Origin of the sequence: Flavobacterium longum (assembly GCF_965137575.1) — a bacterium.
Classification (GTDB): Bacteria; Bacteroidota; Bacteroidia; order Flavobacteriales; family Flavobacteriaceae; genus Flavobacterium; species Flavobacterium longum.
This window is the reverse complement of record NZ_CBCRZJ010000005.1, coordinates 57,672-114,543: the sequence shown is the minus strand read 5'-3', so window position 1 is coordinate 114,543 and position 56,872 is coordinate 57,672. Positions and strand designations below refer to the sequence as shown.

Below are 56,872 nucleotides of genomic sequence, written 5' to 3'. Positions count from 1 at the left end.
TTCCTTGGCGATTTCCGCTTTCATTTCGGCGCGGGCTTTTTCAAGTTCGGCTTTCGCTTTGGCCAATTCTTCCCGGGCTTTTTCCATTTCCTCGCGGGCTTGACGCATTTCTTCATCGCGGCCTTTCTGCATTTGATTGCGCTTGGTGTCCATTTCGGCCAATTTCTTTTCAATCTTGGCGCGCGCTTCGTCCATTTTTGGGCCGGCTTTTTCCATGGCAGCATGTGCTCTTTTCATGGCATCGGCGCTGATTCGTTCCGCATCGATTACTATCGCGCGGTCGTCGTCAGAATAGGAGTACGTGTATGTACCGCCTTTTTTTAATACGTCTTCACCATTGATGATGATCGGTTCCATGCCTGCAATCACTTTTTCGGCGTCGGCACCCGTCATGACTTTACCATCTACGACTACGGTCTTTTTACCATCTTTGTCTCTTATGACGACGCTTTTTCCTCTCGGCATCACGCAAGCGAGGTTCTTACCTGATGGAAAGAACAAACTGTCGGATGGATGCGGCGCTTCCGGCCATTCCGGTACTCCCGGCCATTCCGGTGCTTCCGGCGCTTCCGGGATTTCTATGTCTATATCGTCGTCACCGCCGAACGAGAATACAAAATCATCTCCAGGCCCAGGCGCAAAATGTCTTCCAGCACTTGCAATCCTGATGTTGTTGCCGCGTCCGGTGCCAAAACCCATCGCGCCGTCGTCTTTCTTGTAAAAACGAAAGGGTTGGATCGGTTCGTTGCCGCTGACTTGTGTGGTTCCTTTTTGCCCGTTGGCGTCTTTATACGTGGCCTTGATGCACGTGATTTCACCTTGGCTGTTCCGTTTTACCTTTGAGAATTTCAGGGTGACGCCGTGTTCTTTCTTGATGCGTTCGGCTTGGCGCTTGAGGTCTGCGTCCGAGGAGTTCTTGTCTACGATCAATTGTGTTTCATGCTGGAGCATGCTTTCGGTGACTTCGCGTTCCTGTGCCACGACTTTTACTTGGAAATACAACAGGAAAGCCACCAGCGCCGGAACAATCAGGAAATACTTCCAGGAACTGCTTTTCTTCGATTGATTTTTGTTCAACATAACGATTCGTTTTTTGATTAATGATTGATAAAAATGATTGGTAATGTCCACACAATTTTCGTGTGCGGTAACTTTCAACAGCGTGATTTGATAGGATTTCTTGTCGTTCACAAACCGCACGGCCTCGGCATCGGCAATGAATTCCAAGTTTTGCAACATCGCCTTTTTGTACAGCCACACGAAAGGATTGAACCAAAACACGATGCAGAATGCCCGCGCGAACAATACATCCATCGTATGGTTTTGGCTGCTATGCACTTTTTCGTGCGCAATGATGTTGGCCAGCTCCGTCTCGGTGTACAGTGATGAGTTGTACACGATGTAGTTGAAGTAGGAGAAAGGCGCTACGTTTTCGGACGTGTCCACGAACTTATAATCTTCTTGCCTGAACATTTTTTGCCCTGAAAGCGCGCGTCGCAAGGCGTAGAAATCCAAGGTGAAATTGAGCAGGAACGCCGTCAGCCCGAGTACGTACAACCCGCAGAGAATCAGCGGCCAGTCAATGGCGAGTGTCGTTTCTTCCACTACGGGCATCATCACCAGCGGCCCGCCAGACCAATCCATGTTTTGCGGCAACGGATCAATCCAGATGATTTTCCGAAATGTCACGAGTGGCAACAAAACCGAGGTCACCAAACCCAGCAACAAATACCATCGGTTGCTTTTAAAGAATGTCTCTTTGCGGAGCAGCAAGTGATACGCCGCGAAGAACAATGCCAGCAACGCACTCGATTTCAAGAGGTAAACCGCAAGTGTTTCCATACTATTCCTTTTTTTCGATGAGCGCTAAGATTTCCCGGAGTTCCTCGGCCGTAATCTTTTCTTCCTTGGCGAAGAAAGACACGACATTCTTATACGAACTCCCGAAGAAATTCCCGATAGCCGTATCCATGAACTGTTTGCGGTAATCCTCGATCTTTACAATCGGGAAGTATTGGTGCGTGTTGCCGTAAGCCGTATGCGATACGTAGCCTTTTTCCTCCAGATTGCGGACAATCGTCGAAAGCGTGTTGTAATGTGGCTGGTCCTCGGTAATCTCGGCCAGGATGTCTTTTACGAAAGCCTTTTTCAGCTTCCATAAAATGTGCATGATTTCTTCTTCTTTGTTAGTGAGCTTTTGCATGAGGATCAATTGAAAATTTGTAATAAAACAATGATGACGATATGACCGAACCCGGTGACCGTACAGTCAAAACGTTTGGTTAATTAGTAGTAAGGGTTTGGCTCAGCGTACGTTACCAAACCCATTCAAATCCTAACCTAACTCAGGTCAAACGTACAACTATAAATTTAGTTGACAAACTATAAAATTAGTTATTTAACTAAAATTTAAGTTTTTTTGGGTTCGCGGTGTAAAAAGTTGTAGAGGTAAAGTGCCGCCAATGCTGCAATGATGCCCAAAATACCCATGAAAAGCCAGTTGGCGCGGTAGCCAAATCGGTCAATGATTTCCATCCCGATTTTTGAACTGGTGATGTGCGCCAGGCTGAAACTCATGGTATACAATGCCATATATCGGCCTTCGTGGCCTTTCGGCGCACGCCCAATGGCGAAGGCGTTTGAAAAAGGAAACGCAAACATTTCCCCGACGGTCAATAGTAGCAAGCTAATGATAAGCGACCCAATCCAAAAATCGAGCATGAGCACGAAGAACGCAACCGCCATTAGGATGGATCCGGCCAATATGATCTTTACTTTATGGACGTTCTTGCGTTCAAAAACGCTTACCAGCGGCATTTCCAGAAAGAATATCATTACACCGTTCGTGGTCATGAACAGTCCGGTCTGGAATTCGGTCAGGCCAAACTGATCGTGGTGATACAATGGCAGCGTGGTAAATAGCTGGAAGAAAATCATCGCCGTGGCAAAACACGTAAAGAGAAAAATCCAGAACGGTTTGTCGTGCAATACTGAATGGGTCAGGATTTCGTCCGGATGCTTTTTGTCGATGTAGGGCGATTTGGTTTTTTCCTTGACCATGATCCAGAAAATCACAATCGCTGTGATGCATGTGGCGCCGTCTACCCAGAACAATCCTTTGTAGCCAATGGCCATGATGATCAATCCGCCCACGGCCGGGCCAAGGCCGAAGCCTAGGTTTACCGCCAACCGAATCAAGGTCATGGCGCGCGTCCGGGTTTCAGGTGTTGCATACGCGCCGACGGAAACAAACATTGCGGGGCGGAACATATCGGCCACGGTCATGATGGCGAACATCCCGAAACACAATCCCCAGAACGACGTGATGTATTGCAGGCCGAAGAACATGAGCCCGCTGGTGAACAAACTGAAAATCATGATTTTGTAGAACCCAACTTTATCGGCCAGTTTGCCGCCGAGCCACGAACCCAGCATGGAACCGCAACCGAAGCTTACCATGATCCAGCCCACTTCGCCCAGCGAAAAATGCAGGTCTTCCTTGAGGTATTTTGACAGGAACGGCAAGACCATCGTGCCCGCCCGGTTGATGAGCGTCACGATGGCCAAGATCCAGATTTCGCGGGAAAACCCCTTGAAGTTATTGATGTAACGTTTTGATGCGGTTTTGATCATGGAATTTGGCAGGTGGCCAGCAATTTTGGGCAAAGGTAACAAGTTTAGGGTTGCGGCGTAGACCTCTGAGGTTTTTAAAACCTCAGAGGTCTACCTAAAATATTCCCTAATCTCATTTCCTGCTACATCCGCCAATTTCATTTTCGCTATTTTTGCAAGATGAATCTTCGCAGCATATTCCTTTTCATGATGGGCTTGCCGGCGCTTGCGCAACCGCAATTTGACCGCCTGGCCAGCGAGAATTTCCAGCAACAACTCAACAAGGAATACCAGGATGAAAAAGAAAGCCCGCTCTTACCCGAAGACCGGAAGCAGTTCAAAGGGCATCCCTTTTTTCCGATTGACGCCAAGTATTTCGTCGTCGCCGAATTTGTCCGGACCGAAAATGAAAAGCCATTCGCCATGAAAACCTCCACGGCGCGGCTTCCGATGTATGAGAAATACGGGGAAGTCCATTTCAAGATCGATGGCAAACCGTGTAGGCTCAATGTGTATCGCAGTATGGATTTGAGGAATAAAGAAGGCTATGAAGACTATCTATTTCTACCTTTTTCAGATTTAACAAACGGCGAAGAAACCTACCTCGGCGGCCGTTACATCGACTTGCGCATACCAAAAGAAAACCTCATCGCCATCGATTTCAACCAGGCGTACAATCCCTATTGCGCCTACAACCACAAGTACTCCTGTCCGGCCGTGCCGCAAGACAACGTATTAAGCGTAGCCATCCGCGCCGGCGTAAAGAAATTCCACGACTGATGTATTTCAACCTGCATACACATCGGTTCAGCAATGATCCCGAAGTCCTAGAGTTGGTCAACCAATATCCGGACGAGTTCGACGCGTCGATACCACAGTTTTCCGTAGGCATCCATCCGTGGCGCATCGTGCCGGAACGGCTTGAACAAGACTTTGAAGTCATAGAGGTAAAACTCTCTGATAATAAATGCCTTGCGGTAGGCGAATGTGGATTGGATAAACGTATCGAAACCCCGATGGCAGAGCAGATTCCAGTATTCGAACGACAGCTGCAGTTGGCCGAGAAACACCAAAAACCCGTGGTCATCCACTGTGTCGCCGCTTATCAGGAAACCATTGACATCAAGAAGAAATTGAGTATTTCCGTCCCGATGATCATCCACGGTTTTTCAAAGAACACACAGGTTGCGCAGTCGCTGCTCGACAACGGTTTTTACCTTTCGTTCGGGAAATACTTGCTGCGGAATCCGGAGTTGGAGTCGGTTTTTCAATCGGTCCCGAATGACAAATTTTTCCTGGAAACCGACATGATCGACGAAACCATCCGTGACGTCTACGAAATTGCCGCGAAATACAAAGGGATTTCGTTGGATGCACTGCAGGAAATTACAAGCGAAAATTATAGAACTGTCTTTAAACTGAAATTATCTAGCCACTAGCAACTAATCACTAATAACTGAAAAATGGCTGAATGGACCGAAAGGGCGGAATTGCTCTTTACCACCGAAGGACTCGAAAAACTTAAAAATTCCAACATCCTGGTCGTAGGCATGGGCGGCGTGGGCTCATTCGCTGCCGAATTCATTGCCCGGGCAGGCGTCGGCAAGATGACCATCGTAGATGGCGATGTGGTTGACATTACCAACATCAACCGCCAGTTGCCTGCGCTGCATTCCACGGTAGGCATGTCTAAAGTCGATGTCGTCGGCGACCGTTTGCAGGACATCAACCCGGAGCTGAAACTGACCCGAATCAAGGAATTCCTGTCGCCGGAACGCGCCTACGAATTGGTTACCACAGAATTCGACTATGTCGTGGATTGCATCGACAGCATTACCCCGAAGCTTAACCTGATCAAATCGGCGCGCGACAAGAAAATCAAAGTGGTTTCGTCTATGGGCGCGGGCGGAAAGCTCGATGCGTCCAAAGTAAAAGTTTCCGATATCAGCAAGACCAACAACTGTCACTTGGCCACGGCCGTCCGCAAAAGACTTCGTAAAATGCACGTCCAGAAAGGCGTTAAGGCGGTTTATTCGACCGAAATCCAGAAAGAAGGCAGCCTGCGCATGACCGATGGGCAGAATTTCAAGAAATCGTTTTACGGCACGTGCAGCTATATGCCAGGATTGTTCGGATTGTATTGCGCCGAAACGGTCATCCGGTATTTACTGAAGTCGAATGTCGAAGGTAGAATGTCGAACGATGATTAGCCGTTGCCTTGCACTTTTTTCGGCATTTGATATTTGACAAACCCATGAAAAACACTGTAATTTTTGACATGGACGGTGTCATCGTCGATACCGAACCGGTCCATTACCACGCATACCAACAACACTTCAAGGCGCTCAATATCGTGGTGCCCGATGAGATGTACGCCACTTTTACCGGAAATTCCACCCGCAATGTTTACCAGAAACTGAAAGAGTGGTTTGCCTTGGAGGAAGAAGTTGAAAAGCTCATCGACATCAAGCGCGCCTTGTTCAACGAGGCTTTCGACACCAAAGAAGATTTGTTTTTGCTGGAAGGCGTCGAACCTTTAATCAAAGATCTGCATGCCAACGGGATGCAACTCATTTTGGCGTCGTCGTCGGCCAAAGTCACGATCGACCGTATTTTCAGGAGATTCGGATTGTATCCCTATTTTTCCCACATCGTCAGTGGCGAGGACTTCCCGAAGTCGAAACCCGATCCTGCCATTTTCATCGAGGCCGTAAGGTTGTCTGGCGAATCGGCTGACAGTTGCGTGGTCATCGAAGACTCCACGAACGGCATTAGGGCAGCCAAAGCCGCCGGCATCTATACGATTGGATATGACAGCGTGAATTCAAAACTGCAGGACTATTCGCTGGCCGATAAGGTTGTCAAACACTTCGACGAATTGGATTATTCCATTGTCCATTCGCTTTGGTGATCAGGCCACCGCTTCCTTATACACTTGCAGGCAACGTTCCCGCGCCATTTTATGATCCACCATCGGTTTCGGATAATTTTCCGTACCGAATTCCGGAACCCATTTCTTGATGTATTTCAGTTCCTTGTCGAATTTCTTTTGTTGTTCCTCCGGGTTGAAAATCCTGAAATACGGCGCGGCATCCACACCGCTTCCGGCAGCCCATTGCCAGTTCCCGACGTTGGCCGATTGTTCATAATCGAGTAATTTCTCCGCGAAATAGGCTTCGCCCCGGCGCCAATCAATCAATAGATGTTTACACAGGAAACTCGCCACGATCATGCGTACGCGGTTGTGCATGCGGCCGGTTTGGTTGAGTTGCCGCATGCCCGCATCCACAATTGGGTAACCGGTTTGTCCGGCGCACCATTTCTTGAAATCGGATTCGTCGTAGCGCCATTTGATGTCATCGTACACCGGGCGGAAACTTTTGGTGACGGTATGCGGGAAATGCCACAAAATCTGCATGAAGAATTCCCGCCAGATCAGTTCTTTCAGAAACGTTTTGTTGCTGCTTTTGGCCGCGGCGGCCACAATGTTCCGGATGCTCACCGAACCAAAACGCAAATGCGGGCTCAAGTGCGAAGTCTTGTCGAGCCATGGGAAATTCCGGGTGTTTTCATATTGGTCGATCAAGTCTTTCGCGGTATTGAAAGCCGGGACTTTGACGGCCGATGCGCCGAACCCGATGTCGGCCAGCGTCAAAAAAGGGAAATCATGTCGTGCCACATTTCCGAGTAGCGTTTCAGACGGGTAATGCGCCAACGTCATCTTCCCGAAATGTTCCTGCCAGCGGTTGCTGTAAGGCGTATAAACCACATAGGGTTTGCCGTCGTCCTTGACAATGTCGTCCTTTTCAAAAATCACTTGGTCTTTGCACGTCTTGAATGCCACATTGTTTTCCTTGAGGATTTGGTTGATCGCTTTGTCGCGCTGCCGTGCGTACGGTTCGTAATCGTGATTGGTATAGACGGTTTGGACGTTGTGCGTGGCGGCCAATTTTCGGAATACGGTTTCGGGTTCGTCGAAAAATACCGCCAACGATGAACCGTGGTTTTTCAAGGTTTCGTTGATGCCGGAGAGTAATCCGTAAATGAATGTCACGCGCGCATCGTCTTTGGGCAGTTCAGACAAGATGTTTTTGTCGAAGATGAAGATCGGCAGCACGGGCAATTTGTCATGCAATGCATGGAATAGTGCCGCGTTATCATCCGTCCGCAAATCGCGCCGGAACCAAAAGATGTTAATGGGTTGCGCTTTCATTCGCCGAAGAGTTCAATGAGTTTTTGGCGACGGAACGCAAATATTTTTTCCAGTTTGGGTTTTACCACGATCGGGTGGAGCAGGTTGCCCAAAAAGCCGAACGGCAATTTGTAATGGATGACGTCTTCCATTTCGGTCCCGGCCGCCGTTTCCTTGACGAAGTGTTTGTGGTGCCAGAATGCGTACGGCCCGAAACGCTGCTCGTCCACAAAAAATTCACGTGGCGCGACGTGCGTGATTTCGGTAACCCATTCTATCTTGATGCCCAGCAAAGGCGAGACATGGTAGTGGATGACTTGCCCAGCGAACATTTTCCGGTCATCGCCGGAAAGCGTCTTGAAGCCCATATCGGGCGGCGTGATGACGGCAAGATTTTTTGGATCGGATATAAATTCCCAGACTTTGTCAATCGGCGCTGGAATCGTTTGGACGGCTTTTAAAGTATGCAGGGCCATAATTTTCGTTTCGGTAAAAATACAAAAACGTTTAATGATATTGATTAAAAGTTAAACAAATTTAGGTTTTAATTGCGTTTCCATAACCGATTTTTTAGATGTATTTCGTACATTTGAAGCTTCACTAAACTTATTAATCATGAAGAAAATATGGATTGCTTGTGCTGTCATGGCAGCATTTTCACTCAACGCGCAAGTCAAAACGCCTGCGCCAAGCCCCAAAGCCACAGTAGATCAAGTGGTTGGCCTCACCGATGTTGAGGTCGTGTATTCGCGCCCGAGTGCGAAAGGCCGTACCGTTTTTGGCGATCTCGTCCCGTTCGGGAAAGTATGGCGCGCCGGGGCCAACGCCAACACCACGATTTCATTCTCAGAAGACGTTACCATCGAAGGAAAAACCCTTGCCAAAGGCAAGTACGCCTTGTTCGTCAACCCGAAAGCCGAAAGTTGGGATGTGTATTTCTACAGCAAAACCGACAATTGGGGCACGCCAGAAACCTGGAACGACGCCGATGTCGCGCTCAAGACCAACGCCAAAACCATCATGCTCAACCATCCGGTGGAAACTTTCACCATCGGTATTGGAACGCTGAGCAACGATTCTGGCAGTATCGACATTTCCTGGGAACGCACGATGGTGTCCATCAAATTCGATGTCCCCACTTCGAAAGTGGCTTTGGCATCCATCGAAACTACATTGTCCGGCGGATCGGCTACGGAGCGCGATTATTTTTCTTCGGCGCAATACCTGTATCAATCCAACGGCGACCTGAACAAAGCGCTGACCTATGTCAACAAGGCAGTCGAACTCAACAAAGACAAGGACAAACCATTTTGGTACCTGCGTCAAAAATCCTTGATCCAAGCCAAGTTGGGCGACAAGAAAGGCGCCATCGAAACCGCGAAACTCTCGCTCGCCGGTGCCGAAAAAGCCAACAATGGCGACTATGTCAAGATGAACCGCGACAGCATCGCAGAATGGGGAAAGAAATAACCGACCGAAATGTCGTATTGAAAAAGTAGCCGTGGGTTTTCCTGCGGCTTTTTTATTGGCGCTTCTGGAAAGCGTCGCGTGGCGTGCCATCGTTTACGTAGATGACGCCGCAATACGAAAAACCGTTTTTCACGAGGAAGTTTTGCATCGGCAGGTTGTCGGCGTGCGTATCGACCCGGACGTTTTCCACCAGCGAAAATGCAAAATCGAAGGCGGCCTGCGCGATGCCTTTCGCTTTCCGTCCGGAAGCCAGCCTGTGGATGACGCCATAAGGTTCGTCATTAAGCCATCGGCCTTCAATATGGGTGTAAGTTGGTTCGGGGTGCGCGCCATGACGGAAGAAAAAATAACCGACGATGGCATCGGTAGCACAAATAAAACCACATCCTTGCGCGATGTCATCCTGAATGGTTTCCACCGACGGATAGCCGTTGGCCCATTGGGTCGCGTTTCCGGTTTCGCGCATGATGGTTCGGGCCAGATCAATAACGTCCATGATGTCGGGCAAATCGTCTGTTGTCGCCTTACGGATTTCCATCTGCGTTTTCATTGATGAGCAATCGGTCTTGCCGGAAAATCGTCGCCTGGAAGATCGCAGAAAGCACAATGGCTAGCATCGCCCCGATGAAATTCAACCACAAGTAACCCAGTTTTTCCTCGCCGGTCGGGTAAATGTGGATCGCGAAATAGTAAATCACCAAAACCACGGTCTGGGTGATGAGCGCCGCCCAGAACATCGCCCGCGCCTGGACATATTTCACATAGAATCCGACCAGGAAAATCCCGAGTACGGTACCGTAGAAGATTGACCCGACGATGTTCACGAGTTGGATCAGGTTTTCGAAGAGCGTTCCTACACAGGCGAACAAAATCGCGATGATGCCCCAGACCAACGTAAAGAAACGCGTGGCATTGACGTAGTGTTTTTCGGATTTCTCCACTTTCAGGTTGCGCCGGTAAATGTCTATGGCCGTGGTCGATGCGAGCGCGTTCAGCCCGGAAGCCGAAGAAGACATCGCCGCCGATAAAATCACGGCCAGCAGAAGCCCAATCAAACCTTGCGGCAGATAGTTCAGGATGAAATGGATGAACACGTAATCCTTATCGTTCTTTTCGGCCTTCGCATCCACTTTGCCGATAATGTCGCGCGCCTGTTCCCGCAGGTCTTTTTCCTTGCTCGAAAGCGCCACGAGTTGCCGCCGCAAAATCGGGTTGTCGTAATTCTGGTTCAGGTGGTCGATATAGAGCAGGTTGTATTCTTTTTTCTCTTCCGAAAGCGTGGCCAGTTGCTGTTCAAGCTTTTGGTATTGGGCTTTGTACGCCGACTTTTCCACCAGGATCTTGTTGTTCGGGTTAAAATTCAGCGGTACCGAATTGAATTGGAAGAAAACGAAAACCATCACGCCAATGAGCAGGATGAAGAATTGCATCGGCACTTTCAGGAAGCCGTTCATGATCAAACCCATTTGGCTTTCGCGTATGGATTTCCCCGACAGGTAACGGCCAACCTGGGATTGGTCTGTCCCGAAATAGGCGAGGGCCAAAAAGAAACCGCCAGTGATGCCACTCCAAAACGTATAGCGTTCTTCAGGGTTGAACGAAAAATCGACAATGTCCATTTTGCCGTTCGCGCCCGCAATGTGCATCGCGTTGGAAAACGTCATGTCGTTCGGCAAATAGTGTAAAATCAGGAAGAACGCCACGAACATGCCCGACATGATCACGAACATCTGCTGTTTTTGCGTCACGTTTACGGCTTTCGTTCCACCCGAAAACGTATAGATGATCACCAATATGCCGATGACGACGTTGAGCAGCGTCAGGTTCCAGCCCAGGATGGATGATAAGATGATGGATGGCGCATAAATCGTCAAACCCGTTCCCAGGCCGCGCTGCACGAGAAACAAGATGGCCGCCAGCGAGCGCGTCTTCAAATCAAACCGCTGTTCGAGGTATTCATACGCCGTAAACACTTTGAGCCGGTGGTAAATCGGGATGAATGTCAGGCTGATGATGACCATCGCGATCGGCAACCCGAAATAGAATTGCACGAAGCCCATGCCGTCGTGATACGCTTGGCCCGGCGTAGAAAGGAACGTAATCGCGCTGGCCTGCGTCGCCATGACCGACAACCCCACGACATACCAAGGCGTTTCGTTGTTGCCCAGGATGTAGTCTTCCACGTTCTGGCTGCCGCGTGTTTTCCAGACGCCGTAAATGACAATGGACAATAGTGTTACCGATAAAACAATCCAGTCAATTTGCTGCATCAGGAGAATATTTGCATCAGTAAACAGAAAATCATGATGTAGATGGCATTCATGAGCAACACGAACGTATAGCTCTTTTTCCAATGGGTCACTTTTCGTTGCAGCATAGCATCAGTTTTTGATTGAAATCATATTGGCCATCAGCCGGAATGCGCCGGCAACGCCTTCGGGCAATTCGCGGAAGAAGCTCAAACCGGTGTAAATATAGTGGCCTTTTCCGTATTGGGCCACCAGCAGCGCGCCGTCCTTGGGCTTTTCCCCACGGTCATTGGCCGACAAGATCGCGGTGAACGCCTTGTCCCATTCGTTCGGGTAGTACAAGCCTTGTTCCTGGGTCCAGCCTTTGAAATCCTCAGCGGTAATTTTATTGGGCGTGTTCAAAAGCGCGTGTTGCGGCACCAGGAACCGGACTTCGGCGCTTTCCTCGGTGACGCGGTCGCGCGAAATCTTGAGCGGATAGGGCGCAATGTCCTTGGTCACGAGCGGATCGGTCGTGTTGTATTGCACGATGAGCGTTTTGCCCTGCCGGACGGCGTCCATCAAGACGGGCTGTTTCAGTGCCATTTCATCTACGGTATTGTACGCCCTGATGCCGATTACTATTACGTCGAAAGCCGTCAAATTCTCGGGTGTAATGTCTTTTGGTTTTACAAGTGTCACTTCGTAACCCATCTGTTCGAGGCTTTTATTGACTTGATCGCCGGCGCCCATGATGTAGGCGATTTTTTCATTACCGGTCTTGATGTCGAGTTTCAGGAACCGGGCTTGCGAAGGTTGCAACACCATTTGTTTGGAAATGTGGCCATAGACAATATCAGTCCTTTCCAGATCGTAGCGTTTTCCGTTGACAACGGCTACCGATTTTGCCACGATTTCGTCATTGCTCTTTGGCGCCGACACTTCAAAATACACCATCGCTTCTTCGCCTTTGCGGGCGAGTGAAAACGGGATTTGTGCGGGCGAAACCGTCCAGTCAGCCGGCAACTCCAGCATGGCGTTTCCAGCAACAGCGTCGCGTCCGGCCTTGATGCGCACCGCTACGGTCTTTGTTTTTTTGCGGTTGAACAAGATGACTTTTTCAGCGATCGATGTGGTCACGTCCGGCACGATATCAAACGGTTCATAGACTTCGCCCTTGACTTCGTCGTTGTATTTGTAGACGATGTTGCGCTCGAAATCCAGCGTTGCGCCGTCGATCTCGATGTTGAAGATGACTTTTCCCTGCCGCAGCACGTCCGGTGTCCCGATGTTTTGCTGGTCTGGTACCTGATACATGCCCACGGAACCTTTTTCGGCGAGCCAATACGGTTGCGTGTACGGCGTGTCCTGCGGAATGGTGATTTCCTGTTCGGCCGTGCGCACGACGTTGTTGGCCAGCAGGAACGTATCGGATTGTACGCCGCGCAGCCAGGTTTGCGCCTCCGGGTTTTCGGCGGGCAAAATCGCGAATGACGGCCAAGCCATCTTGATGTTGCTGCGGTTGACGGCTTCCAGTTTGATGTTGATTTTGCTTCCGGGCGTGGCATCCGGGCGTTGCGCGACGGCTTCGAGATACAAACCCGCACAGGACGCAATGATGTTTTTGATTTCCTCAGATTTGATGTTCCGCCAATAATCGTCCTCGAGTTTCCGGATCAATTTGTAGGCTTCCACCAATTTCGGGATGCTGGCCGACGGATTATTGAAATCGTACGTTTTTGCGACCGACAGCAAGATGTCGCCGATTTCCTTGCCGCCCGCAACACGGTTCCAACTGGTGTCGATGCCTTCAAACAAGTTGTTCTTGTCTTTGGCCTGATTGCCTTTGATGAATTCAATGTACTCGGTTTCTTCGCCGCGTGTGCCGGTAGAACCGAATCCTTGCGATTGGTGGCGGCTCCGGCTCAGTGCCGCGATTTCCTGATTGGATTTTCCCAATCCGGCATAGTACGTCCCGATGGACAGTCCGGTCAGGTTTGATTTGTCGGCCTGTTCGAATTTCTCACGACTGCCGTAAAACCACCACGAGGTATTGAAGAAAGCCCGTTTGGGTTGCCAAGTTGAAAAATATTGGAGTTGCTCAGGGTAACTTTTCGCATCTGCGGCTTTGTCGAAGGCTTCCAGGCTGAGCATGGCCGATGCGGTGTGATGCCCGTGCGTCGTGCCTGGCGATCGCGCATCGAACCGGTTGATGATCACGTCCGGCCTGAATTTGCGGATGGCCCAAACCACGTCGGCCAAGACTTTTTCCTTGTCCCAGATTTGCAACGTCTCGTCCGGGTTTTTCGAATAACCGAAGTCATTGGCGCGGGAGAACATTTGCTGGCCGCCGTCTATTTTTCTGGCCTCGATCAATTCCTGCGTACGGATGACGCCCAATTGTTCGCGAAGCTCCGGCCCGATGAGGTTTTGTCCGCCATCGCCACGGGTCAGGGAAAGATAGCCCGTGCGCGCGTGTACGTTGTTGGACAGCCACGAAATGAGTCGTGTGTTTTCGTCGTCAGGATGCGCGGCCACATACAATACCGAACCCAAGAAATTCAGTTTCTGGATTTGGTTGTAGATTTCGGTCGCGTTGGGCTTGGCGGGTTGCTGTGCATTGGCCGTGGCGGCGAGCGTCAAAAAGGCCAGCAGGTAAAAAAAATGAAGCTTTTGCATTTCAGGTTTTTTGCAAGAGCTTCAAATATAGTAATAAGTCGCCGGAGCGAAAGGACTGTAACCCTTTTTTAAGAGATTCCTATTCGTTGGACGAAACCTGCTTGAGTTTCTGGTGGAAATTGTACGGGTACTTTTTCTTGTGGACCTTGATGAATTGCGTCACATCTTCGTCGTCGTAATCCGTGATGAGCACGTTGAATTTGTTGTTGAGCGAATAGCCCATGTAGCCGTTCGGGATTTCCTTGAGGCGTTGCCATTGGTTATCGATCTTGAGGATGTACTCGTTTTTCTGGGCATCGTAATACCCGAAAAGGTTCGGATAATAATAATACCGATAGGAGCAATTGGTCACCGGATCTTTGATCAGGATGGTTTCGCCGTTACCGGTTTGCGGTAGCTGCGCTTTCTGGGCGTAGGTGGTTTGGAGCGTGAGCATCAAGATTCCAATCCAAATGTAGTTCGCTGTTTTCATGTTTCTCGTTTTGGGTTGAACGAATGAACATTTTCGTAAACTATTGATTTGCATCTGTTTGCGTGGATAAAAGTAGGTTTTAATTTTTTACAAAATCGATAAAACGCAAAAAATATCGATAAAAAACGTTAAAATTATTGAATTTGTAAGAAAAAACAGTTTAATATTTGGTTCGGGAGCAAAGTTAACGCGAAAAATATGGTCATAAAAAAAACCATCGATGAAAATGGCTTTTTTCTGTTGAACTACACGAAATGAGTGTTTTTGTCTAGTTGAGTGCGATGTTTTTATCAGCGGCTGGCTTCGGCGGCTGGCGTCTTGAAGTATATTTTTTCGGATACATTTTGCGGTGCTCCTCAATTTTTGAAAAGGGTTCGTCGCCGTCATAATCCGTAATCGCGACGCGGATGCCGTTATACAGCGAATAACCACGGTAGCCAGACGGGATTTCCTTGGCTTTTACGATAGTGCCTTTTTGTTGGTTCGATTCGAAGATGTACAAATTGACCTTGGAGTCATAATAGGCGTCAAGGTTTGGGTAGTAGTAATAACGCGCGCCCATGGCCAGTACAGAGTTGTTGTCTGCGAACTGCGTTTGGATGTCAGTCGTCTCAGAACTCTGGGCCGAAACACCGCCCGCAAGAAGCAAAGTTGCTATTAAAGTGTATAGTGTTTTCATGACAGTGGATTTTAATGCTTTTGATATTCCAAAATTACAGCCGCCGGCAAAGAAACGTCTTACACTTATTGGCGAATCGGTTACATAATTTTTAGCAAATCTGGCTAAATATTGAAGATTAACGTTTGATTGGCTTTTGTTCAAATCATTTGTTGCGGAAAATAAAAAAAGAGGACAAAGCCTCTTCTCATAAAACGGTTGTCGCCATTTGCGGTTACAACAGCAAAATCAGCAACAAGACGATAATGATGATCGCGCCTACGGAAAGGTACACACCATTCTTGGTCGTGGCCAGTTCGGTCTTGATGGCCTTGACTTCTTTGCGAAGCGCTTTGCGCTCCACGCGGGTCATGTTGGACTTGTCCATGCTTTTGATTTCTTCCAGGCGTGCCGTGAGCATTTCGGCGCGGGCGGCCACGGCATCAGTACTGGTCACCGCAGTCATGGCCGGCGGATCTGTTGGGTCGGCGAAAGCCGGTGTTGTCACCGAAGCGAGCGCCAGAAGCAAAAGAAGGAATGACTTTTTCATTTTTCAGGGTTATTGGTTACATACCCTAAAATTGAGAAAACCAATCGCAATCGGCCTTATAGGATTGCCGTTAAAAATTGCAACATTCGCAGATTATTCATAGCCCACGAGCCGTGGCTTGGCCATATCGAAATCGTTCAGCGAAAAATCCTCGGTACTGAAGGCGTTGGTCTTGAACACATCGGTGCCCGACCCAGGAATACTCGGATAGTAGGCCAATGAAATCTGGAATGAGCTAAAAACCAAGTAGTCGTTGGTGATGATGAAACCGCCGCCCACCTGCGAATACGCCTTGCTCGTCCCGAAGCCTTGTCCCGGACCGGCCAAAAATCCAATCGTATAAATCAGGTACGGGTTGAGTCGGAAACCTGCCAGATTCCATGGCGAATAGCCCTGCGTCTGGAAACTCACCACGAATTTCTTCGTCCCGAACTGTTCCACGGGGTTAAATCCGGGAATGCCGTAATTGCCTTGCAGCGTGAGTTGGTCGCCGCGCGAGGGCAGCCTGTTCACGCCATTCGCAACGCGGACTTTCGCAAATTGCCGCAGCCGCCACGTGCCGCATTCGATCAGGTTGGTAAAGTAGCTTGTCTCGAAGGTCAGCGCCGTTTGTTCGGTGTCGCGTAATGAGCGATGGAAAAACGATCCGAGTTCGATATTGGTATTCAAGTAACCCCATTTGAAGTATTTTCCCCAGGCCGCACGCGCGCCGGCATACACGCGGCTACGGTCATTCTTTTCGCGCCAGCCACCCGTAATCCCAAAGACACGGCCAACAGGAACGTCTTCGACGATGCCGTAGTTGAAGATGTATTTGTCTTCCACGAACTGCCGCGAAGCAATTCCGATTTCGGCCAGATACAGCCGCTGGCCGCTGTAAAAATTGATGCTGTCGTACACGGGCGTTGGGCTTTCCAGATAATCGACGTTGAGGTAGCGCAACGCAGAAATCAGGTTGGTCGTCCGGTCGGTTTCGGAATTTCCCCGGAAAATCTGATAGGCATGCCCAGCCCACAAATCGATGGAATTGTATTTGAAGTTCTGGCGCGCATACTGGTTGGCGATGTCGGGCAACGTATCCCATCGGAAGCGTTGGTCTGCGTACGCACCGGCGGCCCATCGTGCGAAAGGCGAGAAGAACGGCCGCTCAATATTGACGCTTTTCGTGTAATTTCCGCGGGTATCGATGTCGTAGGCGAAATCTGTCCTGATGTATGTATTCTTGATGTTCGGAACGATGTATCGCGCGCCGTAAGCGTCTTCGCCGGTGTTGTATCGCTTCTCATAATTCACCGATGCCTGATGGCCCAATCCGATGAAGTTGCGTTCGGTCAGTTCAAAATCGCCATAGGTGCTCGATCCCGAAAACTCAGGGATCAAACTCCAGGAATCGAGTTCGCGGATGTCGATGTCGACAGAATCCGATTTCGGGGAAATCATCACCGGTTTCACCACGACACGCCGTACAAAACGTTGCCGACGGATCAAACGTTCGGACTCGGCCACCAAAAGTGAATCGAGCGGTTGCCCGCGCTTGAGCAAGATCAGGTTTCTGATCGTGAACGCCTTGGATTTGATGTGCACGCTGTTGCCTACTTTAGACAAGTACCGTCTGGGTTTCACGGCCGTGTCTTTCTCGGAATACCCGAACGGATCGAGTGTCGTAATCTTGATGTTTCGGATGATTTTACCTTCAAACTGGCTGTAGTTGATCTTCGCCACTTTGCGTCGCGTGACCTTGGCCGTCTTTTTCTGCTCTTCGATCGGTTCGAAAATCAAGCCGTGAAGCCATTTCGTAAACCCGCGTTTCTGCGAATAATCCTGGATTTTCTTGTACACGCGCGCCGTATCCTTTTGCGTTTTGTTGTCCTGCGCAAAGGCAAGTTGGCAACAGCAAACCAAGAGTAGGGAAAAGGCAATTCGCTTGTACATCAGGAGCAATAGCTATCGAACCCAAAAATAGGGAATTTCATGGCGGTTACGCACGGAAAGCGTAATTCTCCAACTTCAATTGATAGACTTTGGCCTGGCGGCGCTGCAATCTTCGGCGGTGTTTTTCAAGGCTCAAACGCGCCATCAGGTAACTTACCGTAGATTCTGCGCCTTGGTTCAGGTTGACGCTGTGTTCTTCCAAGCCGTCAAAACAGCCGCCCGTACACGGGTTGTAGATGATTTGGCGCAAATGGTTGCTGCCCAAGAACCAATCGAACGCTTTTTCCATCTTCGCACGGTAACCCACATCATTAAATACATTGTAGAAGTGACGCAAGGCAAGTATGGTGTATGCGACATCGATAGGCTGTTCTCCGAAATGATTTTTCTCGCCGCCGCGCACCAGCCAATTCCGGTTTGAAATCACTTTGATTTCGCCGTCGTCAGCGAAAGTTTCCGCCAATAGGAAATCGAAGGTTTTCTTTGCGACCTCGGCATAAGTCTGTTCTTTCGTGTCGAGATAGGCGAGCAGCAACGCTTCCGGAAGCACGCTGTTCGCGTACGTCAGGTAAGGCTCAAACCATTGCCAGTTTGGCGCTGCCTGCGCGATGTACAATTGCGTTAGCCGGTCGGCCAATTTCTGGATTAAGATGCGGACGGCTTTCGAATCGTTGAACTGGTTGTAATGGTACAATCCCTTGATGGCGAAGGCCATGGCGCGCGGTGAATGTATGTTTTCCACGGCCACCATGGCGCGTTGGATCAAATCTTCTGCTTTGAGGCAAATGTCGTCGGGCAAGATGCGGCCCATCGAGATCGCATAACCGAGCGCCCATACTGCGCGGCCATTGGCGTCTTCGAGATTGCAACCCAGATTGTCGTCCGTGAACACTTTTTTGTCGTCCACGTAATTCAGGAAAGTGCCGTCTGGTTGCTGGCAGAATTGGATGAAATCGATGTATGTCCTGATAAGCGGCAAATCTGTCTGCTCGCCGGTCAAATCGTAATGCATGCACAAGGCGATGAGTGCCCGCGCATTGTCGTCCAGCGTGTAGCCGCTTTCCCGGTCGGGCGCGTTGATCTTCGCGAATTGGAATATCCCGAAATGTGTGGTCATTTTTCGAATATGCTCCAAGTTCAACTCCGGAAGTTTGTGCCGCAGGCTGATCCGCTCCGCGAGCCGTTCGAACAACCGGGCGTGCGCCAGGGCAGCGTTTTCCCACGATGTCGGGACGATTTTGTGCATTGCATTGAGCCGTAAGGTGTGGCGCAGTTGCACATCGAACAACAGTTTGTTGACGGCTTCGGCCAATTGCTTCGGGTTTTCGAAATCGACGATCAGGCCCGAGTCGCCACTCAGGAATTCCTTGGCATGCGGAATCGGTGTGGACACGATGGCGCAACCGCAACTCGCGGCATAAGAAAAAGTACCGCTCACCGCTTGGTTCGGGTCTTTGGACGTGAACAGGTAAATATCGGTCAGTTGTAAGTATTCGAGCAATTCTTCCAATGTTACGTATTTGTTGATGAATCGCACATTCTCGCCCAGATTGAGTTCGGCCACTTTGCCTTCCAACATCTTGCGGTAACTTTCGCCGTCGTTCTTGACGATGCCCGGATGCGTTTTCCCGATGATGAGAAACAAAACGTCGGGTTTTGTGCGGACGATTTCAGGTAAGGCTTCCAGTGTGGTCTCGATGGATTTTCCCGGACCGAGCAAGCCAAAGGTGGACAGGACTTTCCGGTTGCCGATGCCGTATTTTTGTTTGAGGCTTTCCTTGTCTGCGTGCGGCACCAAGTGCGTGCCGTGCGGGATGACGGTGATTTTATCGGGAAGTACGCCGTATTCGCTGCGCAGGATTTCGGCCGAACGTTCGGTCATGACAACAATGGCGTCGGTCAAACGGATGATGTCGTGGACGTGTTGCTTGAAGCCCTCGTCGGCGTTGGGCAAAACCGTGTGGAAGACGACGATTTTCTGTTTTTCGATGTCCTGCAGAAATTCCACGAAGCAATCCTTACAGTCTGCATAAAACCCGAATTCGTGTTGCAGTACGACGAGTTCCACTTTGTCGTCCAGGTTGATGATGTTGGACAAAGACTTGAACGCCGTCGGGTATTGCGTGTTTAGGATGTATTTGACTTCCTTGGGGTATTGGTGCTGCTCGTGGTCGTTTTCCAGCGCGCAGATCTTGATTTTGAATGAATCTTCGAACTTGTCGTTGAGCGCGTGCACCAAGTCTTCGGTATACGTCGCGATGCCACATTCCCGCGGCGGGTAAGACGTCACGAAAAGCAACTGCGGCAATTGGCCGTGCGGATTGTTTTTCGGACGGCGGCGCAACACCGGAAAATACGGGTTGCTGAACAGGATTTTTTTGGACTGCGGAGGCGTAACGGTATTTCTCATCGGTTCGTTAGGTTGTTTTATGGTTTTTCAGCAATTCTTCGGTTAATTGAGACAGGCTTACGGAAGCCACGGCAATTTGCTCATCGGCGGCACCGTAATAAATATACAGTTCGTCGCCCCGGATGATGGTTCCGGTAGGGAAACAAACGTTATTCACTTCGCCGCGTTTTTCCCAGTCGAACTCGGGTTCGAAAAGCGGGTAGGGCAGCCGCGCGATTTCGTTGGTTGGGTCGTCGATGTCCAGTAAAGCGGCGCTTGCTACGTAGATAAAGCCTTCAATCGTATCGCGTACAGAATGGTAAATCACGAGCCAGCCTGAGTTTGTCTCGATGGGCGGACAGCCGCCACCGATATAACTAGTTTCGTGCGACGCTGCAGGATCGAGCACGATGTGTTTCTTGAAATCGAGGAAATATCGTTTCCAGAATTCCGGCGTTAAATCGTTCAGGTCGTCCACCATGACCAGTTGGATGCCCGGCCGGATGCGGTGCAGGAACGCCAATTTCCCGTTGATGCGTCGCGGGAAAAAAATCACATTTTTGTCCCAGAGTACGGTGCTGCATTGGTCAAAACGGAAATACTTCAGGTTAATTTTCCCGCTTTGCGTAACCCAGTTCCTGAAATCCTTATAATTCACTTGCGGGACGACAAGGCCGTATTTCCTGAAATGCTTCAGGTCTTCCGACATCGCCACACAGCCCATGGCCTGATAACCGTCGTAGGCCGTATAACTCAGGTAAAACGTACCGTCTATCTTCACGATCCGCGGGTCTTCCACACCTTGACTGTCACTGGCATTGTCTGGGACGAGCACCGGTTGGTCAAACCTTTCAGATACCGTAGTCGGGTCAGACAAACGGCAATAGCCAATAGTGGAATGGTTTCCGCGACGAACCGCCCGGTAAAACATATGGATCACGCCGTCTTCTTCGATGACCGCCGGATTGAGTACGCCTTCGTTTTCAAACGTTCGGTCTGATTTCGAGAGTAATACGCCTAATTTTCTGACGGTTATCATGGGGTTTCGGGCCAATTCCTTTTTCGTAAAATTGACCATTTCCCCCGGCGAAATCCTTATAGAACTTCGGTGAAAGTTTACAACATTCCGCATTAAAAAATCCGGCCAGTTTCCTGAGCCGGGCTTTTTCCGGGTTAGCGTGAGTTACTTTTTCGAGGCTTTCTTGGCGGCTTCTTTCGCTTTCCGCTCGGCTTCTTCGCGTTGTTTCTTTTCGGCTTTCTCCTTTTTCTTGAAATAACCTTTCAGCAAAAAATTGTGTTTGGCCGCTTCCATATTCTCATCCAGCTTTTTTGAACTGGTCTTTAGGTTGGTCATCGTGGCATCGAGGTTTTTCGCGATTTGTTCGTCGTTGATCAGTCTTCCGAGCGTGCCTTGGCCATTGTTGATTTTGTTCATGATTTCAGACAAGTCTTCAGACATGAGGGCGGCGTTTCCGGCCGTGATTTCGAGTGTCGCCAAGATGGCATCGGTTTCCACAGGTTCGTTCGAGCCGATGACTTGCCCATCGCGCACAGATTTGGCCCCGGCAGTGCCGTTCGAAATCGTGACGAGCCGGTCGCCGATCAATCCTTCAGAGCCAATGCCAGCCTCTGAATCGGCCTTGATGAATTGTTGCACGTCTTTTTTTACGATCATACTCACCTGAACCGTCGTGTCGTTGACGATCCGGATGCCGTCGACCGTTCCTACGTTGATACCAGAGAATCGCACGGAGTTACCGACCTGCAAGCCGCTCACGTTGTTGAAGCGCGTGTGCAAAGTGATGACCGGGTCGAAGAGGTTTTGTTGTTTCCCGATGACGAAAATCGCCGCGACGAACAGCAGCAAGCCAATGGTCACAAAAAGGCCGAGGCGTAATTTGAATTTTGGAGATTGTGTATTCATGGTGTTGTTTTGTTTGTGTTGAAGAAAGCGCTCACGAATGGGTCTTTGTCATTCTCGAATTCATCCAGCGAACCGTCTTTGTACAATTCGCCGTCTTTGAGCATCACGAAGCGGTTGGCCACGGTGCGCGCACATTCAATGTCGTGCGTGATGATGATGGACGAGGTCTTGAATTTCTGCTGGATGTCGTTGATCAGGTGGCTGATTTCGTCCGATGTGATCGGGTCCAAACCGGTCGTCGGTTCGTCATACAGCATGATTTCCGGTTCTACAATGATGGTTCTGGCCAGTCCGATACGTTTGCGCTGTCCGCCCGAGAGCTCAGAGGGCATTTTGTCTATGGCATCCGGAAGCCCGACATTTTCCAGGGCGGCTTCCACTTTTTCCCGGATGTCTTCTTCCTTCAGGTCTTTGCGGATGCGGCGCAACGGAAATTCGAGGTTTTCGCGTACGGTCATCGAATCATACAACGCCGCGCCTTGGAACAAGAACCCGACTTTTTTGCGGATTTCGGCCAAAGGTTTAGCGCCGACGCTCGTGATGTCTTCGCCCAGCACATTGATGTTGCCCGAATCCGGGTTCAATAACCGTACGATGCACTTGATGAGCACCGATTTTCCCGTACCCGATTTCCCGAGCACGACCAGATTTTCCTGCTTGTGCAATTGCAGCGACAGGTTTCTAAGCACCGGGTTGCCGCCGAACCCGATACTCAGGTCTCGGATGTCGATCACCGGTTGTGTATGTGTATCGTTTTTTTTCATCGTTATAGCAAGTCGGTGATTTGAACGGCAATAAGGTCTACGACAATCACCAGTAGCGAAGCCATCACTACAGCTGAATTGGCTGCAATGCCTACGCTTTCGGTACCGCGCCCGGCATGGAAACCTTTGAAGCAGCCCACAAGGCCGATGACCGCGCCGAAGAAAAAAGTCTTGATGACCGCCGGAAGCACGTCCATGAATTCCAAGCTTTTAAACGCCTGGTTGACGAACAGCACCAAGCTGACGTCGCCTTTGATGTTCGCGGCCACCCAACTCCCGAAAATGCCCAGCGCGTCGGCGTACAAAACCAGTACGGGCAACATGAACGTGGCGGCCAAAACGCGCGGTACAATCAGGAATTTGAATGGGTTGGTGGATGATACTTCCATGGCGTCAATCTGTTCGGTGACGCGCATCGAACCCAATTCGGCTCCCATGCTGGACCCGATTTTTCCGGCGCAGATCAGCGCGGTAATGACTGGCCCCATTTCCCGGATGATGGACACCGCGACCATGCCAGGCAACATGCCTTCGGCCCCGAAATCGACCAGGACCGGCCGCGACTGGATCGTCAAGACCAGCCCGATGATGACGCCCGTTACCGAAATCAACCCTAAGGATTTGTTCCCGATCTGGAAGCATTGTTTGAGAAATTCGTGGAATTCAAACCCGCGCGAGAACGTACTGCGGAAGACTTGCGCCAGGAATAAAGAGACATCGGCCACTCCCGTGAGGAAACGGTTCACTTTCGCACCGCTTTTTACGGTCGAGTCTGCCATATCCATAGAGCGCTTTCCGGCGTAATCTTTTATCCTGGTCAGTGTTTTCATGCTTTTGGTTCTTCAGGTTTGTCTGTGTCGGGAATGGTATGGGTTTGCGTTTGCGTGAATTGGATGGTAGGCTGGGCCGCGTCGGCTCCGGCTTCGGTGTCCACAACTATGGTCGATGAGGCATTCCCGTGATGGAACAACGGCAGCTGCACGCTATGCCATTTGAAGGTTTTGGGCATGTCGTCGCCCATGAGATAACCCCAAGGACTGAGCCCGTCGATGCGGTCGAAAATCACCTTGAGTATCGCCAGGAACGGAATCGCGAGGAACATACCCGCAAATCCCGCCAAAGCACCACCGGCAATGATGCCAACGATGGACACGATGGCGTTGATTTCCACTTTAGAACTCACGATCATCGGCACCAGGAAATTGTTGTCGATGAACTGGACGATAACGTTCACCGCAATCACGCCGACGACAATCGTCAAATCCGGGCTGCCGGTAAGCGAGGCCACGATGCTGAGCAATCCGGCGCAAAGGATGCCGATGTACGGAATCAGGTTCAGGATGCCCGTAATCGCACCCAACAATATCGCATATTCCAACCCGACAATCATGAATCCGACCGAAGTCAGCACCGATACGATGATCATTTCAATGAACAATCCGCCGACGTAACTCTGCACGGATACTTTCACTTGCGTCAAAATGTCTTTCAGTTTGGCGTGGTGTTTTTTATCGCAGAGTTTCACCAGGAATTTGATGAAGTGGGTTTGATACAAGAGCAACAGGAACGTGTAAATCAATACCAATACGAGGTTCAGCAAGGTATCAGACAGCGACATCAGCGTTGAACCGATGAGTTGTTTCCCGGTGTCGGCAGCGGTGGTATTCAGGAATTTATTCTGTTCGGTCTTGCTGATCTGAAAGGTATCCCGGACGAGTTCCTGCAGGGTTGAGATGTGGTAATTGAGGTTTCGCTCGATTTTTTCCCAATCGCTCATCATGTCGCTGATTTGCAAGGATACGAAGAAGATGATGCCTGCAAAAAATGCCACAAACAACACGACCGAGGTGAGCGAGGCGATGACGTGCGGGAATCGGAGTTTACGCTCCAGGAAGTTTTTGATGGGTTTAAGCAGGATCGAAAAAAGCAACGCCAGCAATACCGGCGTGATGATGTTCTGCCCGTAAAACAAGATGACCCAAATCGCGATCAGACTGATCAGCACGAAAGACAAGCGGGCGTAAAAAGGGAATTTTAATGTTTCGTTCATGTTTTTTGATTTAGTTTCCTAAAGATAACGCTTTTTGGAGGCGCTTGAGTTATCGCAGGAAACTAAGGCAAAAATGGAACTATTCCACCGCCGGTGCTTTACATCAAATACAAAAAATGTTGTACGATTTTACGGTTTTAATAAGAAAAGGTTGCCCAAATCAATCGGTGAATTCGCGGTCCTCGTGGAAGCCCGGCAAGATGGAAATCCCTTTTTGCAGGAGTAAATTGTTCGGGTACGTAATTACCCGGCCTTCCTTGGTGCGCAAATGCGTGTGGAAGGCGCGGATGTCTTCGATTTCGGCCTCGATCGGGAAATCCTTGTCGTGGATCTGGATGACATCGCCAATCTTGAACGGGAACGAAAACAGCAGGATGATGCCCGAAGTGATGTTGCTCAACAGCGACCATTGCGCGAAGAAAGCGACGCCGATAACCGTCAGCATCGTGGAGAGCGTCGCAAAAATATACTCGGTCTTGACGCCCCAGATGATGATCAGTGCGATCAGCCCGAGGGAATTCAGCACCATGAACGTGTATTTGATGACCAGATTCGTGCGGTGTTCCAAAATTTCGCTCGTGCGCGCATACCGGCGGATGAGTTTGGCCGATACCATGCGCAACACCATAATAGTTGCGATGACGACAATCGTGGCCACCGTTTCCTGAAAATAGCCGTCGAGTTGGAGGAAGTTCTTCATGGTTTGAAATTGTTGAGATACGCATATACTTTGTCTACGGGCATTCCCATGACGTTGGCGTACGAACCTTCTATCTTGCGGACGCCCACGAGCCCGATCCAATCCTGGATGCCGTATGCGCCGGCTTTATCGTACGGCTTGCAGGCGTCGAGATAATAGGCGATTTCACCGTCGGTCAAAGGATTGAACGTCACTTTGGTCACGTCGCTGATGGTTTCGGTCTTGGCCGACGTCTTGAAACACACCGACGTAAAGACCTGATGCGTGGCGCCAGACAATGACCGGAGTATGGCCACGGCGTCGTCGTAATCTTTGGGTTTCCCCAGCGCCTGCCCATTGTGCCAGACGAGCGTGTCGCTGGTGACGAGGATTTCGCCGTGTGGCAAGTCATCAAACGCATCGGCTTTTAACCGGGCGAGATAATCCGTGATTTCGGCGGCTTTCAATTCGGGTGGAAAAACCTCTTCTATTTCCCTGAGCCTGATTTCGAAATCCAATCCTAAATCCCTGAAAAATTGCTGACGCCTCGGTGAACCCGAAGCGAGAATGATTTTATACGGGGCGATTTTTCGGTTAAGCATGGCACTTAAGATTATAGGTAAGAACCGCCACCGACAAAATGCCGAAAAGCAGCACCAATTTCAACACCACCGACAAATGATGAAAGTCTTTTTGCGTCTTGGCCGAAAACATCTTTACCGTGAAATACACCAGCGGCGCCACAACCAACGCCAGGGCGTAGCCGGCAATGAGGAACAAATCGAACGAAAAGAAATACGTATAGACGTAATACCCCAAAATCCCGATCGGAAGCAGGCTCAGCCAAAACACCAGAATAGATGTTCTTGCCACGCCGAGCACGATCGGTAAGGTTTTCATGCCTTGGTTGTAATCGCCGTTGACGTCTTCGAGGTCTTTCACGATTTCACGAAGGAAGTTGATGATGAACGCGAAAATCGCATAGTCGATCACCACGCCATACACCAAGCCCATGGCCGCGCGGTTGTCTGGCGTCACGACCGGATACATGTCGAAAATCCCGATGATCAATACGCTTACCGACAGCAGCAGAGCCACGATGAAGTTCCCAATCAGCAAATTCTGTTTCAGGCTCGTGGCGTACATATACAACACCATGACGATCGAGATGAAAATCATCGCGAATGACCATTTGTCGATCACAAACGACAGGTAAGCGCCCGCCGCCACGCCGATGCCGTTCAACGCGAAATAGTAGTTGTACGCCGTAGCTTCCGAAATGGATTCCCCAACAACTACGCGGTGCGGCTTATTCTCAAGGTCGGTGTCGCGGTCGTGGATGTTGTTGATGAGGTAGCCCGCGGCTGCAATGGAAACCGTAGCAAGCACCAATAGCGCAAACTGCCAGTCCTTGAGCGCCAGCGGGATGTTGTACCATTGCAGGAAACCGTATCTGAAAACCACTTGCATCAAGGCAAGCATCAATAAATTCTGGTAGCGGATCAGTCGTAAAAAGTCCATCAAAAAATCAATCGTATTTGGCGTTAAAATATTTCAACCATTTGTGTTGCACCTTCATCACTTGCTCGATCACGTCGCGTACGGCACCGCGGCCGCCGGTTTTGTGCGACACATATTTGGAAATCGACTTGATTTCCGGCGCGGCATCCTGCGGACACGTGGGCAACCCAACGCGTTGCATCACGTGGTAATCGGGAATGTCATCGCCCATATACAACACTTGTTCAGGCTGGATATTGTATGCCTTGATGTAATTCTCGAAAAGGGCGACTTTATCCGGCGCGCCCAGGTATATTTCCGTGATGCCGAGGTTTTCGAGCCTGATCCGGACGCCGTCGTTGCTGCCGCCGGAAATGACACACACATGGTAGCCGCTGTCCACGGCCGCTTTCATGGCGTAACCGTCGCGGATGTTCATCACGCGCAACAATTCGCCGCTGGAAGTCACGTGTACCGAACTGTCGGTGAGAACGCCGTCCACATCAAAAATGAACGTCGTGATGCCGTTCATGAGTTCTTTATAACTTTTTCCCATGCTGGATGATCGATTGGGTTAGGGTTTCGTATAATGTTTTGCGTTGTGCATCATGCAGGAAAGCCAAATGCGTGTCAATCGTTGTGGTATCGTTTCGCGCAGCCGGCCCGGTCTGGGCTTGCTGGGGCGAAAGTAACCTTATTTTATTGGCCGTCTCGGCAATCAGCGGTTTGAGCAGGTCGAAATCCAACTGGTTTTCGCGACAGATGTCGTTCCCGATGGCATACAAGTGATTGACAAAATTGCACACGAAAACAGCAGCCACATGCAAAGCCTTGCGCTGCGACGAATCGATGGTTTGCACCACGCCCGAAATCGCCGAAGCGGCTTGGGTCAGCAACGCATAATCAGTTTCATGCATGGCTTCAATACAAATCGGTATTTCCTTGAAATTGACCGGCTTATTTTTAGTAAAGGTTTGCAGCGGATAAAACACGGCGCTCCGGTTTTTGCCGTCGATGACATCAATCGAGACGCTTCCTGAAGTATGCGCGACGCACTTCCCAGAAAACGGCAAATCCGCTGAAACTTCCTTGATGGCGCCGTCGGTGACCGAGATAATGTACAGGTCCGCATCCACAAGATTCTTCAAATCGCTGGTGATTTTCTCCTCGGGCACCAGATGCGCCACCTTTGATTTGTCGCGGGCAAAAACCTGTACCAGTTCAGTGGCTTCGGCGGCCTCAAAAGCCGCAATGAGATGTTGCGCCACGTTGCCCGAACCAATAATGCAGACTTTTACCATGGCGTAAAATTAAAAAAAACGACCGCGAATTCACGAATTAAGTTGGGTAATTCGTGAATTCGCGGTGTATCGTTTTAAAGATTATCGTTTTAGGGAAAAATGACCGCGGTATTCTTCGATGTTTTCGCCGGAGAGCACGAACCAATAGTCGTCGGAAGGCAAATCGCGCCCGGCGAACGTGCCGTTCCAATTGTTGTCGCTTTCGGTGATGGTTTTCAGCAAGCGGCCGTAGCGGTCAAAAATCTGGATTTTGTATTGTGGCGTCCCGATGCTGGCCTTCACTTCCCAAGCATCGTTATAACCGTCGCCGTTCGGGGTGAAAAATTTCGGGAAAATGTCGTAATCTGCGGTGTCGTTGCACTTTTCAACCAGCAACTTGAACGACACGATTTCGTGGCATCCGCCAGCGCCGGTAATCCTGGCATAAAGCGTTTGGTTAATGGCCGTATTGGCGTATTCGCCCGAAACCGGGTTGTCCTGATTTTGGGCATCTTCTTCAGACTCGTAGTATTTTACGGTACAATTGGCAGGTTGCCCAGACAGGATTTCAGCCGTTTGCGCATCTAGGTCGAAGGTGGCGCGCGCATCGCGGATCAGGCCGTCACAAGCGGTCAGGTCTGAAGGTGTTACCGCAACCGGTTTTTCGAATGCGGCCAGCGCGAAGTGTGCGATCGCGCTGCATCCGCCCGGTGCGAGGCTTTTGATGCTGGCGTACAACGTCACCGAACCGGCGCTCAACACATAGTTGTCAGGCAACGGATTGACGAAGTTCTCGGCATCAGCCAACGATGCGAAATACGTAACGCTGAAATCTGTCGGTGACTGCCCGCCCAGTAACGCCGCCGTGTTGGACGACAACGAATAATCCTGCGATCCATCGACACAAAAAGTCTGCGTCGCGATTTGCGTGACCATCGGTGCAGCACCAATGGTGATTTCTTTCGTCCGGGAAATCGAGCCGCCGTTGTACGATGCGGTAACGGTTACTGTATAGGTGCCGGCATTGTAATGGTGCGATGGCGTGGCTTGGTTCGATACGGCTGATGCGTCGCCGAAGTTCCAAGATAAGGCCGTCGGCGTAAACGAAGCCTCGAAAGCAAAACCCGTATTCGCGCCGGCGCAGAGGTCATCAGCCGACACTTTGGTGTACAAATACGATTGGTTGAACGATGGCAATCCGAGCATGCACAAGCGACCACCCAGATCGAAACTATTGATGGTCAGGTTGCAGCCTGTACTGATTTTGTCTGGATTGTTGATGACCGACAGTTTGTCGTTTTCGGCCATGGCGATGTAGATTTTTCCGTTCGGCGCCAATTGCAGTGCACCCGGGCTTTGCGGAAGTGTCGCCAGCAGGATTTTGGAGTCGGCGATGTTGTCTGCCGTCAGGTCAAACTGGAGGATTTTCTTTTCTTCTACCGCCGACACGTAAAGTATTGTATTGTCGGGAGAGAATTCCGCACCATAAACGCTGGTGTCGTTGATCAATTCGCGGGCGTTGGTCACTTGACCCGTTGTCGTGTTGAAATCGAACAATTCGGCCTTGTTCAGGAAGGTGTGGCAGGCGACTATTTTAGTCCCGTCGGGCGAGACTTTCAGATACCCGATCGCGTTGGCATGGTCTGTATCCGCTGGGATTTCGCAGCCAACAGTGCTCGTAACCTGGATTGGACTCAAGCCTGACGCCGTGACTTGCACCGCGTAAAAGGCGTTGCTGTTGTAAAGGTGTGTTACGATCCAGACGTCTTGCCCATTGGCGTGACGGATGACCGACACTTTTTCGCAGACCGAATTATTCAGCAAGATGTTCTTGGCCGTGACTTCACCCCAGCCGCCGTTGGCCGCGGTATCCACAATAGAGTAGCGGAAGCCGCCGTCGGTCTCGAATGGGTTGGTCGTAAAGATGTAATAGATATTTTCGGTGCCGGGTTTCTTGACGATCACTGCGGCCTGTGCGCTCGAGAAATCGCCGAACAATCCTGCGCCATTGGGCATGGTCACATGGAATTTGTTCCAGACCGTCATGCCATTCGTGTAGAACAACAAATTGCCTTGGGCGTCGCTGATGCTGGTAGAACCTTCTACGGCGTTGAGTTGTCCGTCAAAAACAGGTACGGGATTACCGGCTGAAAAATCCAGGCCGGCTTTGTTGCCGAAATACCAACGGTTGGTTTCTCCCTGGCCGTAGGCGGCTGTCATTATTAGGGAGACGATAAGCGGTTTTAAGATGGAGTAGAGCTGTTTCAAATGAGGGGCGTTTTTGAATTGCATTTCCAGTGACCAAAAGTATTTATTGCCTATAAAGCCCTACTATTTTCTAGACAATCTGCATACATACTCGATAAACTACAGGTTTTGATGCATTTTACCGATGGTTTTGAGGCGGAATCCTAGCATCGTGTGGGTTCAGATCGCTTAAAAATCGATTAAATTCGTGGGTTTTAACAGCAGGGGAAACCAACATTTTTGCCTACTTTTGCCTAACTTTTTTAGAACACAAATTCCCCGCAACATGCTCAAGAAAATAGGCGCGTTCTTTTTTTCGACCCGATTGATGGCTTTCCTGTTTATTGCTTACGCCGCCGCCATGGCGCTGGGCACGTTCATCGAAAACGACTACAACACCGCCACGGCACGCATCCTGATTTACAACGCTTGGTGGTTTGAGGCCATCATGTTGCTTTTTCTGGTAAACTTCATTGGCAACATCAAGCGCTATGATTTATTGAACAAGAAGAATTGGGCTACCTTGAGTTTGCACGTGGCGTTCATCTTCATCTTAATTGGAGCGGGCATTACCCGATACATCAGTTATGAAGGCATGATGCCGATCCGGGAAGGCGAAGCGTCGAACCAGATTTTTTCCGAGAAGCCTTATCTTTCTGTGTTGGTCGATGGACAATACAAAGGCGAATTGCGCCGTCGTTCGTTTGAAGAGCCGTTGTTGCTCTCGATGGCCACGCACAATGATTTCAAGATGTCCGAGGAATTTGCCGATATTCCGTTTACGATTGAATACAAGGACTTCATCATGGGCGCGACAGAAGCCGTGCAGCCCGATCCTAAAGGCGTACTGTTCCTGAAAATGGTGGAATCCGGAGGCGGCACGCGTCACGAACATTTCCTCATGGAAGGCGAAGTCGTCAACATCCATAACCTACTTTTTGCACTGAACAAACCCACGAAAGGCGCCGTCAATATTACAGCCGTCGGCGACAAATACACCATCGACACGCCGTTTGAAGGCATGTTCATGCGCATGGCCGACCAATTCCGTGGCCGCGTGGCGAAAGATTCCGTGCAACCGCTGATGATGCGGTCGCTTTACAACGTTGGCGGCGCACAATTCGTTTTCCCGGAATTGCCGGTCAAAGGAAAAAAAGTGCTCAAATCCAACGGCGATTGGAAAGAGAAGAATGGCGAAGATGCACTTGTGGTAACGGTAACTTCCGAAGGAAAGTCCAAGACCGTGACGCTCAAAGGCGCGCGTGGCAAGGCTGGCGAACCTTTCATCTTCAAGCAGGGCAACCTCGAATATACACTCGCCTACGGCAGTAAGGTGTATCAATTGCCGTTCGATGTCAAGCTCAATGATTTCATCGCCTCGAAATATCCCGGTACCGAAAAAAGCTATTCGGCCTTTGAAAGCCGTGTGACCGTATTGGACGGCAAGGACAAGTTCGATGCAAGGATTTACATGAACCACGTGCTGGACCACAAAGGTTACCGTTTTTTCCAAGCGTCGTTCGACCCGGACGAAAAAGGAACGGTACTTTCCGTAAACCACGATTTCTGGGGAACGAACATCACTTATGCAGGTTATTTCCTGCTGTTCTTCGGGCTGATGGCAATCTTGTTCACGAAACATTCCCGTTTTGCCGACCTGAAGCGCAAACTAGAAAAGGTCAAGGAAAAGAAAGCCAGCCTTTTGACGATGCTTTTGCTGCTGATCGGGCTCAACGTCTTTGGGCAACAAACGCCACACGGGCACGGCGCGGCGATGCAGAAACCGCCTAAACCAACCGATGCACAAATTGACGAATTCCTGGAAAAGACGAAGATCGATGCCGGCCACGCGGCCAAATTCGGGCGTATGGTCATCCAGGACGAAGGCGGGCGTATGAAGCCCGTGAATACCTTTTCATCCGAATTGCTTCGGAAAGTCAGCAAGAATGACCAGTTTCGCGGTATGAATTCGGATCAGGTGTTGCTCTCGATGCTGCAATTCCGCGATGCATGGCTACAGATTCCGATCATGTACGTCAAGAAAGACAATGACAGTTTGCGCGGCATGCTGGGCATCGGCGACCAGAAATATGCACCGTTCCTGAGTTTTTTCGACGATCAATTCAATTACAAGCTCGAACCTTTTCTCGATGCGGCGTATAAAGCGCCGGTGCCGAACCAGTTCCAGAAAGACATCATCGACGCCGACCGCAAAGTTAACCTGATGAATTCAGCCTTGACCGGCGGTATCCTGAAGGTTTTTCCGGTTCCGGATGACAAGAACAACAAATGGGTGTCGTATATGGAACTCGAGAAAATCCCGCTCACCGGCCGCGACACGCTCGTGAAAAGGTTGTTGCCGGTGTATATGGCATCGCTATCGCAGTCCATCCAAAGCAAAGATTATTCGATGACCGATGTGTATCTGGACGGCATCAACAAATTCCAGAAAAAATTCGGGTATAAAGTCATGCCGTCGGAACAAAAAATCGACTCTGAAATCCTATACAACAAATACGACGTCTTCAAGAAGCTGTATTATTTGTATATGATTACCGGCGTGCTGATGCTGCTTTTGACGATTGTCAACATCTTCGTGAACAAACCCGTCATGCGGTTCATCATCACGGGTTTCCACATTTTGATCGGGTCGTTATTCGCCTTGCACACCTTGGGCTTGATGGCCCGTTGGTACATTTCGGGCCACGCGCCGTGGTCTGATGCTTACGAATCCATGATTTATGTGGCTTGGGCGACGATGTTCTTTACATTGGCTTTCGACCGAAAATCAAAACTGACAGTGGCTTCCGGTACGTTCGTGGCGTCGATGATCCTGATGATTGCGCACTGGAACTGGATGGATCCGGCCATCGCGAACCTACAGCCGGTCTTGAATTCGTACTGGTTGATGATCCACGTGGCGGTCATCGTGGCGAGTTACGGGCCGTTTACCCTGGGCATGGTGTTGGGCGCGGTATCGCTCATCCTGATGCTGTTCGTGAACGACAAGAACCGCGAAAAAATGGACCTTCACATCAAGGAGATCACCTATATCAATGAAATGGCCTTGACCATCGGTTTGGTCATGCTCACCATCGGGAACTTCCTGGGCGGCCAATGGGCCAACGAAAGCTGGGGCCGTTACTGGGGTTGGGATCCGAAGGAAACCTGGGCGCTCATTTCCATCATGGTCTATGCGTTCGTGATCCACGCACGCTTGGTGCCGGCTTTGCGCGGGCGCTGGACGTTCAACTTCATGTCGGTCGTTGCATACTATTCCATTTTGATGACCTATTTCGGGGTGAATTTCTACCTCTCCGGATTGCATTCCTACGCCAGTGGCGATAAAGTGGTAACCCCGACGTTCATCTACGTGTCGGTGGCGTGCGTCTTCATTTTGGGTGCGGTTTCATTCTGGCGTGAACGCAAAACGAAAAAATGATGGATTTTCAACCCGCACCAAAACCAGAAGTGAAGCCATTGGCCATAGTAGGGTTGGTGCTGGCCGGTTTGCCGCTCCTGATTTATCCGTTCGTGTTGTTGGCCAATATCATGTCCTTGGCCGGACACCGGTCGCCCGATACCTCACTCTGGATGACATTCATCTCGAGTTTGTTCCTGATTTTATCCACACTGTATCCCGTACCTTACCTGATTGGCTTGATTGGGTATTGGCGCACGCGGCGCAATATTTACGCGGCGTTGCCTTGTCTGTATGGCGTTCTGGTGCTGGCCATCATGGCGCTATGGATGTGTTCGGAATAAAAAAAGCCCAGTGTTACTGAGCTTTCGTTATTTGTAAAAAGAATGGCTAAACCTTTCCTAACACATACAATTGTTCCATGGTAGGCGATGGGCTACCGCCGGCGGGTTCGAGTGTAATCCCGAAGGCTTCCGCGTCGGCCGTGGTAGACACCGTGAAGATTTTGTGCGTGTCGGCGGTGAAGTTTTCCAGCAATCCGATGCTTGACGGCGTAAGTTGCGGCTGCAATTTAAGCGACCAGACCTGATAGACTTTTCCTTCCGGCGGCTCGGGAAGTCCCGAAGCATCCACGTACACGGCCTGCGTTTCTTTGTTCCAATAAATCTTGGCGACGGCATCCGGCGCAGCGGTTTGCCCGGCGAGCGGTACAATCGTGTTTTTGCCGTCGCGGACAATGGCCAGAATGGTTTCCGTGCCTTTGTTACGCGTGTCCAGTAAGTTGATCGAATCTTTCAGTTTCTTGTTCTGGTTGTCGATGTTGACGATGTCCATGTTGGCCTTGTTCCATTGCATGAAAGCGTAGCCGCCGCCGGCCAACAGCAGGATTGCAGCTGCCCAGCCCGTCCATGCCGCCCAATTGGTTCGGCGTTCGAGTTTGACTACCGGCGTTTCCGGTTTGTATTTCAGTTCGAGGCGTTGCTTGATCTTCTCGAAATTCTCGGCCGATAGGTAAGGCGAGAAGCTCGTGGACAAATCGACAATGGCTTTTTCTATCGCCACGATTTCCTCGTTAACTTCCTGATGCTCCCGGGCCATTTTGGCGACTTCTTCATTTTGCGCGTCGTCGAGCAAGCCGTACACGTACAGTTCCAAAATGCCCGATGCGATGTATTCCCGTGGTTCCATTAATTAACTTGTAAATAGTTGCGTAAATCGTTGATGCAATTGCGGTTTTGCGTTTTTACCGTGCCGAGCGGTATTTCCAGTTCATCCGACGCTTCCTGCTGGGTATAACCTCTGAAAAAGAGCAGTTCGATCAATTGGATGCATTTTGGCTTGAGTTTCTTCACGAATTCCCTGATGCCGATTACGTCGATCATATTGGTCGTCCGGCTGTTGTCATCGAGCAGATGTACGAAATTGTCCGCCGACAGGTTTTTCTTGGTGTTGTTAAAACCTTTTGAACGCAACTTGTCAATGGCGGCATTCCTGGCGATGTTGAGGATCCAGGTGTAGAAACGGCCTTTGGATTCATTATACGAATCGATGTTCTTCCAAATCTTCACGAAGGTTTCCTGCAGGACGTCTTCGGCTTCTTCATGCTCGCGGATGAAATTGGAAATCACGGCGAAAAGGCTTTTCGAATACATATTATACAAATGCGTAATTGCTTTTTCATCCTGGTTGCGGATGAGTACGAGCAAATCGTCCTGTGTCATAAGCTTGTGTTTTCCACAAACATATTAAAATATTCTTGATAACTTATTATAGCGATAATCTCAATAAACCAATCGTTTAGTACATTGTTCCCGCAAATGCTTGATGTTCAGAAGGATGAAAAATTACTGTTGATAACAAATCCACACATCTAATTTTTGTAAGAAAAGACATAAATAAATAGCAAAAACGTGTATTTTATCGATAAAAAGTGCATTTTATCGATAAAAAATTTTTTCATATCAAAGCGGTTAGATAGCTTTGGTCCTGAAAAACAGCGGTAATGATTTCCGTATGAAGGTGACATAATGGATGCGTCAAAAAAAGCATTAACCATGAAAACACGATTACTATTAACAATCAGTTTGTTCCTCGTGCTGTCTCAATCGATTGCAGCGACTGATTCGGCCCTACCGCCAACCACCCAAATCCAAGGTTGCGGTTCCACTTTACCGACGCTCGATACGCCGATCGTGGCGAACATCGTGGCCGGCGCTACATCGTACCGGTTCCGGGTGTCCACAATCCTCCCGACAGCCATCGCGCCGTTGCAGATTTATACGAGCAATACGCGTACGTTTAAATTGACGCAGTTGGCCAACTTTGGTTTTGCGCGTACGTACAGTATTGACGTTGCCGTATTTCATAATGGCGCTTGGCAGGAATACGGGCCGTCGTGTACAATTTCGAGTCCGACGCCGATGAGCCAGATACAAGGCATTTCCTGCGGACTGACGATGGCTTCGATCACAGACCCGATTTACGCGAACGCTGTTCCGTATGCGCAAGGTTACCGTTTTAGGATTACCAACTTGGCCAATCCGGCTGAAGTACATATCGTGGACCGCAACACGCGGGAATTCAGGCTGAATAATTTTCCGGTCAGTTCCGGCGCGACCTATATCGTGGAAGTGGCCATCAAGGATTTCGACGGCAGTTATTTTCCTTTCGGTGCCACGTGCAGCATTACCTGTCCGATACTTTACACCAAAATCATGTCGTCTTTGTGCGGCCGCACTTTGACCACGTTGGCAGATTATCTCTACGCCGATTTGGTTTCGGGTGCATTGGGTTACCGATTCAAGATCACGACGATGACCAACACTTCTGAAGTGCAAATTCTGGACAGGCCGGTGCGTTATTTCCAAATGACGATGCTCTCGAGCGTACAATACAACACACCATACAAAATTGAGGTTTCGGTGAAAGATCCGTCCGGTACGTACTTGCCTTACGGGCCATTCTGTACCATTTTCACGACGATTGTCCCGACGCCGAAAATCCAGCTTTCGCAGTGTGAGTTGGTCGGGCCGAGCCTGTCGGAATTGATGTATGCCGATAACTATCCGAACGCAACACATTACCGTTTCAAACTCGAAAACGTCCAGTTGGGTTACGTCCAATACATTACGCGCACGCAGCGTTGCTACAGTTTGAATATGTTCACCGGATTGCAATCCAACACGGCTTATACCGTAAGGGTTTCCGTGAAGCTCGACGGCGTGTTCACTCCGTATGGAAAACCGTGCGACGTAACCACACCGGGTGTTCCAACGCGCATATCCGACGGAAATACCCACGAAATTGCGTTTGCCCCGTCGGTTTACCCGAATCCGTTCGAAGATTATTTCAGCATCGATGCCGTGTCGTCGGCCGATCAAATAGGGGTGAAGATATACGACATGACCGGCAGGTTGCTTGAATCGCACCGTACCACGGGAGAAGCGTTGCCAAACCTTCAGCTCGGACAAAATTTTCCGCCGGGTGTTTATAATGTAATTCTGACCGAGGGCGAGGAAGTCATTTCCCGCCGCGTCATCAAGAGATAGTTGTTTTTTGGTTTTAGTTAGTTGCAAAGTAGAAAAGCCTTTTCAAAATCTTGAAAAGGCTTTTTGTTTTGTCTTATGTTAGGCTAAACCTTGATGTGACCCCAGTTTTCGCCGGTACGGATGCGGTTGATTTGCATCTCGCTCACACCGAATTGCTTGGCCAGCATTTTAATCCGCGTCTTGCGGTTCGGGTCCTGCAACCGTTTCTTGATGTGAATGACCTGCGTACTGGTGAGTTTCAAGCCTTTGCCATAGCGTCGTTTCACAGATCTTGCCCTGATCACATGCGGGCTTTTGTTGTAGTGCGCCAGCATTTCTTCTTTCGTGGCCCAGGCAAGGTTGGAAACTTTGTCATTGTCGCGCGTGTGGTCCAGGTGCAACACAAACACTTGATCGTCGGACGTTTTCGGGATGAAAAACTCGGCTACCCATCTGTAGATGAAATAGCAGTGGCATTTCGGTTTTCCGTTGTTATAGGTCTTGTACGCAAGGGTCGGATAGCCGTCGGATCGCGCGCCTTTAAGGATTCGCCCATCGCTGAATTCTTTAGAAAAACTCAACAATCGGCCATAGTTGGAAACGGCATATCGCCGCTTTGGGGGGACTTTCAAGGGTATTTCCCTGAATTCCTCACCGGGGTATAGTCTGAACATAGGAAATAAATTTGGGTTATTTCACTCGCTCCGCAAGATACGAAATTTAATGGGTTAACGGCATTGAACAAAGATTAAATCCTTCTTAAGGTAAACATAGGGTGAACATGCCCTCAATTTTGTGATAAATTGTTGCGACGCGTCAGCATGATTGCTAATTTTGATGGAAAACCAACCGCATGAAGAAGTTTTATCTTTTCGTTTTATTATCACTTTCGGTACAAAGCCAAACGTTCCAATGGCTCAATGTGGCCAGCATCGATTTAAACCTGAATCCGGATATGGTCGGTTATCCGGTAACGGTAGATCTATCGGGAAATGTCTATTTGGCAGGATTCAAAGGCAATCCTTATGTTTACACCGATATTATGGGCGATGTGCTGTTCCATAAATACGATAACGGCGGCGCGCTACAATTCGAGAAGTTGCTCACCGGACGGGTAAATGTCTATGACATGGCGTGCGATCATCAAGGGAATCTGTTTATGGTCATTGGCTATATCAACACCATCACCATCGGCGATACAACCTTGTCGACCACAGCCCAGGGCGTCCAGCCGTTGCTGGCCAAATTTGATGACGCCGGAAATTTACTCTGGCATTATACGCCCGTAATTACGGGCTCTTTTGAACCGTACTTCCGCGCCCTCGCAACCGATGGGCAAGGTAACGTTTACATCGGCTATGATAATTTCATGGATTCCTACATCCAGAAACTGTCTCCGGACGGGCAGCCGCAACTCACCATTACCAATGAACAGGCAACGCTGCTTTCATCGGTTGACATCGACACAGAAGGCAATATTTATATAGCGGGTTCGTGTGCAGAGACCAACGCCCAATTTGCCGGCACGCCATTCCCGAACGACCTTGCTTATGATGGATACATCGTGAAATATACGCCGGACGGCACCTGCCAATGGGTACGTTACATCCAAGATTTTACGTGTTCACTGCCACAAGTTAAGGTCAATACGCCCGATCAGGTCTATTTCGCGTCTGCGCTGAATGTGGCCGCGGTATTCGGGAACATCACGGCGCAAGGCCCGGGCGCCGGTTTTGGAGACTTTTTCGTATCGAAATTGGATGCCGCCGGGAACTTCCAATGGGTGGCCGAAGTGCCCTCTGGCAATACAGGAACCGTATCACTGGGCGGCCGTGATTATATTGATGTGGATGCGCAGGGCAATGTGGTTTTCGCGGGAAGTACGCGCAATTCGATTGCTTGGACCGAAAGCATTGCCACGCTAGGGCAGGGGTTCTCCAATGACGGCATATTGCTCAAATACCATCCCGATGGCACGCTGCTTTTCGCCAAGACGTTTGGCGGCGCAAGCCACGATCGTGTGGATGGGGTTGCGTTCGATGGCAACGGCGGCATCGTCGTGTCGGGCATGGCACGCGGCAACGCGACGTTCGATTCCTTTTCGCACGAAGTGCCGGGCCTAACCCTTTATCCTTATATCGGGAAAATATCGGCGGTACTAGGAAATCCGGAAGTTTCCGACAGCGACATCGTGCTATGGCCCAATCCGGTGCAAGCAATGTTATACCTGTCGGGTGAAGACGTTTCGGGCGTGATTTACAATATGATTGGGCAGAAAGTAAAGGAATTTGACGCAGTGCCAGGCCAGCCCATCGATGTATCTGCATTGCCGTCGGGTGTTTACCTGCTCAACACAAGCCAAGGTTCGGTTAAATTCATCAAATCCTGACCTGATTTTACTATCTTCGTGTCCATGAAAAAACCATCTGCAACCCTGATCTTGGTGCTGACGGTAGGCTTCGCGGCTAATTCGTCGGCACAGAAAAAAAACAAGGACATGAAAAGCATCCACCAATTCACGGTCAATACGCTCGAAGGGAAAACCTTCGATTTCGCCAGTCTGAAAGGCAAGAAAGTCATGGTGGTCAATACGGCTTCCGAGTGCGGACTGACGCCACAATACAAAGACCTGGAGGCGATTTACAAGAAATATAAATCCGAAGGTTTTGTCATCGTCGGGTTTCCGGCCAACAACTTCGGACAACAGGAACCGGGCACGAACGCGGAGATTGCCACATTTTGCGAGCGCAATTACGGTGTTACATTCCCGATGATGGCCAAGATTTCCGTCAAAGGAAAAGACATGGCACCGATTTACCATTTCCTGACCGAGAAGGCAAAGAATGGCGTGCAGGATTCCGAAGTGGCGTGGAATTTCCAGAAATACCTGATCGATGAAAACGGCTATTTGGTGAAAGTCATCCCGCCGCAGACATTGCCCACCGATGCAGCCATCATCGACTGGATCAAATCCTAAATGGCCGACCGCAACAATTTCCCGCACATCTTAACGGCTTCTTCCACGCTGCTGGGGCTTTGCTTCGTCGTGCTGACGTCGCTACGGCTTTCTGACAGACACGAAACTTCAATCATCGACGAATTGACGGCCGTTGCCATATTGATGTTCATGACCGCGAGTTTGCTGTCGTATCTATCGATGCGCAAAACAAATGAGCCCGCGCGTTACTACGAAAAAATCGCGGATATCGTCTTTTTGACGGGACTGGGTTTTCTATTCATCATCACGGTGTTCATCACGTTCAACGTCATCCGCTAGAGGAAGCGCTGCATGAGCGTGACGTTGAGGTAACGCCCGAATTTGAACCCGATTTCCTTGAGCTCGCCCACTTTCTCAAATCCGAATTGCTCATGGAAGGCGATGCTTCCGGCGTTGTCGCTGTCGATGTAACCCGCCATGGTGTGGATGTTTCTCTTCCGGGCGATGTCAATCAGTTCGGTAAGCAGTTGCCGCCCAATGCCTTTTCCGGTCATTTCCGACGCCACATAAACCGAATGCTCCACCGAATAACGATAGCCGACTTTGGGTTTGAAAATGCCAAAAGTCGCAAACCCTAAGACATTCCCGTCAAATTCCGCCACCAATACCGGATCGCCCGACAGCTGTTTTTGTTGGAACCAATCGAGTTGCTGGGCCAATGTCCGCGCCGCTTCGTCATAGATAGCGGTCGAGTTTACGATGGCATGGTTGACGATTTCGAGAATGGCCGGCACGTCTGTCAGGGTTGCGGGCCTGATGGAAACATCCATAGTCAGGGGTTTTTCCAAAGATAAAAAGTTTGCTTGTTTGTGCGGCTTATTCGCTTTTGAATGTTAAATTTGTTATGCCGCATGGCCCATAAAATAAACGAATGATTTACCCGAAAATACCTTTGGCGCAAAGCATCATCCAGATTTGCCAGGCCAAAGGGCTTGTCAATGTCGTGATTTCGCCCGGATCGCGGAATGCGCCCTTGACGATTGGCTTCACCAACAATCCGCACTTTACGTGTTACAGCGTGCCCGACGAACGTTGCGCTGCTTTTTTTGCGATGGGCATTGCGCAGCAAACCGGGAAACCGGCAATTGTGATCTGCACTTCGGGTTCGGCGCTGCTCAATTTTTATCCCGCGTTCGCAGAAGCGTTCTACAGCCAGATTCCGCTGGTGGTGATTTCCGCCGACCGTCCGCCGCACATGATCGATATCGGCGACGGGCAAACCATCCGTCAGGAGAATGCACTCGCCAACCACTCTTTGTACAACGCGAACTTGACGCCCGAGGCATCGGCGGAGAACGACGCCGAGATCAACAACGCCATCAATAAATCGTTCACCAAAAAAGGGCCGGTGCACATCAATGCGCCATTTGAGGAACCGCTTTACGAAACCACGCGCAAACCCATTGTGGACGCCACGATTTCGGCCATCGCAAAAGTCCTGAAATCGATTCCCGTGGACGAACTTATCGTACACACGAATATCTGGAATGCGGCCTCGCGCAAGTTGGTGCTCGTCGGGGTGAATGAACCTGATGAAATCGACCGTGAAATCCTGGACAAACTCGCCGCCGATCCGTCTGTCGTCGTTATGACAGAGTGTACGTCAAACCTCCATCAAACGTCATTCGTACAGCACATAGACCGCATCATCACGCCTTTTGCCGCCAAGGATTTTTTAATGTTCCAACCTGAAATCCTGATTACCTTCGGAGGCATGGTGGTGTCCAAGAGGATTAAATCGTTCCTGCGCCAATACAAGCCGGAACACCATTGGCACGTCGATCCGCTCCGGGCATATGACACCTACGGCAGCCTCAGCAAGCATTTCGAATGTACACCGAACGAATTTTTCCAGTTGCTTTTGCCGTTCACCAAAGAGGTCGCGAGCGCGTACGCTGGGAATTTTGAGAAAGTGGTCGGCCAAAGACAGCGCAGGCACGACGCGTTTGTACAGTCCGCGCCGTTTTCGGATTTTTCTGTGTACGGGCATTTAATCGCGACGTTGCCGGAAAAAAGCCAACTCCAGATATCCAACAGCGCGGCCATACGTTATGCGCAGTTGTTTCCGATTAACCCCACGATACAAGTGTTCTGTAACCGCGGCACCAGCGGGATAGACGGCAGCACGTCTACGGCTATTGGCGCGGCCATCGGGAGCGGGAAACCAACCGTGCTCATCACCGGCGACATCGGGTTTTTCTACGACAGCAATGCGCTTTGGAACAATTACATCCCGAATAACTTCAAGATCATCCTTGTGAACAACGGCGGCGGCGGGATTTTCAGGATTTTGCCGGGCCATCAGGAAAACGCCACGTTCAATACTTATTTCGAGACGTCGCACGGCCTTACCGCGAAACCGCTGGCGGATTTGTTTGGGTTGGATTATTATTCGGCGACCGACTTTACATCGTTGGAGCGCAACCTTCCGGCGTTTTATGCGGCCAACAAAAGGCCTTGTCTTCTGGAAATTTTTACCCCGGAAAAGGAAAACGACAAAATCCTGAAGAAGTATTTCGAGCATTTGGCCTAACCGCGAATGATTTCGCCTGCTGGAAATTGGCCTTTTTAACCGTACCTTTGCGGCATGATTCACATCGGAACAGACAATACGCTTACCATTGCACGCCAGACCCAGTTCGGGCTTTACCTCGAAGACCGGGACGGCAACGAAGTCCTTTTACCCAACAAATATGTCCCGAACCAATTTGAAATCGGGCAGGAAGTGACGGTGTTCGTCTATCTCGATCACGAGCAACGCCCGGTAGCCACAACACTCGAGCCGCACATCTACATCAATGAGTTTGCGTTGTTGCGCGTAAACCACACCAATGAACTCGGCGCATTCCTGGGTTGGGGTTTGGAAAAAGACTTGTTCGTGCCGTTCCGGGAGCAGGCGCGCAAAATGGAGAAAGGCAAGCGCTATCTGGTATATCTGTATCTCGACGAAAAAACCGGAAGGCTTGTCGCCTCGAGCAAGACCAATCAGTTCCTGAGCAACGACAACCTGAAAATACAATTGGGCGATGAGGTTGATTTGATCATTTCCCACATCACCGAAGCCGGCGTAAACGTCATTGTCAACGAGCGTTACAAAGGATTGCTCTACAAGAACGAAATTTATGACGACGGCATCAAACCCGGCGACCGCATGATCGGCTACGTCAAGAACATCCGGCCAGATAACAAACTCGACATTTCCCTGCAACAACCGGGTTACGAAGGTGTGGCACCAAGCTCTGAGAAAGTCCTCGAAGAACTCCGCGCCAACCGAGGTTTCCTGCGCCTGAATGACGATTCACACCCCGAAGACATCAAAAGTGTACTCAAGATGAGTAAGAAAACCTTCAAGAAAGCCATCGGGTTTTTGTATAAGGAAAAGAAGATTGAGATTAAGCCAGATGGGATTTATTTAATAGATTAAGGGATATTTGACAACGGAAACGTCCATATTGTCCAAAAAAAAAGGTTCAGCTTGCTGAACCTTTTTTTTATCGATCATTAATTGTCAATTAATTTCCAGTTTTTTCCGCAACGCGCCATCAATCGCGTCTTTGTTCACCATCACTGAAATCGCCTTCAGTTTCAAGTACGGAAGGCTCATGTAGATGAATCCGCCATTTGCGGTGTTGCTGCCCCAGGAATTCTTCACTTTGTAATAAATGTTGCCTTTTTGGTCTTTCAATTTGCCGACGATGTGCATCAAATGGTCATCGGTGGTATTGAAATTCTCGAACTCACGCTGGCGGAATTCCTGTGTCACGTTTTTCTCCGGCTTGATTTCGGTCAGGATGGCTTTCGCATCGGCGTCGTTTTCCGGTATGACCGCAACACCGGTTTGGCCGGAAAACGTCTTTTCGCTCACATCCGCATCGAGCGCAACGGTGTAGCCTTTGGCGAGCGCATCGTCCACCACTTTCACGAATTCATCGAGTGGGATGTTGTAGAAACTTCCGTAGGCGAAATTATCCGGAATGTCCAGGATGAACGTGCTGTAGAATGGCCGGTGTGTAAAAGAAGTAACCGTCACATAATCATTTAGTTTGAGCCCGGTCATCGCAAGAAATGATTTCGGTGTATAAGTCTTGCCTTCGTAGACAAATTCGGTGACGTCTTTGCCCATATTCGCGTCCAGTATCGCCGCGACTTTTTGTTGCCAATCGGCCTCTGGTTTCTTGGCGTTGGCCTTGACCAACGTTTCGAGTTCCTGCACCATCTTACTGTGGTTATAACTTGTTTGCCCGTTGCTCAAACCTGAATACGCAGATTGCGGGACAATGCCGAAATCCAAGGCGCTGTTGATGACGTCGTGGTTGAGCCCGCCTTCGCCAAACTGCGCGTTTCCTTGTCGCATGATGTAATTCCAGGCTTTTTTCGGATAGGTGTGGCGCACATTATACATTTCAGACAAGTCTATTTTCTTTCCGCTCGTACGGATGATTTCGGCTTCCAGGAAAGACGTCGAGGAAAAGCTCCAGCACGTGCCGGTCTGGCCTTGCGAAACTACCGGTGTGCAGGAAATATCGGTAACGGTTTGGAATTCATACTTTTGGGCATTGCCCGATATCGCGGCCAAAATCATGGCGCCGGACAGCAAAATCCTTTTCATGTTTTTTTGTTTAGAATAGAAACGTAAATGTATTATTTTTACGGTAAAATCAAGACCGCATGGCCGAAATTAACTGGAAAACCGCGAAGGAATTCCAAGACATCACCTACAAGAAATGCAACGGTGTGGCGCGTATTGCCTTCAACCGTCCGGAAGTCCGGAATGCATTCCGCCCGAAAACCACCAGCGAATTGTACCAGGCATTTTACGACGCACAGGAAGACACGTCTATCGGCGTTGTTTTGCTGTCTGCGGAAGGCCCGTCGCCTAAGGATGGCGTGTATTCGTTCTGCAGCGGCGGAGACCAGAAAGCCCGTGGCCACCAGGGTTATGTGGGCGACGACGGCATGCACCGTTTGAATATTCTGGAAGTCCAGAGACTGATTAGATTCATGCCGAAAGCCGTGATTGCGGTCGTTCCGGGCTGGGCGGTCGGTGGCGGACACAGCCTTCATGTGGTGTGCGACCTCACGCTGGCCAGCAAAGAACACGCGATCTTCAAACAAACCGATGCCGATGTGACGAGTTTCGACGGCGGTTACGGATCGGCCTATCTCGCGAAAATGGTCGGGCAGAAGAAAGCCCGCGAAATCTTTTTCCTCGGCAGGAATTATTCGGCGCAGGAAGCATTCGAAATGGGTATGGTCAACGCCGTGATTCCGCATGACGAACTCGAAGCCACGGCGTACGAATGGGCGCAGGAAATCCTAGCCAAATCGCCAACCTCAATCAAGATGCTCAAGTTTGCCATGAATCTGACCGACGACGGTATGGTTGGGCAACAGGTGTTTGCCGGCGAGGCCACGCGTTTGGCGTATATGACCGATGAAGCCGTGGAAGGTCGAAACGCGTTTTTGGAGAAACGGAAACCGAATTTTGAGAAGAAGTGGATTCCGTAGGCAATGAATAATGAATAATTAATAATTAATAATGGATAACGGCGGGCGAATGCAAGAATTCACGAATGAACCAATTGACACCAGAAATTTGCCACGGTTTGAGGCGGTGCCTTTTGAACCGCTGCACCCGAAATACTGGACGGTGCTGCTCGTTAGCTATGGTATTTTCTACTTGATTTTAGGATTGGGTTTGGGTGCGATGATTTATTTCGTCGATGAAGTGGCAGCGCATGCCCTATGGCCGGTGCTGGGTTACGTCGTTTTGTTGCAACTCAATTTGCTGCTGATGCGTATCGGGTTCAAGAAGAAAGGATTCGCATTCAGGACGCATGATGTGTTGTTCCGCAGCGGCATCATCGCCACCTCAACCATCGTTATTCCGTACAACCGCATCCAGCACGTGGCGTTGCACGAAGGTATGATTTCACGTATGTTCGGGCTGGCCAAGGTGGAAATCTTTACCGCAGGCGGCAAGGAAAGCGATATCGAGATTCCCGGCATTGCCAAAGCGCACGCCGAAGACATCAAGCAACTCCTGATGGGCAAAATCCAAAAGCAACTCTGATGACGCCCGATTTCCGACAGCCGCAACGGCAATCGCCCATTGGCGTGATTGTGATGTTTGCCGATACGGCAAGGCATTTCGTGCGCGGCCTCGGTCCATTTTTCGTCATCTATCTCTTAAAACCCAACGCCATGAACGGGCTTGTCGTTGCTGGAATCGCGGCAGCGCTGTTCATCACCATTTGCATCGGCGCTTTCCTGCGTTGGCGCAACTTCACGTTTTACCTGGACGACGCGAACGAAGAATTCGTCATTTCCGAAGGCGTGTTCAACAAATCGCGCACGGTCATCGCGCTTGACAAAATCCAACAGGTCAACATCACGCAGTCGCTCATCCAACGCATCATTGGCGTCCACGGGCTCGAAATCGATACGGCCGGCAGCCAGACCGAGGAAGCCAAGATTAAAGCCGTGACGCATCCGCTGGCCTTGGCACTCAAGTCGGAATTGCTCGACAATGAAAAGCGTCAAGTGGTTTCGCCAAGCGCCGACGTCACACCCGAATCTGTCGAGGAGAAGCCTTTTGTTTCCATTGGGCTGCTCAGCCTGATTAAAGTAGGCGTGACGTCCAACTACATGAAGACCTTCTGGCTGATTTTTGTGTTCATCGTGACTTTGTACGACAACCTGCGCCATTTCTTTGACGACGAAGTGCTCGACCCGGACAAGTTTGACCAATACGTCGGCAGGCAGTTGGCAACCAATACCATCGCGATGTTGTTCCTGTTTTTCGTCGTGCTCATTTTGCTCATCAACTTGGTGCGCACGGTCGTGAAGTATTTCGGATACCGGATTTCGCGCCAGCGCGGTTCCTTGATGTTGTCTTTCGGATTGATCAACACCCGCAATACGATCATCAAACCCGAGAAAGTCCAACTGGTGACCATCACGAGAAATTACTTCCAGAAGAAACTCAATGTGCTCGGCATACAGATCCGGCAGGCCACGAGCGGGCAGGAGGAACACAAAAGCCAGCACATCGACATTCCCGGCTGTAACGAAGCCGAGCGCGACGGCCTGCTCAAGCTGCTGTACGGCGTCGTGCCCGAAAAAGGACTGATGCTGCGTCCGAACTGGCGTAAACTGGTGTTTTCAATTTTCCTTGCCATTGTATTACCTTTAACTGCATTTTTCATCGTGGCCGCCAAGGTGCCAATGGTGCAACAATTTGCGTTTCTGGCCGGGATTTACGCCGCACCGATTTTCCTGGTACTGTTTTTCGGCTTCAGGAACTACCGGTTGTTTATCGGGGAGCGGTTCATCATCAAGCAAAGCGGCGCTTGGGACATCAGCCATGAAATCGTGGAACCCGCCAAGATACAGGCCATTACGACCTCACAATTGTTCTGGCACAAAGGCATCGACATCGGTTACCTGACCTTGCACACTGCCGGCGGCAACATTTCGTTTGCGCTCGGCAATTTCACCGTCATCAAGCAGCACGTGAACATGTGGCTTTATGAAATGGAATCGAGCGATGTGAATTGGATGTAATCAATTGAAAATTGACAATGTACAATTGACAATTTTGAGAACATGGATAAAACAAGAAACAATAATTATTTGATAGTCGGCCTAATTGTCAATTATCAATTATCAATTGTCAATTAAAATGAAGCACTGGATCGAAGCCGCGCGCCTGCGCACCTTGCCGTTATCGGTTTCCGGGATTATCCTCGGGAGTTTTTACGCGATGTCTGAATCGATTTTCAACTGGAAGATCGTGTTGTCGGCCTTGGCGACGACCTTGCTGTTACAAATCCTTTCGAATTTCGCCAATGATTACGGCGACGGCATAAAAGGCACCGACAACAACGAGCGCATCGGACCGAAACGCGCCATCCAAAGCGGTACGATTTCACCTCAAGCCATGAAACGCGCGCTTTATTTGACGTCGGTTTTGACCATGTTCGCGGCCGTGACCTTGATCTATTTCTCCTTTAAAGACAGCAACCTGATATATACGTTGGTCTTTTTGACACTCGGCGCACTCGCCATTGCATCGGCCATCCGTTACACCGTGGGCAATACGGCTTACGGGTACCGCGGCTACGGCGATGTGTTCGTGTTCGTGTTTTTTGGGCTGGTTTCTACACTGGGCGTGAGTTTCATGATTTTGAAGGAAATCGATCCGCTGCTGGTTTTACCTGCAACGGCCATCGGCTTTTTGAGTGTCGGCGTGCTGAATCTCAACAACATGCGCGACGAAGTCTCAGACCGAAAGGCCGGAAAGAACACGCTCGTCGTCAAGATCGGTGGCGAAAAAGCCAAGATTTATCATTATTTCCTAGTGGTTTCCGCGATGGTGTTGTTCGTCGTCTTTACGATCATCTTCGATTTTTCGAAAGACAACGATCCGGAACATTTCAACTTTGACCTGTATTTTTTCCTGCTGATTTACATTCCGCTCCTCAAACATTTGGGTCGGGTCAGAAAGGCAACCGAACCGCGTATGCTCGATCCTGAACTGAAGAAACTCGCCATCAGCACATTCCTGATTTCCACGATTCTGGCCTTGTCGCTCATTTATTTCTTTTCAGACATCATCGTCCAGATCGTCAACGCAACGTCCAATCAAATCAACCAATAGCCATGAAAATTACTTATTACGGCCACGCATCGCTCGGGATTGAAGTCGGCGGCAAACACCTGATTGTCGATCCGTACATTTCCGCGAACCCGAAAGCCGCGCACATAGACATCAACACGCTCCAAGCCGATTACATTCTGGTCACGCACGGCCACGGCGACCACGTGCTCGATGTGGAAGCCATCGCCAGACGCACCGGCGCCACCATCGTTTCCAACGCTGAAATTTCAGACTACTACGCGGCCAAAGGTTTCACGACACACCCGATGAACCACGGCGGCAGCAAAGTCTTTGATTTCGGCAAGGTGAAATACGTGGCGGCGATCCATTCCAGCTGCCTGCCCGACGGCACGTATGCCGGCAATCCGGGCGGTTTTGTCATCGAAGGCGAACACAAGAACATTTACATCGCCGGTGATACGGCCTTGACCATGGACATGAAACTCATCCCGATGCGCACGAAGCTCGATCTGGCCATTTTACCGATCGGAGACAATTTCACGATGGACATCGACGATGCCATTACCGCATCGGATTTCGTGCAATGTGACAAAGTAATGGGCTACCACTACGACACGTTCGGCTACATCGTCATTGACAAGGCAGACGCCATCCGGAAATTCTACGACAAAGGCAAGGATTTAATGCTGCTCGACATCGGCCAATCCATCGATTTGTAATTTTTCAGGAGCTGATCCGGCTGTCCACTGTATCTTTTGCGCCGCTCCGCTATGCAAAAGGATGCCGTTTCCATCCGGGCTAGGGCTACCGTTTTCCCGTGAAAGCAACGTATAAAAAATACATCCTTCAGTTCAAGCGTCCTTCGGGCACGTCGCGCGGCGTGATGACCGAGAAAGAAACCTATTTCCTCATCTTGGAATCCGGCGGCAAACGCGGCATTGGCGAGTGCGGCCTGCTGCGCGGACTGAGCATCGATGACCGTCCGGATTACGAGGAGAAACTGCAATGGGTTTGCGGCAACATCCATTTGGGCGAAGCTGTGTTGTGGGAAGCGATGATGGCGTTCCCATCGATCCAGTTTGGGATTGAAACCGCATTCCGCTCCTTGGAAGCCGCCAATCCGTTCGTGCCTTTTCCGTCCGCTTTTACAGATGGCACGCAACACATTCCCATCAACGGCTTGGTCTGGATGGGCGATGCCAATTTCATGCGAACACAAATCGAGCAAAAGCTGGCCGAGGGTTTCCGTTGCGTCAAACTAAAGATAGGCGCAATTGATTTCGAAGCAGAGCTCGATTTACTGCGTTCCATCCGCGACAGGTTCGACACCAAAACCATAGAAATCCGCGTGGACGCCAATGGCGCATTTTCCGCAACAGATGCGTCAGAAAAAATCGATAGGCTTTCCCGGTTCGGCATCCACAGCATCGAACAGCCGATAAAGCCGAATCAAATCGAAGCCATGGCGCAATTGTGCACAGAAACGCCCATCCCGATCGCACTCGACGAAGAACTTATCGGCATGTTCGCCATGTCCGGAAAAGAAAAACTACTCCAGAAGATACAGCCGCAATACATCATCTTAAAGCCCAGTCTGGTAGGCGGTTTTCGAGGTTGCGCCGAGTGGATTTCGTTGGCAAAAAAATACGGAATCGGTTGGTGGATTACCTCGGCGCTGGAGAGCAACATTGGCCTGAACGCCATCGCGCAATGGACGTTCCTACAACAAAACCCGATGCCGCAAGGTTTGGGCACCGGCGCACTTTACACCAACAATTTTGACAGTCCGCTTACGGTTTCAGGCGGTGAACTCCGCTACGACAAAAGCTTGTCGTGGGGATTTAACTTTTAGGCCGGGCCATGTAGGCATTCAGTGAAGCGCGCGCCTGCTGGCGTACTTTGTCCTGAAGAAAGTCGCTCCAGCCGAGTAATGCGCCTTTCCAGCCCAAGGCTTGTCGCGCCCATTTGTAAAAGTCAAAGTCGTCGTGTTGCCGGTAAATCAACCCGTCGCGGAATTCGAAATTCGAGGAAATCTTGTTGGTAACCGTAAGCCCGGTCTTACTGAACAGGTATTTTGCCGTCCATCGGGCCGATCCGGTTAGCGCATCGGCATGCACATCACCAAAGGAAACATCGAGATTTCCGCCGCTTCGCTCGAGCAGCATTTGCCACATCGCACACACTTCTTTTGCGTTCAATGTTCCGAATGCCGGGTCCGAAAATACGGCTTCCGGATGATAACATGCCGCCATGGCCGTACCGTTATGCGCTGCGAACGCGGTATAGAAGTTATTTAATAACGTTTGATTTTGGTTTCCCATCTGTGGTGTATTCATCCAGCCAATCTAGTGATTTTAACTCAGACATCTGGTTGTTTTCGTTCATGGTCACGCGCAATTCCTTGTTGGCGATTTTCTTTTCATAATTCGCCTTGAAACGGTAAATGTTGGCCTTGTTCTTTTTGTCGTGCACGACTTCAATGAACGTCACGCCTTTGAAATCGCCGTATTTCAACTGGAAGTTGTGGCAGGTTTTGGTCAGCCTTTCGGGCGTAGCCTTCGCAATGACTTTATCGGTGGCTTCTTCGGTCGTAAAAGGCTTGAATCGCGATGTATTGCAGGCCATCAACACGCGCCGGCCGAGTTCGTAAGCTTTGTCTTTCTGGACGAGATTGATTTTTTCGGGCGCCACTTTCGCCACTTTCGGTTCTTTGGGTTTGGCCGTACTCGCCGTTGCATTTTTCTTGGATTTACAGCCGCCAAGCGCCAAAAGGCAAACCAGCACCAATATGACGTATTTCTTCATAACGATTCCATTAAGTTAAGTTTCAGCAATAGGTTAGGGTCGGGGCAATTCGACCGGTAAAAATCCAGATCGGTTGCACTACAAACGCCCGGATAGTCGCCAAAATTGCCTTCGATGTCCTTAATGATCTGGAAATGCAGGTGCGGCGCGTAATCGCCGTTTACGGAAGCATCGCCCAAGGAGGCCAATACTTGTCCGGCTTTGTAGGTGTCGCCAATCTCCAATTCTTCGATGCTTTTCACGGACAAATGCCCGTACAAGGTATAGAACCGAATACCGTTGATGTCGTGTTCCAAAATGATGGTCGGGCCGTAATTCCCAAGACCGACGTTGTACGCGAAACTGTGGACTTTGCCATCCAGCGCCGCATGGATTTCGGTTCCCGCCTTCGCCCACAAATCAAGCCCGATATGGATGTCGCGCGGCGCAGATTCTTCATCGTTGAAAATGCCGCTTCGGCGGTACAGGTTCCGGTGTTCCAGATAGCCGCCGTAGGCCACCGATGCTGTATTCTTTTTCACGAAATCGTCGAGGAAATCCTCGAAAGCATCGGCTGTGGCGCCAACAGGCACGTCTGGGTTGTTCACGGACAAATCCACCGGGATGTATTTTCCGTCAGCCTTGATTACGAATGCGGAAGGCCATGTTTGCAATAGTTCTGCGAGCATTTTTTTGCGTTTTGACTATCCAATATAAATAAAAAAACCAACACTTTTGGTGCTGGTTCCTTTACTTTAAAGAGAATTTAACGCTTATTTCTTCGCGTCGACCTTCACTTCTGTTTTCTTGTCTGCGTCTGTCGTGGTGACGTTGACACCGTCTTTAGATACACTTACCGAAGTGCCGTCGGCTTCTGCTTTGGCTGTCGTGTCTGCCGGAGCGGCAGGGGCTGCTTCCGGAGCCGGCATTTCAGTGGTTAACGTGTCTTTCGCCGTAGCGCCGTCTTCAGCCGGTTTGTCTTTCTTGTCGCAAGACGCGAGTGCCGCGATGATGGCTGCACCCAAGAGAACTTTTTTCATGATAAATTGTTTTAAGTTGCCGCGCCGCTACCAAAGCGCGTGCCATAAAAATATCCCGCGGGTCACGGGATTGAAATTTTAGTAAAGCGCCGGATATTTCCCCGGATTGGCTTCGTGCATCATGGCGTAGACCTTCTCGTAAATGTCTTCGGCCGAAGGTTTCGAGAAATAATCGCCGTCTGTGCCATAGGCCGGACGGTGCGCTTTTGCCGCCAAGGTCTGCGGTTTGCTGTCCAGGAAACCATAGGCGTTTTGTTCGTCGATGATCTGTTGCAGGATGAAAGCCGATGCGCCGCCCGGAACGTCTTCGTCGATGACGAGCAAACGATTTGTTTTGGCGATACTTTTCGCGATATCGTGCGCCGTATCGAACGGCAGCAAAGATTGGATGTCGATGATTTCACAGTCGATGCCCACTTGTTGCAGTTCATTCGCGGCTTGTTCCACCAATCGGAGCGTCGAGCCGTACGACACCAAAGTGATGTCGTTGCCTTCGCGGATGGTGTCCACCACACCGATCGGCGTCTTGAACTCACCCATGTTCGACGGCATTTTTTCCTTCAAACGGTAGCCATTCAAACATTCTACGATGAGCGCGGGTTCGTCCGTGTCCAAGAGCGCGTTGTAAAACCCGGCGGCTTTGGTCATGTTGCGCGGTACCAATACATGAATGCCGCGGATGGCATTGATAATCATGCCCATCGGCGAGCCGGAATGCCAGATGCCTTCGAGCCTATGGCCGCGGGTACGGATAATCAGCGGTGCTTTCTGGCGGCCGCGTGTCCGGTATTGCAAGGTCGCCAAATCGTCGCTCATGATCTGGATGGCGTACAACAGGTAGTCTAAATATTGGATTTCCGCAATCGGACGTAAACCGCGCATGGCCATGCCGATGCCTTGCCCCAGAATGGTCGCTTCGCGGATGCCGGCGTCGGCCACGCGGAGTTCGCCGTATTTTTCCTGCATGCCTTCCAAGCCTTGGTTCACATCGCCGATGTTGCCCGAATCTTCCCCGAAAATCAACACTTCAGGACGTTTTGAAAATATTGCATCGAAGTTGTCGCGGATGATCAATCGGCCGTCCACATCTTCGGCGTCGCTGGCGTACACCGGCAAAACTTCCTTCACGGATGCTACGTTTTTATCGGATTCCGAAAACAGGTGCGAACTGAAACGTGGCTGTGTCCTTTCGGTGTAATCCGTAATCCAGTCGGCCAATTGTTTCTGGCTGCTTTCGCCAACGACCATGCGCAGCGCCTTGCGGGCAGTTTGCAAAATGTCTTTGCGGATGGGTTCTTTGCTGTCTTTTAAATCCGTTGCGAACTTGTTCAGGAATACTTTATTGGCGCTGCCTTCGGCAATGTTTTCCAACAAGGTAACCAATTCAGCCTGTTCGTTTTTGATGCTTTCCAGAAAGGCATTCCAAGCGGCTTTCTTGCCTTCGAGCACCTGTTTCTTGATGTCGGCTTCCATTTGGTCCAAGGATTCCGCAGTAGCCAAATTGAACCCGATCATCCATTCGCGCATTTTCTTGATGCAATCGAAATCGGCTTCCCAACCCAGTCGTTTTGCATCTTTGTAACGTTCGTGCGAACCGGATGTAGAGTGGCCTTGCGGCTGTGTCAATTCATAGACGTGGATCAAAACCGGCACGTGTTGTTCCCGTGCGATCTGGCCGGCCTTTTCGTATGTAGAAACCAATTCAGCGTAATCCCAGCCTTTGACACGGAAGATTTCATAGCCGTTGCCGTGTTCGTCGCGTTGGAAACCCTTGAGGATTTCAGAGATGTTTTCTTTCGTGGTCTGGTGGCGTGCGTGCACCGAAATGCCATATTCATCGTCCCAGACACTCATCACCATCGGCACTTGCAATACGCCGGCCGCATTGATGGTTTCAAAGAACAAGCCTTCTGAAGTACTGGCATTCCCGATGGTGCCCCAAGCGACTTCGTTCCCCAAAAGCGAGAAATTTGTGGCGTTGTTGATGCCAGAAACTTTCCGGTAAATCTTGGAAGCCTGCGCCAATCCCAGCAGACGTGGCATTTGACCTGCGGTAGGCGAGATGTCGGCGCTGGAATTTTTCTGTAGTGTGAGGTTTTTCCACGAACCGTCTTCGTTGAGGCTGTGCGTGGCAAAATGCCCGCCCATCTGGCGTCCGGCAGACATTGGGTCATGCGCCAGATCGGTGTGGCCGTACAACCCCGCGAAGAATTGTTGGATCGTCAGATGCCCAATGGCCATCATAAAGGTCTGGTCGCGGTAATAACCCGAACGGAAATCGCCGTTGCGGAAGGCTTTGGCCATGGCCAGTTGCGGCACTTCCTTGCCATCGCCGAAAATCCCGAACTTTGCTTTCCCCGTGAGCACTTCGCGGCGTCCGAGCAGGCTGCATTCGCGGCTGGTCATGGCAATCTGGTAATCCTTTAATACTTCGGTCTTGAAATCTTCAAAAGTAAGGGCTGCGGTTGTGGCGGCTGTCATACGCGGATTTTTTAGGGTCGATTCTCCAAACGTTTTGGTTCGGGTGCCACAAATTTAACCAAAATCGGTGCGTGTGCAAACTACATCGTTGTAAAACCGATGAAAGCCGCCGGATTGTCGGCTAACGGAAATGTCTCAAAACCACTTGCGCGTGAAAAGGTTCACCAGGATTTTCGGGTCGAGCGTGACGATAAACCGGATGCGCTCGCCGTAATTGTCCTGCAATTCCCAGCCGTTGCTGGAATAAACCGGGAAATACAATTCGAAATAATCGGTCACCAAATTCAGGCGCACTCCGCTGTCGTAGAGGAATTTTGCTTCCGCATTATGGTTTTTTACGAAGCCTGCATCGGCATACACTTCCACCCAATTCCAGACGTTGATGCCTGCGTTCAATGTCGTGATCCATTGGTTGGCGAACGGGACTTCGAGTTTGGATTTGAATCCGCCTTCAGTCAGGATCAATTGCTGGCTGAACAAACCGGAACTTTCTGAACGTCCGTAATAGTTGTTGTCGAAGAGGTAATCTGTCGGGCGGTCGAGCGCGAAACTGAAATAGTCGCCGGAAGTTTTGTTGTAGAGGAACGTCCCGGCGTACAGTCGCAGATCGAGTTGCCGGTTGTTGCGGAAGAGTTTGCGGTAGCCCATTTCGACGGACGTTTTTCCAAAGTCCGAAGCCGCCTGAAAATCAGTCGTGAAATTGAAATGGCTCGCGATTTCGGTCTTGGAATTGGAATATCGGGCGTTGAACACCGCATAGTTCTCGGTATCACCGGTAATGATGTAATCGGTCGGTTGCCGGTCTACGATGACTTCGCGCAAGGTCACGAATTGCTTGCGGTTGTCGCGGAAATCGTTTTCCCGGATCCGGAATTGTACAGACGGCGTGACTTTCAGGTATGTCGCATCCGGCGCATAATGGAAATACGAACCGGTCAGGTAGTATTTCACATGATACAAACGGCTGTCGCGGATGTATTGGTTGAAAACCAGTGCCGTTGCACCCGAAAGCGATTGGGTTTTGCTGGAATACATCGGGTTGATGTCGTAGGCGAAAACCTTGTCCAGGATGGTTTTGTTGTAGAACCGGATGCCGGGTGTCAGGCCGTCGTATAAATTGTATGTCAGCGTCGGGACAAACAAGATCTGATTGTAGGCCGGATCTTCCAAATCCTTGAAGAACGTAAATTTTATCGGACGGTTGAGTTTGAAGCCTTCGAGGTTGCGCCAGTTGTTGCGCAGGTTGAATTCCGGGACTTCGTTGTCATAATTCAACACGAGTTTGTCGGCGCCGTTGCGCGCAAAGGTGTACACACTATCGGGTTTGGCGTCGTCCAGCCAATGCTTGAACACGACCTTTCCTTTTTTTACG

54 protein-coding genes (2 of these 54 only partly in view) are annotated in these 56,872 nt (G+C 50.1%); 19 read left to right on the top strand and 35 right to left on the bottom strand.

The genetic code is table 11. From position 1 onward, the window contains the following. The 3 genes from ACM9J1_RS10080 to ACM9J1_RS10070 all read right to left on the bottom strand — a co-directional run. A protein-coding gene (locus tag ACM9J1_RS10080; protein WP_415581913.1) for a M56 family metallopeptidase crosses the window boundary here: on the bottom strand, window positions 1–1,842 show its 5' portion. Its footprint begins 21 nt before the window's first position; the window shows 1,842 of its 1,863 coding nt (coding positions 1–1,842); its start codon is at window positions 1,840–1,842; its stop codon lies off the left edge, out of view. A 1-nt stretch (window position 1,843) separates the two neighbouring features. Next, window positions 1,844–2,203 carry a BlaI/MecI/CopY family transcriptional regulator gene (locus ACM9J1_RS10075; protein WP_415581912.1) on the bottom strand — a complete coding sequence of 120 codons (360 nt, stop codon included), beginning with the start codon at window positions 2,201–2,203 and terminating at the stop codon, window positions 1,844–1,846. A gap of 206 nt (window positions 2,204–2,409) precedes the next feature. Further along, entirely contained in the window at window positions 2,410–3,633 is a 1,224-nt protein-coding gene (locus tag ACM9J1_RS10070) for an MDR family MFS transporter (protein WP_415581911.1), read from the bottom strand. A gap of 159 nt (window positions 3,634–3,792) precedes the next feature. Here ACM9J1_RS10070 and ACM9J1_RS10065 point away from each other — a divergent pair, with 159 nt between their 5' ends. Genes ACM9J1_RS10065 through ACM9J1_RS10050 form a run of 4 tightly spaced genes read left to right on the top strand, consistent with a single transcriptional unit; the run spans window position 3,793 to window position 6,523 of the window. Beyond that, window positions 3,793–4,392: a DUF1684 domain-containing protein gene (locus ACM9J1_RS10065; protein WP_415581910.1), complete on the top strand. Its 600-nt coding sequence runs from the start codon at window positions 3,793–3,795 to the stop codon at window positions 4,390–4,392. Next, the gene (locus ACM9J1_RS10060) at window positions 4,389–5,051 is read left to right on the top strand and encodes a TatD family hydrolase (protein ID WP_415582114.1); all 663 of its coding nucleotides are present in this window, start codon (window positions 4,389–4,391) and stop codon (window positions 5,049–5,051) included. The genes ACM9J1_RS10065 and ACM9J1_RS10060 overlap by 4 nt, the downstream gene beginning before the upstream one ends. A gap of 24 nt (window positions 5,052–5,075) precedes the next feature. After that, window positions 5,076–5,822 (top strand): tRNA threonylcarbamoyladenosine dehydratase, encoded by a 747-nt coding sequence (locus ACM9J1_RS10055; protein WP_415581909.1) that lies wholly within the window; start codon window positions 5,076–5,078, stop codon window positions 5,820–5,822. A gap of 44 nt (window positions 5,823–5,866) precedes the next feature. Then, complete coding sequence (locus ACM9J1_RS10050; RefSeq protein ID WP_415581908.1) at window positions 5,867–6,523, top strand: HAD family hydrolase; 657 nt, start codon at window positions 5,867–5,869, stop codon at window positions 6,521–6,523. Here ACM9J1_RS10050 and ACM9J1_RS10045 read toward each other — a convergent pair whose 3' ends face one another. Both ACM9J1_RS10045 and ACM9J1_RS10040 read right to left on the bottom strand, forming a co-directional pair. After that, window positions 6,524–7,825, bottom strand: a complete 1,302-nt coding sequence (locus tag ACM9J1_RS10045; RefSeq protein WP_415581907.1) for a cryptochrome/photolyase family protein — start codon at window positions 7,823–7,825, stop codon at window positions 6,524–6,526. Beyond that, the gene (locus tag ACM9J1_RS10040; protein WP_415581906.1) at window positions 7,822–8,280 is read right to left on the bottom strand and encodes an SRPBCC family protein; all 459 of its coding nucleotides are present in this window, start codon (window positions 8,278–8,280) and stop codon (window positions 7,822–7,824) included. Before ACM9J1_RS10040 ends, ACM9J1_RS10045 begins: the two co-directional genes overlap by 4 nt. Window positions 8,281–8,419: 139 nt before the next feature. On the opposite strand from ACM9J1_RS10040, the gene ACM9J1_RS10035 reads away from it, so the two are divergent. Next, window positions 8,420–9,274, top strand: a complete 855-nt coding sequence (locus ACM9J1_RS10035) for a DUF2911 domain-containing protein (RefSeq protein WP_415581905.1) — start codon at window positions 8,420–8,422, stop codon at window positions 9,272–9,274. 52 nt (window positions 9,275–9,326) lie between these two features. On the opposite strand, the gene ACM9J1_RS10030 is transcribed toward ACM9J1_RS10035, so the two are convergent. From ACM9J1_RS10030 to ACM9J1_RS09940, 19 genes are all read right to left on the bottom strand, one after another. Beyond that, the gene (locus ACM9J1_RS10030) at window positions 9,327–9,812 is read right to left on the bottom strand and encodes a GNAT family N-acetyltransferase (RefSeq protein WP_415581904.1); all 486 of its coding nucleotides are present in this window, start codon (window positions 9,810–9,812) and stop codon (window positions 9,327–9,329) included. After that, window positions 9,799–11,544, bottom strand: coding sequence for a sodium:solute symporter family protein (locus ACM9J1_RS10025; RefSeq protein ID WP_415581903.1), 1,746 nt, complete (start codon window positions 11,542–11,544; stop codon window positions 9,799–9,801). The genes ACM9J1_RS10030 and ACM9J1_RS10025 overlap by 14 nt, the downstream gene beginning before the upstream one ends. A 111-nt stretch (window positions 11,545–11,655) precedes the next feature. Next, window positions 11,656–14,181 (bottom strand): PIG-L family deacetylase, encoded by a 2,526-nt coding sequence (locus ACM9J1_RS10020; protein ID WP_415581902.1) that lies wholly within the window; start codon window positions 14,179–14,181, stop codon window positions 11,656–11,658. Window positions 14,182–14,260: 79 nt separating this feature from the next. Continuing rightward, entirely contained in the window at window positions 14,261–14,653 is a 393-nt protein-coding gene (locus ACM9J1_RS10015) for a hypothetical protein (RefSeq protein WP_415581901.1), read from the bottom strand. 268 nt (window positions 14,654–14,921) lie between these two features. Beyond that, entirely contained in the window at window positions 14,922–15,332 is a 411-nt protein-coding gene (locus ACM9J1_RS10010; protein ID WP_415581900.1) for a hypothetical protein, read from the bottom strand. A 214-nt stretch (window positions 15,333–15,546) separates the two neighbouring features. Then, window positions 15,547–15,861: a hypothetical protein gene (locus tag ACM9J1_RS10005; RefSeq protein WP_415581899.1), complete on the bottom strand. Its 315-nt coding sequence runs from the start codon at window positions 15,859–15,861 to the stop codon at window positions 15,547–15,549. Window positions 15,862–15,954: 93 nt separating this feature from the next. Next, the gene (locus tag ACM9J1_RS10000) at window positions 15,955–17,793 is read right to left on the bottom strand and encodes a BamA/TamA family outer membrane protein (protein WP_415581898.1); all 1,839 of its coding nucleotides are present in this window, start codon (window positions 17,791–17,793) and stop codon (window positions 15,955–15,957) included. Window positions 17,794–17,839: 46 nt separating this feature from the next. Then, entirely contained in the window at window positions 17,840–20,203 is a 2,364-nt protein-coding gene (locus ACM9J1_RS09995; protein ID WP_415581897.1) for a glycosyltransferase, read from the bottom strand. 7 nt (window positions 20,204–20,210) lie between these two features. Beyond that, on the bottom strand, window positions 20,211–21,221 hold the full coding sequence (locus ACM9J1_RS09990; protein ID WP_415581896.1) for a glycoside hydrolase family 130 protein: 1,011 nt from the start codon (window positions 21,219–21,221) through the stop codon (window positions 20,211–20,213). A gap of 144 nt (window positions 21,222–21,365) precedes the next feature. Then, on the bottom strand, window positions 21,366–22,106 hold the full coding sequence (locus ACM9J1_RS09985; RefSeq protein ID WP_415581895.1) for an MlaD family protein: 741 nt from the start codon (window positions 22,104–22,106) through the stop codon (window positions 21,366–21,368). Then, window positions 22,103–22,870, bottom strand: a complete 768-nt coding sequence (locus ACM9J1_RS09980; RefSeq protein WP_415581894.1) for an ABC transporter ATP-binding protein — start codon at window positions 22,868–22,870, stop codon at window positions 22,103–22,105. The genes ACM9J1_RS09985 and ACM9J1_RS09980 overlap by 4 nt, the downstream gene beginning before the upstream one ends. A gap of 2 nt (window positions 22,871–22,872) precedes the next feature. Then, window positions 22,873–23,649: an MlaE family ABC transporter permease gene (locus tag ACM9J1_RS09975; protein ID WP_415582113.1), complete on the bottom strand. Its 777-nt coding sequence runs from the start codon at window positions 23,647–23,649 to the stop codon at window positions 22,873–22,875. A 47-nt stretch (window positions 23,650–23,696) separates the two neighbouring features. Next, a complete protein-coding gene (locus ACM9J1_RS09970) occupies window positions 23,697–24,920 on the bottom strand; it encodes an AI-2E family transporter (protein ID WP_415581893.1) in 1,224 nt (407 codons plus the stop codon). 160 nt (window positions 24,921–25,080) lie between these two features. After that, complete coding sequence (locus tag ACM9J1_RS09965) at window positions 25,081–25,620, bottom strand: mechanosensitive ion channel domain-containing protein (protein ID WP_415581892.1); 540 nt, start codon at window positions 25,618–25,620, stop codon at window positions 25,081–25,083. Then, a complete protein-coding gene (locus ACM9J1_RS09960) occupies window positions 25,617–26,201 on the bottom strand; it encodes a Maf-like protein (protein WP_415581891.1) in 585 nt (194 codons plus the stop codon). The genes ACM9J1_RS09965 and ACM9J1_RS09960 overlap by 4 nt, the downstream gene beginning before the upstream one ends. Next, window positions 26,194–27,120 (bottom strand): geranylgeranylglycerol-phosphate geranylgeranyltransferase, encoded by a 927-nt coding sequence (locus ACM9J1_RS09955; protein WP_415581890.1) that lies wholly within the window; start codon window positions 27,118–27,120, stop codon window positions 26,194–26,196. Before ACM9J1_RS09955 ends, ACM9J1_RS09960 begins: the two co-directional genes overlap by 8 nt. Window positions 27,121–27,127: 7 nt before the next feature. Continuing rightward, on the bottom strand, window positions 27,128–27,655 hold the full coding sequence (locus ACM9J1_RS09950) for a KdsC family phosphatase (protein WP_415581889.1): 528 nt from the start codon (window positions 27,653–27,655) through the stop codon (window positions 27,128–27,130). Then, a complete protein-coding gene (locus tag ACM9J1_RS09945; protein ID WP_415581888.1) occupies window positions 27,639–28,400 on the bottom strand; it encodes a Rossmann-like and DUF2520 domain-containing protein in 762 nt (253 codons plus the stop codon). Before ACM9J1_RS09945 ends, ACM9J1_RS09950 begins: the two co-directional genes overlap by 17 nt. 81 nt (window positions 28,401–28,481) lie before the next feature. After that, the gene (locus ACM9J1_RS09940) at window positions 28,482–30,599 is read right to left on the bottom strand and encodes a T9SS type B sorting domain-containing protein (RefSeq protein WP_415581887.1); all 2,118 of its coding nucleotides are present in this window, start codon (window positions 30,597–30,599) and stop codon (window positions 28,482–28,484) included. 313 nt (window positions 30,600–30,912) lie between these two features. On the opposite strand from ACM9J1_RS09940, the gene ACM9J1_RS09935 reads away from it, so the two are divergent. Beyond that, window positions 30,913–34,068 (top strand): cytochrome c biogenesis protein CcsA, encoded by a 3,156-nt coding sequence (locus tag ACM9J1_RS09935; RefSeq protein ID WP_415581886.1) that lies wholly within the window; start codon window positions 30,913–30,915, stop codon window positions 34,066–34,068. Then, window positions 34,065–34,391: a hypothetical protein gene (locus ACM9J1_RS09930; RefSeq protein ID WP_415581885.1), complete on the top strand. Its 327-nt coding sequence runs from the start codon at window positions 34,065–34,067 to the stop codon at window positions 34,389–34,391. Before ACM9J1_RS09935 ends, ACM9J1_RS09930 begins: the two co-directional genes overlap by 4 nt. A 46-nt stretch (window positions 34,392–34,437) precedes the next feature. Here the strand turns inward: ACM9J1_RS09930 and ACM9J1_RS09925 are convergent, their stop codons facing one another. Beyond that, window positions 34,438–35,235, bottom strand: a complete 798-nt coding sequence (locus ACM9J1_RS09925; protein WP_415581884.1) for an anti-sigma factor — start codon at window positions 35,233–35,235, stop codon at window positions 34,438–34,440. After that, window positions 35,235–35,768 (bottom strand): RNA polymerase sigma factor, encoded by a 534-nt coding sequence (locus ACM9J1_RS09920; RefSeq protein WP_415581883.1) that lies wholly within the window; start codon window positions 35,766–35,768, stop codon window positions 35,235–35,237. Before ACM9J1_RS09920 ends, ACM9J1_RS09925 begins: the two co-directional genes overlap by 1 nt. Before the next feature lie 333 nt (window positions 35,769–36,101). Between ACM9J1_RS09920 and ACM9J1_RS09915 the strand changes: the two genes are divergently transcribed. Then, window positions 36,102–37,595 carry a T9SS type A sorting domain-containing protein gene (locus ACM9J1_RS09915; RefSeq protein WP_415581882.1) on the top strand — a complete coding sequence of 498 codons (1,494 nt, stop codon included), beginning with the start codon at window positions 36,102–36,104 and terminating at the stop codon, window positions 37,593–37,595. An 83-nt stretch (window positions 37,596–37,678) separates the two neighbouring features. On the opposite strand, the gene ACM9J1_RS09910 is transcribed toward ACM9J1_RS09915, so the two are convergent. Then, window positions 37,679–38,248 (bottom strand): NUMOD4 domain-containing protein, encoded by a 570-nt coding sequence (locus ACM9J1_RS09910; RefSeq protein WP_415581881.1) that lies wholly within the window; start codon window positions 38,246–38,248, stop codon window positions 37,679–37,681. A 179-nt stretch (window positions 38,249–38,427) separates the two neighbouring features. Between ACM9J1_RS09910 and ACM9J1_RS09905 the strand changes: the two genes are divergently transcribed. The 3 genes from ACM9J1_RS09905 to ACM9J1_RS09895 are packed head-to-tail and all read left to right on the top strand — an operon-like array spanning window position 38,428 to window position 40,851. Further along, window positions 38,428–39,963, top strand: coding sequence for a T9SS type A sorting domain-containing protein (locus tag ACM9J1_RS09905; RefSeq protein WP_415581880.1), 1,536 nt, complete (start codon window positions 38,428–38,430; stop codon window positions 39,961–39,963). Between the two features lie 24 nt (window positions 39,964–39,987). After that, entirely contained in the window at window positions 39,988–40,551 is a 564-nt protein-coding gene (locus tag ACM9J1_RS09900) for a glutathione peroxidase (protein ID WP_415581879.1), read from the top strand. Beyond that, window positions 40,552–40,851 (top strand): hypothetical protein, encoded by a 300-nt coding sequence (locus ACM9J1_RS09895; protein WP_415581878.1) that lies wholly within the window; start codon window positions 40,552–40,554, stop codon window positions 40,849–40,851. On the opposite strand, the gene ACM9J1_RS09890 is transcribed toward ACM9J1_RS09895, so the two are convergent. Continuing rightward, window positions 40,848–41,342, bottom strand: a complete 495-nt coding sequence (locus tag ACM9J1_RS09890; protein WP_415581877.1) for a GNAT family N-acetyltransferase — start codon at window positions 41,340–41,342, stop codon at window positions 40,848–40,850. The genes ACM9J1_RS09895 and ACM9J1_RS09890 overlap by 4 nt on opposite strands. Window positions 41,343–41,443: 101 nt before the next feature. Here ACM9J1_RS09890 and menD point away from each other — a divergent pair, with 101 nt between their 5' ends. Next, window positions 41,444–43,105, top strand: coding sequence for a 2-succinyl-5-enolpyruvyl-6-hydroxy-3-cyclohexene-1-carboxylic-acid synthase (menD, locus tag ACM9J1_RS09885; RefSeq protein WP_415581876.1), 1,662 nt, complete (start codon window positions 41,444–41,446; stop codon window positions 43,103–43,105). A 54-nt stretch (window positions 43,106–43,159) separates the two neighbouring features. Next, a complete protein-coding gene (locus ACM9J1_RS09880) occupies window positions 43,160–43,996 on the top strand; it encodes a CvfB family protein (protein WP_415581875.1) in 837 nt (278 codons plus the stop codon). Window positions 43,997–44,080: 84 nt separating this feature from the next. Here the strand turns inward: ACM9J1_RS09880 and ACM9J1_RS09875 are convergent, their stop codons facing one another. Further along, a complete protein-coding gene (locus ACM9J1_RS09875) occupies window positions 44,081–45,181 on the bottom strand; it encodes a C1 family peptidase (RefSeq protein WP_415581874.1) in 1,101 nt (366 codons plus the stop codon). A gap of 59 nt (window positions 45,182–45,240) precedes the next feature. Here ACM9J1_RS09875 and ACM9J1_RS09870 point away from each other — a divergent pair, with 59 nt between their 5' ends. The 6 genes from ACM9J1_RS09870 (at window position 45,241) to ACM9J1_RS09845 (ending at window position 51,047) form a co-directional block, all read left to right on the top strand. Further along, entirely contained in the window at window positions 45,241–46,080 is an 840-nt protein-coding gene (locus ACM9J1_RS09870; RefSeq protein WP_415581873.1) for a 1,4-dihydroxy-2-naphthoyl-CoA synthase, read from the top strand. A gap of 49 nt (window positions 46,081–46,129) precedes the next feature. Next, window positions 46,130–46,645, top strand: coding sequence for a PH domain-containing protein (locus ACM9J1_RS09865; RefSeq protein WP_415581872.1), 516 nt, complete (start codon window positions 46,130–46,132; stop codon window positions 46,643–46,645). Beyond that, the gene (locus tag ACM9J1_RS09860; protein WP_415581871.1) at window positions 46,645–48,138 is read left to right on the top strand and encodes a PH domain-containing protein; all 1,494 of its coding nucleotides are present in this window, start codon (window positions 46,645–46,647) and stop codon (window positions 48,136–48,138) included. The genes ACM9J1_RS09865 and ACM9J1_RS09860 overlap by 1 nt, the downstream gene beginning before the upstream one ends. A gap of 118 nt (window positions 48,139–48,256) precedes the next feature. Next, complete coding sequence (menA, locus tag ACM9J1_RS09855; protein WP_415581870.1) at window positions 48,257–49,234, top strand: 1,4-dihydroxy-2-naphthoate octaprenyltransferase; 978 nt, start codon at window positions 48,257–48,259, stop codon at window positions 49,232–49,234. A 2-nt stretch (window positions 49,235–49,236) separates the two neighbouring features. Then, on the top strand, window positions 49,237–49,914 hold the full coding sequence (locus tag ACM9J1_RS09850; RefSeq protein WP_415581869.1) for a metal-dependent hydrolase: 678 nt from the start codon (window positions 49,237–49,239) through the stop codon (window positions 49,912–49,914). A gap of 98 nt (window positions 49,915–50,012) precedes the next feature. Further along, window positions 50,013–51,047 carry an o-succinylbenzoate synthase gene (locus tag ACM9J1_RS09845; protein ID WP_415581868.1) on the top strand — a complete coding sequence of 345 codons (1,035 nt, stop codon included), beginning with the start codon at window positions 50,013–50,015 and terminating at the stop codon, window positions 51,045–51,047. Here the strand turns inward: ACM9J1_RS09845 and ACM9J1_RS09840 are convergent. The 6 genes from ACM9J1_RS09840 to ACM9J1_RS09815 form a co-directional block, all read right to left on the bottom strand. After that, complete coding sequence (locus tag ACM9J1_RS09840; RefSeq protein ID WP_415581867.1) at window positions 51,037–51,516, bottom strand: nuclear transport factor 2 family protein; 480 nt, start codon at window positions 51,514–51,516, stop codon at window positions 51,037–51,039. The two genes, ACM9J1_RS09845 and ACM9J1_RS09840, sit on opposite strands and share 11 nt — an antisense overlap. Further along, window positions 51,485–52,000: a hypothetical protein gene (locus ACM9J1_RS09835; RefSeq protein WP_415581866.1), complete on the bottom strand. Its 516-nt coding sequence runs from the start codon at window positions 51,998–52,000 to the stop codon at window positions 51,485–51,487. The genes ACM9J1_RS09840 and ACM9J1_RS09835 overlap by 32 nt, the downstream gene beginning before the upstream one ends. Next, entirely contained in the window at window positions 51,997–52,668 is a 672-nt protein-coding gene (locus ACM9J1_RS09830; protein ID WP_415581865.1) for a peptidoglycan DD-metalloendopeptidase family protein, read from the bottom strand. The genes ACM9J1_RS09835 and ACM9J1_RS09830 overlap by 4 nt, the downstream gene beginning before the upstream one ends. Before the next feature lie 84 nt (window positions 52,669–52,752). After that, window positions 52,753–53,019, bottom strand: a complete 267-nt coding sequence (locus ACM9J1_RS09825; protein WP_415581864.1) for a hypothetical protein — start codon at window positions 53,017–53,019, stop codon at window positions 52,753–52,755. 78 nt (window positions 53,020–53,097) lie between these two features. Beyond that, window positions 53,098–55,500, bottom strand: a complete 2,403-nt coding sequence (locus tag ACM9J1_RS09820; RefSeq protein WP_415581863.1) for an alpha-ketoacid dehydrogenase subunit alpha/beta — start codon at window positions 55,498–55,500, stop codon at window positions 53,098–53,100. A 135-nt stretch (window positions 55,501–55,635) separates the two neighbouring features. Beyond that, window positions 55,636–56,872, bottom strand: partial view of a gluzincin family metallopeptidase gene (locus ACM9J1_RS09815; protein WP_415581862.1) — the final stretch only. The gene runs 1,592 nt beyond the window's last position; only the last 1,237 of its 2,829 coding nucleotides appear in the window; the start codon falls outside the window, past its right edge — the gene reads right to left on this strand; the stop codon is at window positions 55,636–55,638.

What these genes read in the sequence shown, in the direction of transcription:
- ACM9J1_RS09915 (WP_415581882.1), top strand. Translation starts at nt 36,102, where the DNA reads ATGAAAACACGATTACTATTAACAATCAGTTTGTTCCTCGTGCTGTCT.
- ACM9J1_RS09870 (WP_415581873.1), top strand. Translation starts at nt 45,241, where the DNA reads ATGGCCGAAATTAACTGGAAAACCGCGAAGGAATTCCAAGACATCACC.
- ACM9J1_RS09945 (WP_415581888.1), bottom strand. Translation starts at nt 28,400, where the DNA reads ATGGTAAAAGTCTGCATTATTGGTTCGGGCAACGTGGCGCAACATCTC.
- ACM9J1_RS09840 (WP_415581867.1), bottom strand. Translation starts at nt 51,516, where the DNA reads ATGGGAAACCAAAATCAAACGTTATTAAATAACTTCTATACCGCGTTC.
- ACM9J1_RS10050 (WP_415581908.1), top strand. Translation starts at nt 5,867, where the DNA reads ATGAAAAACACTGTAATTTTTGACATGGACGGTGTCATCGTCGATACC.
- ACM9J1_RS10070 (WP_415581911.1), bottom strand. Translation starts at nt 3,633, where the DNA reads ATGATCAAAACCGCATCAAAACGTTACATCAATAACTTCAAGGGGTTT.
- ACM9J1_RS09940 (WP_415581887.1), bottom strand. Translation starts at nt 30,599, where the DNA reads ATGACAGCCGCCTACGGCCAGGGAGAAACCAACCGTTGGTATTTCGGC.
- ACM9J1_RS09920 (WP_415581883.1), bottom strand. Translation starts at nt 35,768, where the DNA reads ATGACACAGGACGATTTGCTCGTACTCATCCGCAACCAGGATGAAAAA.
- ACM9J1_RS09970 (WP_415581893.1), bottom strand. Translation starts at nt 24,920, where the DNA reads ATGAACGAAACATTAAAATTCCCTTTTTACGCCCGCTTGTCTTTCGTG.
- ACM9J1_RS10025 (WP_415581903.1), bottom strand. Translation starts at nt 11,544, where the DNA reads ATGCAGCAAATTGACTGGATTGTTTTATCGGTAACACTATTGTCCATT.
- ACM9J1_RS09865 (WP_415581872.1), top strand. Translation starts at nt 46,130, where the DNA reads ATGCAAGAATTCACGAATGAACCAATTGACACCAGAAATTTGCCACGG.
- ACM9J1_RS10040 (WP_415581906.1), bottom strand. Translation starts at nt 8,280, where the DNA reads ATGGCCCTGCATACTTTAAAAGCCGTCCAAACGATTCCAGCGCCGATT.
- ACM9J1_RS09980 (WP_415581894.1), bottom strand. Translation starts at nt 22,870, where the DNA reads ATGAAAAAAAACGATACACATACACAACCGGTGATCGACATCCGAGAC.
- ACM9J1_RS09835 (WP_415581866.1), bottom strand. Translation starts at nt 52,000, where the DNA reads ATGAAGAAATACGTCATATTGGTGCTGGTTTGCCTTTTGGCGCTTGGC.
- ACM9J1_RS09995 (WP_415581897.1), bottom strand. Translation starts at nt 20,203, where the DNA reads ATGAGAAATACCGTTACGCCTCCGCAGTCCAAAAAAATCCTGTTCAGC.
- ACM9J1_RS09875 (WP_415581874.1), bottom strand. Translation starts at nt 45,181, where the DNA reads ATGAAAAGGATTTTGCTGTCCGGCGCCATGATTTTGGCCGCGATATCG.
- ACM9J1_RS09880 (WP_415581875.1), top strand. Translation starts at nt 43,160, where the DNA reads ATGATTCACATCGGAACAGACAATACGCTTACCATTGCACGCCAGACC.
- ACM9J1_RS09955 (WP_415581890.1), bottom strand. Translation starts at nt 27,120, where the DNA reads ATGGACTTTTTACGACTGATCCGCTACCAGAATTTATTGATGCTTGCC.
- ACM9J1_RS09910 (WP_415581881.1), bottom strand. Translation starts at nt 38,248, where the DNA reads ATGTTCAGACTATACCCCGGTGAGGAATTCAGGGAAATACCCTTGAAA.
- ACM9J1_RS09925 (WP_415581884.1), bottom strand. Translation starts at nt 35,235, where the DNA reads ATGGAACCACGGGAATACATCGCATCGGGCATTTTGGAACTGTACGTG.
- ACM9J1_RS09950 (WP_415581889.1), bottom strand. Translation starts at nt 27,655, where the DNA reads ATGGGAAAAAGTTATAAAGAACTCATGAACGGCATCACGACGTTCATT.
- ACM9J1_RS10010 (WP_415581900.1), bottom strand. Translation starts at nt 15,332, where the DNA reads ATGAAAACACTATACACTTTAATAGCAACTTTGCTTCTTGCGGGCGGT.
- ACM9J1_RS09830 (WP_415581865.1), bottom strand. Translation starts at nt 52,668, where the DNA reads ATGCTCGCAGAACTATTGCAAACATGGCCTTCCGCATTCGTAATCAAG.
- ACM9J1_RS10020 (WP_415581902.1), bottom strand. Translation starts at nt 14,181, where the DNA reads ATGCAAAAGCTTCATTTTTTTTACCTGCTGGCCTTTTTGACGCTCGCC.
- menD (WP_415581876.1), top strand. Translation starts at nt 41,444, where the DNA reads ATGATTTACCCGAAAATACCTTTGGCGCAAAGCATCATCCAGATTTGC.
- ACM9J1_RS09965 (WP_415581892.1), bottom strand. Translation starts at nt 25,620, where the DNA reads ATGAAGAACTTCCTCCAACTCGACGGCTATTTTCAGGAAACGGTGGCC.
- ACM9J1_RS10005 (WP_415581899.1), bottom strand. Translation starts at nt 15,861, where the DNA reads ATGAAAAAGTCATTCCTTCTTTTGCTTCTGGCGCTCGCTTCGGTGACA.
- ACM9J1_RS09820 (WP_415581863.1), bottom strand. Translation starts at nt 55,500, where the DNA reads ATGACAGCCGCCACAACCGCAGCCCTTACTTTTGAAGATTTCAAGACC.
- ACM9J1_RS10065 (WP_415581910.1), top strand. Translation starts at nt 3,793, where the DNA reads ATGAATCTTCGCAGCATATTCCTTTTCATGATGGGCTTGCCGGCGCTT.
- ACM9J1_RS09985 (WP_415581895.1), bottom strand. Translation starts at nt 22,106, where the DNA reads ATGAATACACAATCTCCAAAATTCAAATTACGCCTCGGCCTTTTTGTG.
- ACM9J1_RS09935 (WP_415581886.1), top strand. Translation starts at nt 30,913, where the DNA reads ATGCTCAAGAAAATAGGCGCGTTCTTTTTTTCGACCCGATTGATGGCT.
- ACM9J1_RS10035 (WP_415581905.1), top strand. Translation starts at nt 8,420, where the DNA reads ATGAAGAAAATATGGATTGCTTGTGCTGTCATGGCAGCATTTTCACTC.
- ACM9J1_RS09850 (WP_415581869.1), top strand. Translation starts at nt 49,237, where the DNA reads ATGAAAATTACTTATTACGGCCACGCATCGCTCGGGATTGAAGTCGGC.
- ACM9J1_RS09905 (WP_415581880.1), top strand. Translation starts at nt 38,428, where the DNA reads ATGAAGAAGTTTTATCTTTTCGTTTTATTATCACTTTCGGTACAAAGC.
- ACM9J1_RS09900 (WP_415581879.1), top strand. Translation starts at nt 39,988, where the DNA reads ATGAAAAAACCATCTGCAACCCTGATCTTGGTGCTGACGGTAGGCTTC.
- ACM9J1_RS09825 (WP_415581864.1), bottom strand. Translation starts at nt 53,019, where the DNA reads ATGAAAAAAGTTCTCTTGGGTGCAGCCATCATCGCGGCACTCGCGTCT.
- ACM9J1_RS10045 (WP_415581907.1), bottom strand. Translation starts at nt 7,825, where the DNA reads ATGAAAGCGCAACCCATTAACATCTTTTGGTTCCGGCGCGATTTGCGG.
- ACM9J1_RS09975 (WP_415582113.1), bottom strand. Translation starts at nt 23,649, where the DNA reads ATGGCAGACTCGACCGTAAAAAGCGGTGCGAAAGTGAACCGTTTCCTC.
- ACM9J1_RS10075 (WP_415581912.1), bottom strand. Translation starts at nt 2,203, where the DNA reads ATGCAAAAGCTCACTAACAAAGAAGAAGAAATCATGCACATTTTATGG.
- ACM9J1_RS09990 (WP_415581896.1), bottom strand. Translation starts at nt 21,221, where the DNA reads ATGATAACCGTCAGAAAATTAGGCGTATTACTCTCGAAATCAGACCGA.
- ACM9J1_RS10015 (WP_415581901.1), bottom strand. Translation starts at nt 14,653, where the DNA reads ATGAAAACAGCGAACTACATTTGGATTGGAATCTTGATGCTCACGCTC.
- ACM9J1_RS09860 (WP_415581871.1), top strand. Translation starts at nt 46,645, where the DNA reads ATGACGCCCGATTTCCGACAGCCGCAACGGCAATCGCCCATTGGCGTG.
- ACM9J1_RS10030 (WP_415581904.1), bottom strand. Translation starts at nt 9,812, where the DNA reads ATGGAAATCCGTAAGGCGACAACAGACGATTTGCCCGACATCATGGAC.
- ACM9J1_RS09930 (WP_415581885.1), top strand. Translation starts at nt 34,065, where the DNA reads ATGATGGATTTTCAACCCGCACCAAAACCAGAAGTGAAGCCATTGGCC.
- ACM9J1_RS09890 (WP_415581877.1), bottom strand. Translation starts at nt 41,342, where the DNA reads ATGGATGTTTCCATCAGGCCCGCAACCCTGACAGACGTGCCGGCCATT.
- menA (WP_415581870.1), top strand. Translation starts at nt 48,257, where the DNA reads ATGAAGCACTGGATCGAAGCCGCGCGCCTGCGCACCTTGCCGTTATCG.
- ACM9J1_RS09960 (WP_415581891.1), bottom strand. Translation starts at nt 26,201, where the DNA reads ATGCTTAACCGAAAAATCGCCCCGTATAAAATCATTCTCGCTTCGGGT.
- ACM9J1_RS09895 (WP_415581878.1), top strand. Translation starts at nt 40,552, where the DNA reads ATGGCCGACCGCAACAATTTCCCGCACATCTTAACGGCTTCTTCCACG.
- ACM9J1_RS10000 (WP_415581898.1), bottom strand. Translation starts at nt 17,793, where the DNA reads ATGTACAAGCGAATTGCCTTTTCCCTACTCTTGGTTTGCTGTTGCCAA.
- ACM9J1_RS10055 (WP_415581909.1), top strand. Translation starts at nt 5,076, where the DNA reads ATGGCTGAATGGACCGAAAGGGCGGAATTGCTCTTTACCACCGAAGGA.